66 protein-coding genes (1 of these 66 cut by a window edge) are annotated in these 56,029 nt (G+C 39.8%); 52 read left to right on the forward strand and 14 right to left on the reverse strand.

Annotated features, from left to right (window positions below):
- Window positions 1–2,531, reverse strand: a 2,531-nt coding sequence (locus H148_RS18710) for a hypothetical protein (RefSeq protein ID WP_037325427.1), incomplete at its 3' end; no start/stop codon positions are given.
- A gap of 363 nt (window positions 2,532–2,894) precedes the next feature.
- Here H148_RS18710 and H148_RS0114580 point away from each other — a divergent pair.
- The 7 genes from H148_RS0114580 (at window position 2,895) to H148_RS18410 (ending at window position 9,833) form a co-directional block, all read left to right on the forward strand.
- The gene (locus H148_RS0114580) at window positions 2,895–4,250 is read left to right on the forward strand and encodes a UDP-N-acetylmuramate--L-alanine ligase (RefSeq protein ID WP_029035452.1); all 1,356 of its coding nucleotides are present in this window, start codon (window positions 2,895–2,897) and stop codon (window positions 4,248–4,250) included.
- 52 nt (window positions 4,251–4,302) lie between these two features.
- Window positions 4,303–5,004, forward strand: coding sequence for a RadC family protein (gene radC / locus H148_RS0114585; RefSeq protein WP_029035453.1), 702 nt, complete (start codon window positions 4,303–4,305; stop codon window positions 5,002–5,004).
- A 10-nt stretch (window positions 5,005–5,014) separates the two neighbouring features.
- A complete protein-coding gene (locus H148_RS0114590; protein ID WP_029035454.1) occupies window positions 5,015–6,304 on the forward strand; it encodes a polysaccharide deacetylase family protein in 1,290 nt (429 codons plus the stop codon).
- Entirely contained in the window at window positions 6,291–6,980 is a 690-nt protein-coding gene (locus H148_RS0114595; protein ID WP_029035455.1) for a YjjG family noncanonical pyrimidine nucleotidase, read from the forward strand. Before H148_RS0114590 ends, H148_RS0114595 begins: the two co-directional genes overlap by 14 nt.
- A gap of 77 nt (window positions 6,981–7,057) precedes the next feature.
- Window positions 7,058–7,567: a hypothetical protein gene (locus H148_RS0114600; RefSeq protein ID WP_156877268.1), complete on the forward strand. Its 510-nt coding sequence runs from the start codon at window positions 7,058–7,060 to the stop codon at window positions 7,565–7,567.
- Complete coding sequence (locus H148_RS0114605) at window positions 7,564–8,955, forward strand: DUF5723 family protein (RefSeq protein ID WP_037325429.1); 1,392 nt, start codon at window positions 7,564–7,566, stop codon at window positions 8,953–8,955. The genes H148_RS0114600 and H148_RS0114605 overlap by 4 nt, the downstream gene beginning before the upstream one ends.
- On the forward strand, window positions 8,952–9,833 hold the full coding sequence (locus H148_RS18410) for a hypothetical protein (protein WP_051286517.1): 882 nt from the start codon (window positions 8,952–8,954) through the stop codon (window positions 9,831–9,833). The genes H148_RS0114605 and H148_RS18410 overlap by 4 nt, the downstream gene beginning before the upstream one ends.
- On the opposite strand, the gene H148_RS0114615 is transcribed toward H148_RS18410, so the two are convergent.
- Window positions 9,827–11,104, reverse strand: a complete 1,278-nt coding sequence (locus tag H148_RS0114615; RefSeq protein ID WP_029035458.1) for a replication-associated recombination protein A — start codon at window positions 11,102–11,104, stop codon at window positions 9,827–9,829. The genes H148_RS18410 and H148_RS0114615 overlap by 7 nt on opposite strands.
- A gap of 165 nt (window positions 11,105–11,269) precedes the next feature.
- Between H148_RS0114615 and H148_RS0114620 the strand changes: the two genes are divergently transcribed.
- Complete coding sequence (locus H148_RS0114620; RefSeq protein WP_029035459.1) at window positions 11,270–12,022, forward strand: rhomboid family intramembrane serine protease; 753 nt, start codon at window positions 11,270–11,272, stop codon at window positions 12,020–12,022.
- A 27-nt stretch (window positions 12,023–12,049) separates the two neighbouring features.
- On the opposite strand, the gene rlmB is transcribed toward H148_RS0114620, so the two are convergent.
- Window positions 12,050–12,784: a 23S rRNA (guanosine(2251)-2'-O)-methyltransferase RlmB gene (rlmB, locus tag H148_RS0114625; RefSeq protein WP_029035460.1), complete on the reverse strand. Its 735-nt coding sequence runs from the start codon at window positions 12,782–12,784 to the stop codon at window positions 12,050–12,052.
- 460 nt (window positions 12,785–13,244) lie between these two features.
- Between rlmB and rpsL the strand changes: the two genes are divergently transcribed.
- The 38 genes from rpsL (at window position 13,245) to ctlX (ending at window position 37,473) form a co-directional block, all read left to right on the forward strand.
- Complete coding sequence (rpsL, locus tag H148_RS0114630; protein WP_029035461.1) at window positions 13,245–13,619, forward strand: 30S ribosomal protein S12; 375 nt, start codon at window positions 13,245–13,247, stop codon at window positions 13,617–13,619.
- Window positions 13,620–13,663: 44 nt separating this feature from the next.
- Window positions 13,664–14,140, forward strand: a complete 477-nt coding sequence (gene rpsG / locus H148_RS0114635; protein ID WP_029035462.1) for a 30S ribosomal protein S7 — start codon at window positions 13,664–13,666, stop codon at window positions 14,138–14,140.
- Between the two features lie 3 nt (window positions 14,141–14,143).
- Entirely contained in the window at window positions 14,144–16,255 is a 2,112-nt protein-coding gene (fusA, locus tag H148_RS0114640; RefSeq protein WP_029035463.1) for an elongation factor G, read from the forward strand.
- Between the two features lie 11 nt (window positions 16,256–16,266).
- On the forward strand, window positions 16,267–16,572 hold the full coding sequence (gene rpsJ / locus H148_RS0114645; protein ID WP_010181931.1) for a 30S ribosomal protein S10: 306 nt from the start codon (window positions 16,267–16,269) through the stop codon (window positions 16,570–16,572).
- A 169-nt stretch (window positions 16,573–16,741) separates the two neighbouring features.
- A complete protein-coding gene (gene rplC / locus H148_RS0114650; protein WP_029035464.1) occupies window positions 16,742–17,353 on the forward strand; it encodes a 50S ribosomal protein L3 in 612 nt (203 codons plus the stop codon).
- On the forward strand, window positions 17,353–17,982 hold the full coding sequence (gene rplD / locus H148_RS0114655; protein ID WP_029035465.1) for a 50S ribosomal protein L4: 630 nt from the start codon (window positions 17,353–17,355) through the stop codon (window positions 17,980–17,982). Before rplC ends, rplD begins: the two co-directional genes overlap by 1 nt.
- A gap of 5 nt (window positions 17,983–17,987) precedes the next feature.
- A complete protein-coding gene (rplW, locus tag H148_RS0114660; RefSeq protein WP_029035466.1) occupies window positions 17,988–18,278 on the forward strand; it encodes a 50S ribosomal protein L23 in 291 nt (96 codons plus the stop codon).
- A 9-nt stretch (window positions 18,279–18,287) separates the two neighbouring features.
- Complete coding sequence (rplB, locus tag H148_RS0114665) at window positions 18,288–19,115, forward strand: 50S ribosomal protein L2 (protein WP_029035467.1); 828 nt, start codon at window positions 18,288–18,290, stop codon at window positions 19,113–19,115.
- A gap of 6 nt (window positions 19,116–19,121) precedes the next feature.
- On the forward strand, window positions 19,122–19,400 hold the full coding sequence (gene rpsS, locus H148_RS0114670; RefSeq protein WP_029035468.1) for a 30S ribosomal protein S19: 279 nt from the start codon (window positions 19,122–19,124) through the stop codon (window positions 19,398–19,400).
- 8 nt (window positions 19,401–19,408) lie between these two features.
- Window positions 19,409–19,816, forward strand: a complete 408-nt coding sequence (rplV, locus tag H148_RS0114675) for a 50S ribosomal protein L22 (RefSeq protein ID WP_029035469.1) — start codon at window positions 19,409–19,411, stop codon at window positions 19,814–19,816.
- Window positions 19,817–19,824: 8 nt separating this feature from the next.
- Window positions 19,825–20,547: a 30S ribosomal protein S3 gene (rpsC, locus tag H148_RS0114680; RefSeq protein WP_029035470.1), complete on the forward strand. Its 723-nt coding sequence runs from the start codon at window positions 19,825–19,827 to the stop codon at window positions 20,545–20,547.
- Window positions 20,548–20,566: 19 nt separating this feature from the next.
- The gene (gene rplP / locus H148_RS0114685) at window positions 20,567–20,986 is read left to right on the forward strand and encodes a 50S ribosomal protein L16 (RefSeq protein ID WP_029035471.1); all 420 of its coding nucleotides are present in this window, start codon (window positions 20,567–20,569) and stop codon (window positions 20,984–20,986) included.
- 11 nt (window positions 20,987–20,997) lie between these two features.
- Window positions 20,998–21,189 carry a 50S ribosomal protein L29 gene (gene rpmC / locus H148_RS0114690; protein WP_029035472.1) on the forward strand — a complete coding sequence of 64 codons (192 nt, stop codon included), beginning with the start codon at window positions 20,998–21,000 and terminating at the stop codon, window positions 21,187–21,189.
- 17 nt (window positions 21,190–21,206) lie between these two features.
- The gene (gene rpsQ / locus H148_RS0114695; RefSeq protein WP_029035473.1) at window positions 21,207–21,464 is read left to right on the forward strand and encodes a 30S ribosomal protein S17; all 258 of its coding nucleotides are present in this window, start codon (window positions 21,207–21,209) and stop codon (window positions 21,462–21,464) included.
- A gap of 2 nt (window positions 21,465–21,466) precedes the next feature.
- Window positions 21,467–21,835: a 50S ribosomal protein L14 gene (gene rplN / locus H148_RS0114700; protein ID WP_029035474.1), complete on the forward strand. Its 369-nt coding sequence runs from the start codon at window positions 21,467–21,469 to the stop codon at window positions 21,833–21,835.
- Between the two features lie 12 nt (window positions 21,836–21,847).
- Window positions 21,848–22,159 carry a 50S ribosomal protein L24 gene (rplX, locus tag H148_RS0114705; RefSeq protein WP_029035475.1) on the forward strand — a complete coding sequence of 104 codons (312 nt, stop codon included), beginning with the start codon at window positions 21,848–21,850 and terminating at the stop codon, window positions 22,157–22,159.
- A 2-nt stretch (window positions 22,160–22,161) separates the two neighbouring features.
- The gene (gene rplE, locus H148_RS0114710; protein WP_029035476.1) at window positions 22,162–22,713 is read left to right on the forward strand and encodes a 50S ribosomal protein L5; all 552 of its coding nucleotides are present in this window, start codon (window positions 22,162–22,164) and stop codon (window positions 22,711–22,713) included.
- Window positions 22,714–22,715: 2 nt separating this feature from the next.
- Window positions 22,716–22,985, forward strand: coding sequence for a 30S ribosomal protein S14 (gene rpsN, locus H148_RS0114715; RefSeq protein WP_029035477.1), 270 nt, complete (start codon window positions 22,716–22,718; stop codon window positions 22,983–22,985).
- 67 nt (window positions 22,986–23,052) lie between these two features.
- Window positions 23,053–23,451, forward strand: coding sequence for a 30S ribosomal protein S8 (gene rpsH, locus H148_RS0114720; protein ID WP_029035478.1), 399 nt, complete (start codon window positions 23,053–23,055; stop codon window positions 23,449–23,451).
- Window positions 23,452–23,470: 19 nt separating this feature from the next.
- The gene (gene rplF, locus H148_RS0114725) at window positions 23,471–24,013 is read left to right on the forward strand and encodes a 50S ribosomal protein L6 (RefSeq protein ID WP_029035479.1); all 543 of its coding nucleotides are present in this window, start codon (window positions 23,471–23,473) and stop codon (window positions 24,011–24,013) included.
- Window positions 24,014–24,024: 11 nt separating this feature from the next.
- A complete protein-coding gene (gene rplR, locus H148_RS0114730; RefSeq protein ID WP_029035480.1) occupies window positions 24,025–24,384 on the forward strand; it encodes a 50S ribosomal protein L18 in 360 nt (119 codons plus the stop codon).
- Between the two features lie 4 nt (window positions 24,385–24,388).
- Window positions 24,389–24,913, forward strand: a complete 525-nt coding sequence (rpsE, locus tag H148_RS0114735) for a 30S ribosomal protein S5 (protein WP_029035481.1) — start codon at window positions 24,389–24,391, stop codon at window positions 24,911–24,913.
- 12 nt (window positions 24,914–24,925) lie between these two features.
- Window positions 24,926–25,108 carry a 50S ribosomal protein L30 gene (rpmD, locus tag H148_RS0114740; protein ID WP_029035482.1) on the forward strand — a complete coding sequence of 61 codons (183 nt, stop codon included), beginning with the start codon at window positions 24,926–24,928 and terminating at the stop codon, window positions 25,106–25,108.
- A 9-nt stretch (window positions 25,109–25,117) separates the two neighbouring features.
- Window positions 25,118–25,570, forward strand: a complete 453-nt coding sequence (gene rplO / locus H148_RS0114745) for a 50S ribosomal protein L15 (RefSeq protein ID WP_029035483.1) — start codon at window positions 25,118–25,120, stop codon at window positions 25,568–25,570.
- 9 nt (window positions 25,571–25,579) lie between these two features.
- A complete protein-coding gene (gene secY / locus H148_RS0114750) occupies window positions 25,580–26,917 on the forward strand; it encodes a preprotein translocase subunit SecY (protein ID WP_029035484.1) in 1,338 nt (445 codons plus the stop codon).
- A complete protein-coding gene (gene infA / locus H148_RS0114755; protein WP_006988529.1) occupies window positions 26,917–27,132 on the forward strand; it encodes a translation initiation factor IF-1 in 216 nt (71 codons plus the stop codon). The genes secY and infA overlap by 1 nt, the downstream gene beginning before the upstream one ends.
- A 5-nt stretch (window positions 27,133–27,137) precedes the next feature.
- Window positions 27,138–27,254: a type B 50S ribosomal protein L36 gene (ykgO, locus tag H148_RS18065; RefSeq protein WP_037325435.1), complete on the forward strand. Its 117-nt coding sequence runs from the start codon at window positions 27,138–27,140 to the stop codon at window positions 27,252–27,254.
- Between the two features lie 2 nt (window positions 27,255–27,256).
- On the forward strand, window positions 27,257–27,631 hold the full coding sequence (gene rpsM / locus H148_RS0114760) for a 30S ribosomal protein S13 (protein WP_029035485.1): 375 nt from the start codon (window positions 27,257–27,259) through the stop codon (window positions 27,629–27,631).
- Between the two features lie 8 nt (window positions 27,632–27,639).
- Complete coding sequence (gene rpsK / locus H148_RS0114765) at window positions 27,640–28,029, forward strand: 30S ribosomal protein S11 (protein WP_029035486.1); 390 nt, start codon at window positions 27,640–27,642, stop codon at window positions 28,027–28,029.
- Between the two features lie 88 nt (window positions 28,030–28,117).
- On the forward strand, window positions 28,118–28,723 hold the full coding sequence (gene rpsD / locus H148_RS0114770; RefSeq protein ID WP_029035487.1) for a 30S ribosomal protein S4: 606 nt from the start codon (window positions 28,118–28,120) through the stop codon (window positions 28,721–28,723).
- 20 nt (window positions 28,724–28,743) lie between these two features.
- Window positions 28,744–29,736, forward strand: coding sequence for a DNA-directed RNA polymerase subunit alpha (locus H148_RS0114775; RefSeq protein ID WP_029035488.1), 993 nt, complete (start codon window positions 28,744–28,746; stop codon window positions 29,734–29,736).
- A 91-nt stretch (window positions 29,737–29,827) separates the two neighbouring features.
- Entirely contained in the window at window positions 29,828–30,322 is a 495-nt protein-coding gene (gene rplQ, locus H148_RS0114780) for a 50S ribosomal protein L17 (protein ID WP_029035489.1), read from the forward strand.
- 191 nt (window positions 30,323–30,513) lie between these two features.
- Window positions 30,514–31,635, forward strand: a complete 1,122-nt coding sequence (gene carA, locus H148_RS0114785; protein WP_029035490.1) for a glutamine-hydrolyzing carbamoyl-phosphate synthase small subunit — start codon at window positions 30,514–30,516, stop codon at window positions 31,633–31,635.
- A 169-nt stretch (window positions 31,636–31,804) separates the two neighbouring features.
- Window positions 31,805–32,386 carry a hypothetical protein gene (locus tag H148_RS0114790; RefSeq protein WP_156877269.1) on the forward strand — a complete coding sequence of 194 codons (582 nt, stop codon included), beginning with the start codon at window positions 31,805–31,807 and terminating at the stop codon, window positions 32,384–32,386.
- Between the two features lie 157 nt (window positions 32,387–32,543).
- On the forward strand, window positions 32,544–33,836 hold the full coding sequence (gene eno, locus H148_RS0114795) for a phosphopyruvate hydratase (RefSeq protein WP_029035492.1): 1,293 nt from the start codon (window positions 32,544–32,546) through the stop codon (window positions 33,834–33,836).
- 278 nt (window positions 33,837–34,114) lie between these two features.
- Window positions 34,115–35,404 (forward strand): citrate synthase, encoded by a 1,290-nt coding sequence (locus H148_RS0114800; protein ID WP_029035493.1) that lies wholly within the window; start codon window positions 34,115–34,117, stop codon window positions 35,402–35,404.
- A gap of 217 nt (window positions 35,405–35,621) precedes the next feature.
- On the forward strand, window positions 35,622–36,533 hold the full coding sequence (locus H148_RS0114810) for a dimethylarginine dimethylaminohydrolase family protein (protein ID WP_029035494.1): 912 nt from the start codon (window positions 35,622–35,624) through the stop codon (window positions 36,531–36,533).
- A gap of 7 nt (window positions 36,534–36,540) precedes the next feature.
- Complete coding sequence (gene ctlX / locus H148_RS0114815; RefSeq protein ID WP_029035495.1) at window positions 36,541–37,473, forward strand: citrulline utilization hydrolase CtlX; 933 nt, start codon at window positions 36,541–36,543, stop codon at window positions 37,471–37,473.
- A gap of 120 nt (window positions 37,474–37,593) precedes the next feature.
- Here the strand turns inward: ctlX and H148_RS0114820 are convergent, their stop codons facing one another.
- Window positions 37,594–38,028, reverse strand: coding sequence for a hypothetical protein (locus H148_RS0114820; RefSeq protein ID WP_029035496.1), 435 nt, complete (start codon window positions 38,026–38,028; stop codon window positions 37,594–37,596).
- A gap of 111 nt (window positions 38,029–38,139) precedes the next feature.
- Here H148_RS0114820 and argS point away from each other — a divergent pair, with 111 nt between their 5' ends.
- From argS to H148_RS0114840, 4 genes are all read left to right on the forward strand, one after another.
- Entirely contained in the window at window positions 38,140–39,909 is a 1,770-nt protein-coding gene (argS, locus tag H148_RS0114825) for an arginine--tRNA ligase (RefSeq protein WP_029035497.1), read from the forward strand.
- 238 nt (window positions 39,910–40,147) lie between these two features.
- Entirely contained in the window at window positions 40,148–41,476 is a 1,329-nt protein-coding gene (gene ffh, locus H148_RS0114830; protein ID WP_029035498.1) for a signal recognition particle protein, read from the forward strand.
- Between the two features lie 76 nt (window positions 41,477–41,552).
- Window positions 41,553–41,924 carry a four helix bundle protein gene (locus H148_RS0114835; RefSeq protein WP_029035499.1) on the forward strand — a complete coding sequence of 124 codons (372 nt, stop codon included), beginning with the start codon at window positions 41,553–41,555 and terminating at the stop codon, window positions 41,922–41,924.
- 27 nt (window positions 41,925–41,951) lie between these two features.
- A complete protein-coding gene (locus tag H148_RS0114840) occupies window positions 41,952–42,851 on the forward strand; it encodes a bifunctional 5,10-methylenetetrahydrofolate dehydrogenase/5,10-methenyltetrahydrofolate cyclohydrolase (RefSeq protein ID WP_029035500.1) in 900 nt (299 codons plus the stop codon).
- A gap of 2 nt (window positions 42,852–42,853) precedes the next feature.
- Here the strand turns inward: H148_RS0114840 and H148_RS0114845 are convergent, their stop codons facing one another.
- The 8 genes from H148_RS0114845 to H148_RS0114880 all read right to left on the reverse strand — a co-directional run bounded on the left by H148_RS0114845 (window position 42,854) and on the right by H148_RS0114880 (window position 49,126).
- Window positions 42,854–43,261, reverse strand: coding sequence for a YkvA family protein (locus H148_RS0114845; RefSeq protein ID WP_029035501.1), 408 nt, complete (start codon window positions 43,259–43,261; stop codon window positions 42,854–42,856).
- A gap of 18 nt (window positions 43,262–43,279) precedes the next feature.
- A complete protein-coding gene (locus H148_RS0114850) occupies window positions 43,280–44,299 on the reverse strand; it encodes an AI-2E family transporter (RefSeq protein WP_029035502.1) in 1,020 nt (339 codons plus the stop codon).
- An 11-nt stretch (window positions 44,300–44,310) separates the two neighbouring features.
- Window positions 44,311–44,736, reverse strand: a complete 426-nt coding sequence (locus H148_RS0114855; protein WP_029035503.1) for a VOC family protein — start codon at window positions 44,734–44,736, stop codon at window positions 44,311–44,313.
- 3 nt (window positions 44,737–44,739) lie between these two features.
- Entirely contained in the window at window positions 44,740–44,979 is a 240-nt protein-coding gene (locus tag H148_RS0114860) for a DUF7218 family protein (protein ID WP_029035504.1), read from the reverse strand.
- A gap of 52 nt (window positions 44,980–45,031) precedes the next feature.
- Window positions 45,032–45,886, reverse strand: coding sequence for a 23S rRNA pseudouridine(2604) synthase RluF (gene rluF, locus H148_RS0114865; RefSeq protein ID WP_029035505.1), 855 nt, complete (start codon window positions 45,884–45,886; stop codon window positions 45,032–45,034).
- 16 nt (window positions 45,887–45,902) lie between these two features.
- The gene (locus tag H148_RS0114870) at window positions 45,903–46,460 is read right to left on the reverse strand and encodes a hypothetical protein (RefSeq protein WP_029035506.1); all 558 of its coding nucleotides are present in this window, start codon (window positions 46,458–46,460) and stop codon (window positions 45,903–45,905) included.
- 13 nt (window positions 46,461–46,473) lie between these two features.
- Window positions 46,474–48,003, reverse strand: coding sequence for a helicase HerA-like domain-containing protein (locus H148_RS0114875; protein WP_029035507.1), 1,530 nt, complete (start codon window positions 48,001–48,003; stop codon window positions 46,474–46,476).
- 61 nt (window positions 48,004–48,064) lie between these two features.
- A complete protein-coding gene (locus H148_RS0114880) occupies window positions 48,065–49,126 on the reverse strand; it encodes a S66 peptidase family protein (RefSeq protein WP_029035508.1) in 1,062 nt (353 codons plus the stop codon).
- Between the two features lie 131 nt (window positions 49,127–49,257).
- Between H148_RS0114880 and H148_RS0114885 the strand changes: the two genes are divergently transcribed.
- Entirely contained in the window at window positions 49,258–50,247 is a 990-nt protein-coding gene (locus H148_RS0114885) for an N-acetylmuramoyl-L-alanine amidase (RefSeq protein ID WP_029035509.1), read from the forward strand.
- Window positions 50,248–50,270: 23 nt separating this feature from the next.
- On the opposite strand, the gene H148_RS0114890 is transcribed toward H148_RS0114885, so the two are convergent.
- Window positions 50,271–52,355, reverse strand: a complete 2,085-nt coding sequence (locus H148_RS0114890; RefSeq protein ID WP_029035510.1) for a S9 family peptidase — start codon at window positions 52,353–52,355, stop codon at window positions 50,271–50,273.
- Window positions 52,356–52,422: 67 nt separating this feature from the next.
- Complete coding sequence (locus H148_RS0114895) at window positions 52,423–53,661, reverse strand: D-alanyl-D-alanine carboxypeptidase/D-alanyl-D-alanine-endopeptidase (RefSeq protein ID WP_245583436.1); 1,239 nt, start codon at window positions 53,659–53,661, stop codon at window positions 52,423–52,425.
- A gap of 249 nt (window positions 53,662–53,910) precedes the next feature.
- On the opposite strand from H148_RS0114895, the gene H148_RS0114900 reads away from it, so the two are divergent.
- On the forward strand, window positions 53,911–56,029 hold the 5' portion of the coding sequence (locus H148_RS0114900; RefSeq protein WP_029035512.1) for a SusC/RagA family TonB-linked outer membrane protein. 971 nt of this gene lie beyond the right edge of the window; 2,119 of the gene's 3,090 nt are visible here — the first part of the coding sequence; its start codon is at window positions 53,911–53,913; its stop codon lies beyond the right edge, outside the window.

Here is a 56,029-nt window from a genome sequence, read left to right on the forward strand (position 1 = left end):
CCAGATCCAGCTAAGTAGTCGCTAAGATCGATCATACCATCTGTGGAACATACCACCTGGGGTGCTATATCACCAGCCTCTGCAGGCTGCTCATCGATTATTGTTACGACCAATTCGGCGGAATCTTCACATGCAGTTCCTTCACCAACTGTATAAACCGTTCTAAAGTCACCAAAATTGTTTTCTCCGTACTGCTCTATTAATGCTTCAATAGATGGTTCAAAAGTACCACCTTCAACACCACCTGCTAGAGTGACGTAGTAAGCGCGTACATCCTCAGGAACCTCCTGAAATAAAACAGGTACCTCTGTTATACAAATTGTTTGTGAATTGTCTTCAACTACATTTTCACCTTCTGAAATTGTAATCGAAAAGGAAGCTGTATCCTGATCTCCTGAGGCAACACATGCTGAGGAATCATCTACCGTATAGGTTACGTTATAAGTTCCTGGTCCTACTGTTGCAGGATCAAAAGTTTGATCTAGGTCACCTGAAAAGGTGCCATCCTCCATTGCTCCAGCTGTTAAGAACTCAGCAAGATCTTGTGGTCCTTCTGTAGTACAGAAACTCAAAGTTCTGTCGTCTCCGGCGTCTGCAGGTAATTCATCTGTAATGGTAAGGATTAATTCTGCCGAATCTTCACATGAAGTTCCTTCTCCAATTGTATAGACAGTTCTGAAATCACCTAAGTTATTTTGACCATATTGAGTTATTAATGATTCAATAGAAGGTTCAAAAGTACCACCTTCGGCACCACCTGCCAGATCTACAAAGTAAGCTCGAACATCTTCAGGGATTTCCTGAAATAAAACAGGTACATCTGAAATACAAATAGTTTCTGAATTGTCTTCAACTACATCCCCTTCAATGACTGTTAAGGAGATTTGAGCAGAATCTTCGCATTCAGTTCCTGCACCAATAGTATAAACCGTGGAAACCTCAATTGGCCAGGTGCCAGCTTGATACTGGGAAATGATTGATGTTAAAGGATCTCCACTAAAAGTTCCATTAGTGTCTCTGTCTCCAATCCATTCTGCCAAGAAGGCTTCAGGATTTTGTGTAGGATCAGCAGAAAATTCAGCTATCAAAGCTTCTATTTCAGACTGGCAGAAAACTAAGTCTGCATCATCACCTGCATTCCCGCCCTCGAGAACTGTTACCTCTATTTCTGCAGAATCTGCACATTCACCTGTACCTCCACTATATGTAGTGCTGTAAGTTCCTGTTCCATCTCCGCTATTGAAAGCAGCTGTTATCTCAGCGATAGTTTGTGCAGAGAAAGTACCATTGGCATCAGCATTTTCGCTTAGTAAACTGCGAAAGAAGCCTTCAGCACCTTCTTCAGTAAGAGTATCAGGTAGCTCTGAACGGCATAAGGTTGTAGTAGTATTATCTTCTCCGGCATTAAAGTCTTCCTCAATGGAAAATGATAATTCAACGCTATCTTCACATCCCTGCTCACTAGTAACAGTATAGGTTGTTGAAAAACTTCTAACTCCACTCTGATATTGTGAAATAACTTCGTTGATGCTTAAATTAGTAAAAGTTCCGTCAGTAGGAACACCAGATTCAAGTTGCTCAGTAAATAGTTCTCTTACCAATTGCTGCGGAGCAGTAGTTGCAAGTCTATTGTCAATTTCAGACTGGCAATAGATGCCATCCCCAATCTGTTCTCCAGCTTCTATGCTTTGCACCTCAACAAAAACTGCTGTTCTTTCATCACTTTCGCAAGGAGGAAATGGATCGTTTCTGTCATTTACTATTTGAGATGCATAATAGAACTGGCCATTAATAAGTTGAGTGTTATCAGGTAATGGAGAATTAGCATCCATAGATCGATACCATCTTATAGCCTGTGTATTGTCATACGTGCCTTCAGCCTCTAAGTCTGCCACTGTAGCTCCCTCACAAAAAACTTGGGGAGACGTTGCTATTGGAGGATTAGGATCTATAGGGTTGTATCCCACAGCAGCCCTCAAAGAAGGGCAGGCGTCTGGATTGGTAGTAGAAACCTGTCCAACAAAATAACTTTGATCAGGTACAAGTTCACCCTGAGCTTCGGTAGTTCCAAATTCGGTAGTATAAACTTCTATTTCATAACCAGGCTGAGCTACGAAATAGTCGGCCAAATCATCTGCGGTAAAATTTGTAGACGAACAAGGAGTAATTTCGAAACTAGGACTGTTTGGAAAAATAGTGTTCGTCGGCCGCTCTACCACCTCTACAGTCGCAGTTACCGCTATACGATCACAATCTCCGGATGGTCCACCAACATAATACGTAACACCGTCGGTTAAAAGCTCATCTCCGGGAATGGGTTGAGTGTCATTTTCGTTATCATCTGTTTGATAAACGGGATAATTGCCATTAGTAAGACTGCTTACTGTTTGCAAATAACAGAAGGGATTAGCAACAATATCTCCTTCCGAGGGGCAGGTCTCTTGCCCATAAGAGGGCAAACTTCCAATTAATAGATTAAAGGCAAAAAAGAGTAATGGTACTCCCTTTTTACCCAGAGTAAAAATTCGCATAGGCTTTAAGTATTAAATTTAATCGATTTGCATTAAGGTTTTGGGTCCAAATATAAAATAAACATTCATTATGAAAAACTTAAACTCCTGTTAAGTGAAGGGTTTAAGTGAAGTGCAGTTTGCACCTTTATCTATCCTTTATGTCGCTGAAGTAGGGGTGGTTAAAAGTACAATATTTTCGGTAATAAAACATTTTTAGGAGTTTTTTTACAAGTGAAAAGTTAAATAAGTTCTTTGTCGAATAATTCCAACTCACAGTTTGACATAAGAACAGCGAATTTGTTACAAAATTAAAGAAGTTTTTTCCTGGCTTCAGCCGCTAAACTTTCTTTCCAATCTTTATATTTACTCAAAATTTGGGAAATGCGGCTACATTTTATAGCAATAGGTGGTAGTGCAATGCATAATCTTGCTCTTGCACTGCACCAAAAAGGGTATAAGATCACAGGAAGTGACGATATGATTTATGAACCTTCCAGTTCCAGGCTTAGGAAAAAAGGATTATTACCAGAGAAATTTGGATGGTTTCCGGAGAAAATAAATCCCAATCTGGATGCTGTTATAATCGGGATGCACGCTAGTGAAGACAATCCTGAACTTGCTAAAGCTAAAGAATTAGGAATACCGGTTTATTCCTATCCTGAGTTTTTGTATGACCAGTCAAAGCATAAAACCCGGGTTGTTATTGGTGGTTCTCATGGTAAGACTACCATTACCTCTATGATTCTACATGTTCTGAATTATCATCAAAGGAATGTTGATTTCATGGTAGGTGCGCAGTTAGAAGGTTTCGATAACATGGTCCACCTAACAAAGGAGAATGATTTCATTGTTCTTGAAGGAGATGAATATCTTTCCTCTCCTATAGATCGTCGTCCAAAATTCCATCTTTATAAGCCCAATATAGCACTGCTAAGCGGAATTGCCTGGGATCACATTAATGTTTTTCCCACTTTTGAAGAGTATCTGGAGCAGTTCAGAATATTCATAGATTCAATAGTCAAAGGAGGAATCCTTGTATACAATGAAGAAGATCCAAATCTTAAGAGGTTGGTGGAAGAATCAACTAATACCATCAGGAAACATCCTTACAGAACTCCAGATTATCATGTAGAGAATGAAAAAACTCTGTTACATACGCCCGAGGGGGACATGCCAGTTGCCATTTTTGGCGAACATAACCTGCAAAACCTGGCAGGTGCGAAATGGATTTGTCAGCACATAGGAATAGACGAAGAAGACTTTTACGAAGCTATTGCCTCTTTTACCGGAGCCTCAAAAAGATTGGAAAAAATTGTAGAAACAAGAGGAGCTGTGGTATATAAGGATTTTGCACACAGTCCGTCAAAAGTGACGGCTACTACAAGAGCCGTAAAACAGCAGTACCCTGATAGGCATGTTATAGCATGTCTTGAATTACATACCTATAGCAGTTTAAATTTAGAATTTCTTCTGCAGTACCAGTCGTCATTGGATGCCGCCGATGAAGCCGTAGTTTTCTTTTCTCCTGAAGCCGTGGAAAATAAAAAACTGGAACCTATTTCAAAAGGGCAAATTTTCAATTCTTTTTCAAGAAAAGATCTTATGGTTTATACAAATCCCATAGAGTTTGAATCGTTTCTCAAAGAACAACAGTATGATAATAAAGTACTTTTGTTAATGAGTAGTGGGAATTATGGAGGTTTGGATTTTGAAGAAATCAAAAAGTGGATATCGTAAAATGGCATTTTTGGAATAGCTCCATTTTGTTATCTTTAGAGAAACTGAGTTAATGGATTCTCAAAAATCATCATCCTTTACTATAAAACAATGGGCAGAAGGAGACCGTCCCCGGGAGAAACTTCTTCAAAAAGGGCGGGAATTTCTCAGTGATGCCGAATTGCTCGCAATTTTAATTGGCTCCGGGAGTAGGAATGAGTCGGCAGTTGAGGTCTGCAAAAAGGTGCTTTCTAAAGCTGGAGATAATCTTAATGAATTAGGACGATTCTCTGTAAATCAATTAAGGGAGGTCAAAGGAATTGGAGAAGCAAAGGCTTTAACTATTGTGGCGGCCCTTGAACTGGGACGTAGACGCAGATCTTCTGAAGCACTGGAAAAGAAGAAAATTTCCTCAAGCTCCACGGTATTTGAACTCATGCAGCCTAAAATAGGAGAATTACCTCATGAGGAATTCTGGATCCTGTATCTCAACAATTCAAACAAGGTAATCCAGGAGTTGCCTCTTAGTAAGGGAGGAATAACAGGAACTTTAGTGGACGTGCGGCTGGCATTTAAACAGGCATTGAACCTGGGGGCTACTGCGACGATCCTGGTACATAATCATCCATCGGGAAACCTTAATCCGAGTGGGGCAGATAAACAACTTACACAAAAATTCAAAGCAGCCGGTGAGTCTCTTGATATTAAGGTTTTGGATCATCTTATAATAACCGAAAACTCCTACTTCAGCTTTGCTGATGAAGGCTTATTGTAAAAATTCAATTATGCTGCTGGTATATACCCAGAAAATCACCCCAAGAATAACATATGTTTTTAAACATGTGTGTACACAAATTCTTGGTATTCCGGTAAGTTTCACCTCTAAAATTGAAGAATTTGTAGCACATGAAGGCATGAAACTTTCTTATGGAAAGCAAAGCCTTGCCAATGAGGTTTTTATTCAAAACGTAGATCTTCTAATGGAGCAGGGAGTGAATGATCTTGAGGTAAAGGTACAGGATTGGGATGATGTACCCTGTATCTTCGCAGTTGGAGAGGCAAGTTCTATTCCCTTTGATATTTTTGCAGCCTCTTTTTACCTTTTAAGCCGGTATGAAGAATATCTTCCGCATGTAAAGGATAAAGAGGGAAGATTCCAGGCCAGCGAGAGTTTGGCATTTCAGGAAGGTTTTTTAGAAAAGCCGGTGATTGAGATCTGGGCGCGAAAATTCAGCGATGTCCTGACAGATAAATTTCCCAATCAAAAATTTCCCACAAGAAAATTTCGCACTCAAACCATAATTTCGGTAACAGAGGCTTATTGTTATAAAAAGAAGGGAATTGTAAGAGTAGTGCTGGGACTGTTGCTGGATCTTATTAGATTTAAACCTAAATATATACTGCACCGGTTGCAGGTAATGACGAAAATGAAAAAGGACCCTTATGATATCTACACCAAAGTCATACGATTTTTAAAGAATTACCAGGTTCCTATGAAGTTTATGTTTCAGGTAAGTGATTTTTCAACCTATGATCGAAATATTAATTACAACCGCCTGGAGTTACAAAGTCTCATAAAATCTGTTGCCGATTATGCCGAAGTAGGGCTACAGCCGGGATTTTATGCCAATCAGAAATTCTCAGTTTTAAAAGAGGAAAAAAGACGAATGGAAGAGATTGTTAAGAGGCCGGTGGAAAGTGCAATAAACAATCATTATAACCTGTTGCTGCCAGATACTTATAATCATATGGTAGAACTTGAATTTCTAAATGATTTCTCTATGGGTTATCCTGAAGCTGTGGGGTTAAGAGCAGGGACCTGTACTCCCTTCCTATTTTATGATCTTAATTTCGAAATCACTACCCCTTTACTAATTCATCCCTACGCTATTAATTCTGAAGCTTTTAGTAAATTAAAAGAAAATGAAATAGAGTATAAGGTTCTGGAAATAAAACGACAAATATCTATGGTTGACGGAAATTTAATAACTGTTTTTACCAATAAAGATTTTTCTGAATATGCCAATTCGAGAAGGAACTTTTCAATTTTAAAGACACTTAATGAAATTCAATAATATTCGTCACATTTTTTTTGATCTTGATCATACATTATGGGACTTTGATCGTAACTCCGGGTTAGCCTTTAATTCCATATTTGAAAAGCACAAGATCAAAATAAGACTGGAAGAGTTTCTGGCTGTATATGCCCCTATCAATGCCGATTACTGGAAATTATATAGAGAAGATAAGGTCACTAAGGATGACCTTCGATATGGTAGACTCAGGGATTCTTTTAAAGGAATGAAAGTGAACGTTTCAGATTCCAAGATCAAGCAGTTGAGCATAGATTATATTGATCATTTACCCAATCATAATCACCTTCTTGAAGGGACGGTTGAAATTCTCGATTATCTTCACCCACTCTATGAGCTGCATATCATTACCAATGGCTTTAAAGAAGTTCAACATAAGAAAATGGAAAGTTCGGGAATACTGAAGTATTTCAGGACCATTACAACTTCTGAAGATGTGGGTGTAAAAAAACCTAACCGAAGGATCTTTGAGGTAGCTCTGGAAAATGCAACAGCCAACGTGGAGGAAAGCATTATGATAGGAGACAATCTTGAAGCAGATATCCTAGGAGCAAAGGATTTTGGGATGCAGGCAATTTTATATAACTATTATAAGACCAAATTTTCGGCAGATCATTACCAGGTAATGGAAATGAAGGAATTAACTCGCTTCCTGTAATAAGGACATTCCAAATCCGTTAGATAAAGAATTGTATGAAGATGCCCCTTATAAATTACTTGTCTAAAATAGTATTTTTGTCCCTCGTTCTTGTGTCTTATTCATGTGTGAAGGACGTCGATCTCGACCAGTACAATGAAATCGTCCTTTCTCCTGAAGCTGCAATAGATCTTATCTACTTCGATCTTACTGCCGATGAATTTACAGGAGAAAATGGGAGTGGAGTGACGGCTAGCGACGAGACAAGACTTGATTTTCTTGATGATGACTATATTCAAAACAGTCTGGTGCGGGCCGATTTTAACTTCAGATTTACAAATACATTTCAAAGTCCCTTAACTGCAACTATAAGGCTGGTTTCGCCTTCAAATTCGGTTCAGCATACTATAGAAGTGCCTATTCCCTCCGGAAGTCTGGGTGAACCTGCGACGATAGATTACACAGAAATCATTGATGAAAATCAAATAAATAGAGTAAGAAGAAGTATAAAAATGTCTGTTGAAATTATAAGACATGACCCTACGGCCATTGAAGGATCTTTGCAGTTGGCTTCTAAAGGATTTTACTACTTTGAATTCCAATCATGAGAGTAATATTCTTCCTCTTCATATTGACATTTTACCTGGCCGCACCTGCCCAGAATAAACAGCTCCTGTATAATTTTGATGATTTACCTCAAAACCTATTGATCAACCCTGGAGCCGAAACCTATTTTGATATGCACATTGGGATACCCTTCCTGTCTCAAATCCACTTGTCAGCAGGATCTTCGGGTGTTAGTATGTATGATATATTCAAAGATGATCAAGGCTCTATTAATGCCAGAATAAAGGAATCCTTACATAAGCTTTCCCGAAATGACTTTTTTATGGTAAACCAGCAACTGGAAATTTTTTCTATAGGGTGGCGGGATAACAAGAGAAGGTATTACACGGCGGGTGTTTACCAGGAGATGGATGCATTTGTATATTTTCCTAAAGATCCCGCAGTGCTCGCTTACGAGGGCAATAAGGATTACATTGGCAGGAATTTTAACTTTTCAGATGCTGCTTTCACTGCCGATTTTCTCAATGTATTTCATGTAGGGTTTACTAATTATTATTCTGAAGATCTAAACTACGGCTTTAGAGGGAAAATTTATTCCGGAATTTTTAATGCCTATAGCGTTGGTAACCGGGGCATCTTTAGGACTGAACTTTCTCCTGAAGGGCCAAACCTGTACCGTCATTATATGTCCGGTCTTGATATGGTAATTAATACATCGGGTTGGGCAAATGTAGTAGACTCGAAAGCCTCGAATAAAGAGGTCATGACCAGTCTCCTGGAAAGTGCACTTTTAGGAGGTAATATTGGTGTGGGATTGGATGCAGGCTTTACCTGGTATCCTTCAGATCAATATCGCATTACCGGGAGCTTACTGGACATTGGTTTTATGCGCCAAACAAAAAATGTAGAGAATTATCGATACTACGGTGATTACCAAACCCATGGGATCGAGTTGCTCTTTCCCGGCACTCAGGAATATTGGGATGAATGGGAAGATGATCTTGACAGGAACCTCAAGGATGAAACCCTTACCAACTCCTATACTACATGGCGTCCTGTGAAATTGAATGCCTCTGTAGATTATGGTTTTCATGAAAATGCTGAGCCATGCAATTGCTATCGACCCATGGGGAGGAGGAGATATTATAATCATCTCGGAGCTCAGTTTTTTGCTGTAAAACGTCCCCGTGGTCTTAATTATGCTACAACGTTATATTATGACAGGACTTTTAATGAGAACTTTAGAGGAAAGGTTACATATACTGCCGATTCTTATTCCTTTTCCAATATTGGCCTATTGGTTTCTGCCAAACTTTCGAATTTTAATGTTTATCTTGCTGCAGATAACCTGCTGGATTATACAAATTTTGCAAAGGCCCAAAACGCTTCATTACAGATAGGTTTCCAGCTTATGTTTAGCAGAGAATGAGGACGATAATTTTCTTTTTTATAGTTGGATTAGGAGCGGTTGGAAATATTCTAGGACAGGATTTAAGCCGATATCAGTATGTGCAGGTGCCACAGGAATTTGATTTTCTTAAGTACCAAAATCAGTATGAATTGAATGCACTCACAGCTTTCTTATTCGAAAAGTATGGTTTTGAAGCACTTTATGAAGAGAAAATTCCTGGAAATGTGTCTCCTTGCGATGTGTTGAAGGCGAATGTCCATGACAAGTCAGGGCTTTTTCGCTCAAAACTATATATTACTCTTGAAGATTGTAAAAGTGAGATAGTTTTTACTTCTGAAATAGGCGTGAGCAGAGAAAAAGACTACCAAAGATCATATCATGAAGCTCTGAGAGAGGCCTTTACTTCATTTGAGGAACTTCGGAAGAATCCTGATGTAATTATTGATCCTGTACCAGGAGGAGTGGTTTCAGCTGAAAAAGCTGAACCGGCCGAAGTTGTTATAGATCCCGTCCCATCCCCTGAAGATGCCCAGTCCAAAAATCCTGAAGTGATTGTTGACCCGGTAATTACTTCAGAAGAAATAGAAAATGCTGCAGAGGAAGAATTTTCAGTAAAATCGGGGATTGACGAATCAGAAGATATCCCGAAGTTTATGAATGGAAGCATGACTTACAGCTTGCAAAGGACTCCGTCTGGTTTTGACTTGTACAGAGAAGGGGAGGAGGAGAAATTTGGAACGCTATTAAAATCAGGAGGAGGAGAAAACTTTTTATATTCTTCAAAAACCATCTCCGGAACTGCCTTTTTTGACACCCATGGAAATCTTATGGTCGAATACCTCGACCCGAATACGCAGCAACTCGTTAGCGTAAAATACGAGCGAAAAGATCAATAACCATATTTGCCTTTCCATCTTTTTTGCAGAAAATCCCTTTGAGCCTGTTCCCGCTGATTATTTCCCGGGCGAAAGAACGTGGTGTTGATTATTTCCTTTGGAAGAAACTCGGCTGCAGCAAAGTTATTCTCATAATTGTGGGCGTACTTGTAATCTTCTCCATAACCCAGGTCTTTCATGAGCTTGGTTGGAGCATTGCGTATGGCCAAAGGTACGGGAAGGTCGCCGGTCTTTTTTACTATGGATTGGGCCTCATTAATGGCCATATAAGACGCATTGGATTTTGGAGATGTGGCCAGATAGATGCAGCACTGGCTTAAAATGATCCTGGACTCGGGGTGACCAATAGTGGAGACTGCCTGGAAAGTGTTATTGGCCAGTATCAAAGCTGTAGGATTTGCATTGCCAATATCTTCTGAAGCCAAAATGAGCAGGCGCCGTGCAATAAATTTTACATCTTCCCCACCTTCTATCATGCGGGCGAGCCAATAAACGGCCCCATTAGGATCGCTACCACGAATGGACTTAATAAATGCCGATATTATATCATAATGCTGTTCCCCGGTTTTGTCGTAAAGTACAGTATTTTGCTGAACTTTATTCAGGACCATTTTATTGGTTATTACCACCTGGTCCTCCTCCTCTGAAGTTACTACCAGCTCAAAGATATTCAACAATTTTCTTGCATCTCCACCACTTAGCCGTAGGAGAGCTTCAGTTTCTTTTAATTCTATATTTTTTTTGAAAATGATCTCATCCTCTTTCATTGCACGGTGAAGCAGGGCGACCAGATCATCTTTGGAAAAAGAGTTGAGAATGTAAACCTGGCTTCGCGAAAGTAATGCAGGAATTACTTCAAAACTGGGATTCTCTGTAGTTGCCCCTATGAGGGTTATCCATCCTTTTTCTACAGCTCCTAATAATGAATCCTGCTGAGATTTACTAAATCGATGAATTTCGTCAATAAATAAAATTGGATTCTTGGTGGTGAAGAGTCCGTCGCTTTTTTTGGCCTTTTCAATTACCTCTCTCACATCTTTCACCCCGCTGCTAATTGCGCTTAAAGTAAAAAATGGCCGACCGGATTCTCGCGCAATAATATTGGCTAAAGTGGTTTTGCCCACTCCCGGAGGCCCCCAAAAGATAATGCTGGGAATGATATCCCGTTTAATCTGCTTTCGCAAAGCTGCTTCGGGTCCAACCAGATGCTGCTGACTCAAATAATCATCCAGAGTTGTGGGCCGTAATCTTTCTGCCAATGGTTTGTTCATTCGGTAAAAATAGTAAATTGAGAAATGGTGCTGAAATGCCTAAAGGTTTTGCTTTATTTAGTGACGAACTGGCAGGGTAGTGGAAATGTGGAGTCAAAAATGGCATTTTTGGAAGGAATTGTTCCTTTGAAAATAGGGTGGTGAAATTTTTGTAAAGGGAGAAGTATGAAAGTTCAGAAAACTACAATACAAGAACCTTTTGTTTTCACCACAGGTGTAGTAGGTTATCCATTGCTATTTGTGCTGGCAATTTGGATAGTATTCTGGATGGAAATAAGATTTGGCTGGGACTTTACAAGATTTGGAGTTTATCCACGAACAGTGGAGGGGCTAAGGGGGATAATATTTTCACCTTTTATACATAGCGGAATAAAACACCTTTTTCATAATACAGTTCCACTATTTGTACTGTCGTTGTCGTTGTTCTACTTTTACAGAAAATTAAGCTGGAAGATCCTCTTTTGGGGCCTGTTATTATCCGGGGGTCTTACCTGGTTGATTGGAAGACCTGCTTTTCATATTGGAGCGTCGGGAATGATTTATGTTCTGGCAGGTTTTTTGTTTTTTAAGGGTATTTTTTCAAAATATTACAGATTAGTGGCTCTCTCCTTGATTGTTGTATTTCTCTATGGCGGCTTGCTTTGGTACATTACTCCCATAGATCCCAAGATCTCCTGGGAAGGACATTTGGCAGGATTGCTTTCGGGCCTGGTTTTTTCATTAATTTACAGAGCAGATATCGCACGTGCACCAAAATTTGAATGGGAAAAGGAAACTTATAAAGAAGAAGATGATCCCTTTATGAGACATTTTGATGCCAATGGAAATTTTATTGAGAATCCAGATGGGGAAGAAGAGCCGGAATACATTTACCATTATAAAAAAGGTAGAGAAGATGATAGAACCCCCTTAGAATAGCTCCATAACCTATAATCTGAAAAAATATTACAGCCTTTGCCTTACCACCTCATATAGAAAAGCACCACAAGCAACTGAAACATTAAGGGAGCCAATAGTGCCCTGCATAGGAAGCTTTGCTTTTTCATCCACCAGCTTAAGAACAGATTCTGAAATTCCCTTTCCTTCATTTCCCATTACAAGAGCGACCGGTTGCTTAAAGTCTACAGAATAGAGCAGGTCGTTTGTTTTTTCTGTGGCTGCTACTACCTTAATTCCTGAACCTTGCATGTAAAAAATGGCATCTTTTATATGATTTACCTTTATTAGAGGAATTTTAAATATGGCGCCGGCTGAAGTTTTCACAGTATCGGCAGTTACCGGAGCACCACCTTTTTTTTGAATTATGATTCCATCTACCCCACAACATTCGGCTGTTCTGATCATTGCTCCAAAATTGCGGACATCATCTACCTGGTCCAATAACAGGAATAAGGGAGCTGTTTCTTTTTGTAGAGATTTTTCTACTACAGTCTCAAGATCTGCAAATTCAACTGGAGAGATTTTTGCGACTACTCCCTGGTGATTTCCCTTTACCAGGCGGTTCAGCTTTTCAACTGGTACATATGAAATATTATATTCACCTGATTTTGTTTTTTGCTGTAACTCTTGAAACAATTGTCCGCTAAGGCCTTTTTGGATAAAGATCTTATCAATCGTCTCGTTATTTTGAATGGCTTCAATGACGGCGCGTATTCCAAAAATGGTGGTAGTATCTTTCATAGAGCAAATATAGATATTAAGCAGTACTTGAAAAATAGTTATCTGCTTAATGACTGGTTCGTAACTCTAAGATTGACGTTTATTCTTAACAGACCGAAAGGAAAGTTCCACGAAATATCTGTTTTCAGAATAAAAAATGCTCTCATTATTTATGGGAGCCTTTTAGCTTTTAAATTTATTCACATGACTTATTGGGTAACCCCCGGTACTTGTTCTCATATAAGTTAAAGTATAGTTACTGACTCCTAAGAATGAATCGACATACTTCGGGTACGAATGCATGTTTTCCTGAAGCGTATCATAAATATAACACCGCGATGTTGAGACTGTAGTGAATGGTTTAAGCAAAGTCTTCTGAAAATTAATTCATTAAGATTTGAATAATTCGGTTTTATTTCTACCTTTGCAGACCTTTTGAAAAAGGGGTTATATCAAATAAATAATTAGTGTAAAAGAAATTATGCCAACAATTTCACAATTAGTACGAAAAGGAAGAAGCACAATTACCAAGAAGAGTAAATCGGCTGCTTTGGATTCGTGCCCTCAAAGACGGGGAGTTTGTACTCGTGTTTACACCACTACACCTAAAAAACCTAACTCTGCTATGCGTAAAGTAGCAAGGGTAAGGTTAACAAATGGTAAAGAGGTGAACGCATACATTCCCGGTGAAGGACACAACCTCCAGGAGCACTCGATAGTATTGGTTAGAGGCGGAAGAGTTAAAGATTTGCCAGGAGTTAGGTATCACATTGTACGTGGTGCTCTGGATACTGCCGGTGTTGCCGGAAGAACCCAGAGACGTTCCAAGTATGGTGCTAAAAAGCCTAAGAAGTAATTTATTTCCACGGCAAGTAACAATTAACTTATTACAAAGAAGAAATGAGAAAAAGACAGGCGAAAAAAAGGCCACTTTTACCAGATCCAAAGTTTAACGATCAGTTAGTAACGCGTTTTGTTAACATGATGATGTGGGATGGTAAAAAATCTGTTGCCTTTAAAGTTTTCTATGATGCTATCGCTATCGTAGAGGAGAAAAAACAGGATGAAGAAAAAACTGCACTTGAACTTTGGAAAGATGCTCTTTCTAATGTTATGCCTCACGTAGAAGTACGTAGCCGAAGGGTAGGTGGTGCCACTTTTCAGATCCCAATGCAGATTAGACCAGATCGTAAAGTTTCGACCGCAATGAAGTGGTTGATCTCTTATTCCAGAAAACGTAACGAGAAATCTATGGCCCAAAGACTTGCGGCTGAGGTTCTTGCTGCTGCTAAGGAAGAAGGTGCGGCTGTGAAGAAGAGGGTTGATACCCATAAGATGGCTGAAGCTAATAAAGCATTCTCTCACTTTAGATTCTAAAAAATGGCACAAAGAGATTTAAAATTTACTAGAAATATAGGTATTGCTGCGCATATTGATGCTGGTAAAACCACTACTACAGAGCGTATACTTTTCTATACCGGTATTAGTCATAAGATAGGTGAGGTGCATGATGGTGCAGCTACTATGGACTGGATGGAACAAGAGCAGGAAAGAGGTATTACAATTACTTCGGCTGCTACGCATTGTAAGTGGACTTACAGAGATCAGGAATTCACAGTTAATATAATTGATACTCCGGGTCACGTGGACTTTACTGTTGAGGTAGAGCGTTCATTGCGTGTTCTGGATGGAATGGTTGCTTTATTCAGTGCAGTTGATGGTGTTGAGCCACAATCTGAAACTGTTTGGAGACAAGCCGATAAATACCGTGTTCCCAGACTTGGATTCGTTAATAAGATGGACCGCCAGGGAGCCGACTTTTTTAACGTGATCAAGCAGGTTAGAGAGATGCTTGGTGGAAATCCTGTTCCACTTCAAATTCCTATTGGAGACGAAATTGACTTCAAAGGAGTTGTTGATTTGATTTCCAAAAAAGCAATTGTTTGGAATGAGGAGGACTACGGAATGACGTATGAAACCATTGATATTCCTGCAGAACTTGAAGAAGATGTTAAGAAATACAGAGCCGAATTAGTTGAGGCAGTTGCCGAATACGACGAGGCTTTAATGGAGAAATTCTTCGAAGACGAGGACTCTATTACTGAAGATGAAATTATTGCTGCGCTTAGGGCTGCAACAATAGATATGTCTATTATTCCAATGATGTGTGGATCTGCCTTTAAGAATAAAGGAGTTCAGGCGATGTTGGATGCAGTGATGCGTTACCTTCCTTCTCCTGTAGATGTTGAAGCTATTATTGGTGTTAACCCTGATACAGAAAAAGAAGAGAGCCGTAAGCCTCATGTAGATTCTCCTTTTTCAGCTTTAGCTTTTAAGATCGCTACAGATCCTTTTGTTGGTCGTTTGGCTTTCTTTAGAGTTTATTCGGGAGCGTTGGATGCAGGTTCATATGTTCAGAACAACCGTTCCGGAAAAAAAGAACGTATTTCACGTATCTATCAGATGCATGCAAATAAACAACAGCCAATTGATAGAATTGAGGCTGGGGATATTGGTGCGGCTGTAGGATTTAAAGATATTAAAACCGGAGATACCTTAACAGATGAGAAACACCCGATCGTTCTTGAATCGATGTCTTTCCCTGAGCCTGTAATTGGTATTTCTGTTGAGCCTAAAACTAAGGCAGACGTAGATAAGATGGGGATGGCTTTAGCAAAACTTGCTGAAGAGGATCCAACTTTCCAGGTTAAAACTGACGAAGTTTCTGGACAGACAATTATTTCAGGAATGGGTGAACTTCACCTTGAAATTCTTGTAGATCGTTTGAAAAGGGAATTTAAAGTCGAAGTTAATGAGGGGCAGCCTCGTGTAGAGTATAAGGAAACTGTTACTAAGCCGGCAGATCACAGAGAGGTTTACAAGAAGCAATCTGGTGGTCGTGGTAAGTTTGGTGACATTGTATTCACATTAGGGCCTGCAGATGAAGACTTTAAAGGTCCGGGACTGCAATTCGTTGATGAAATTAAAGGTGGTCGTATACCTAAAGAATTTATTCCTTCAGTGGAAAAAGGATTTAGAGAGGCGATGAAAAACGGACCTATGGCAGGTTTCGTAATGGACACTTTAAAAGTAGTTCTTAAGGATGGATCTTTCCACCCTGTGGATTCCGATCAACTTTCTTTTGAATTGGCTGCGAAAATGGGATATAAAGTAGCTGCTAAGAAAGCCGGTGCTGTTATTCTTGAGCCAATCATGAAAGTGGAAGTTGTTACCCCAGAAGAGAACATGGGTGATATAGTAGGAGATTTGAACAGACGTCGTGGGCAGGTTAATAACATGTCCGACAGATCTGGTGCTAAAGTTATTAAAGCTGAAGTGCCTTTATCTGAGATGTTTGGATATGTTACTACATTGCGTACCCTTTCTTCGGGACGTGCAACCTCTACTATGGAATTCGCTCACTATGCCGAAACTCCTTCCAATATTTCGGAAGCAATTATGAAGGCAGAAAAGGGATCCGCTAACGATTAATTTATCAGGAAATGAGTCAAAAAATCAGAATAAAACTAAAATCATACGATCACAACCTGGTAGACAAATCTGCCGAGAAGATTGTAAAAACCGTAAAAAGTACGGGAGCTGTGGTAACCGGACCAATTCCATTGCCAACTCATAAGAAGATCTTTACTGTATTACGTTCTCCACACGTTAATAAAAAATCGAGAGAACAGTTTCAGTTAAGCTCTTATAAGAGGTTACTGGATATCTACAGTTCTTCTTCAAAGACTATTGATGCCTTGATGAAACTTGAATTACCAAGTGGAGTAGAGGTTGAGATTAAAGTGTGATAAACAACACGGCTGGGTAAAGTTAAGGCATGCCTTAACACAACACCTTGTCGCAACATGTCCCGAGCTTTAGGCGAGGGAAAAACGGTGAAAAATACATTCAGGATTGGAAGTATTTTCAATCCTGAATATTTTTAAATAAAAATAAATTAATAACTAATAATTAATTATGTCTGGGTTAATAGGAAAAAAGATTGGCATGACCAGCATTTTTGACGAGAATGGAAAGAACATTCCATGTACCGTTATTGAAGCAGGACCATGTGTAATTACCCAAGTCAGAACCGAGGAGGTTGACGGGTACAAAGCTCTTCAACTTGGTTTCGATGACAAAAAGACTGCTAATAAGGCTGCCGAAGGGCACGCTAAAAAAGCCGGAGCTGCAGCAATGCGCAAAGTCGTTGAATTCAAGGGATTTGAAGGAGAGCACAAATTAGGTGATACTATCACCGTTGAGCATTTTACTGAAGGCGAATTTGTTGACGTTTCCGGTACTTCAAAAGGTAAAGGTTTTCAAGGTGTTGTTAAACGTCATGGTTTTGGTGGTGTTGGACAGGCAACTCATGGTCAACATAACCGTTTAAGAGCTCCCGGTTCGATTGGTGCGGCGTCTTATCCTGCGAGAGTTTTCAAAGGAATGCGCATGGCCGGTAGAATGGGTGGTGAAAAAGTAAAAGTAGAAAACCTGAGAATTCTTAAAGTAATAGCCGATAAGAATCTACTTGTTGTAAGTGGAGCTGTACCGGGACATAAGAATTCTTATGTAATCATTCAGAAGTAATGGAAGTAGCAGTTTTAGATATAAAAGGAAAAGAAACAGGGAGAAAGGCAAACCTTTCTGATGCTGTTTTTGCAGTGGAGCCGAACAACCATGCTGTTTATCTTGATGTGAAGCAATATTTGGCCAATCAACGCCAGGGAACTCATAAAGCGAAAGAACGTGCAGAGATTGCTGGTTCTACGCGTAAGATCAAGAAACAAAAAGGTACAGGTACTGCCCGTGCGGGAAGTATCAAGTCTCCAATCTTTAAAGGAGGAGGTAGAGTATTTGGTCCAAGACCAAGAAACTATTCCTTTAAATTAAATAAGGGCCTAAAGAGACTGGCAAGAAAATCTGCTTTGTCTATGAAGGCAAATGATAACTCCATAATAGTTGTTGAAGATTTTTCATTTGATACTCCAAAAACCAAAAACTTCATTGAAGTTTTACAGGCTTTAGGACTGGAAGGGAAAAAATCTTTGATAGTGTTGGGTGACTCGAATAAAAATGTATATTTGTCGTCACGCAATTTAAAGGCCTCTGAGGTTGTAAGTTCTTCGGAATTAAGTACTTACAAAATTTTAAACGCTAATAATTTAGTGTTTTTAGAAGGGTCTCTAGAAGGAATTGAGTCGAATCTAAGTAAATAAGCATTATGAGTATCTTAATAAAACCTATTATTACAGAGAAAGCTACCGCAGATAGCGAACTTAACAATAAGTACGCTTTTGTAGTTGATAATAAGGCGAATAAGATTGAAATTAAAGACGCAGTTGAGTCTGCTTATGGTGTTTCAGTTACTAAAGTTCGTACAATTAATGTCCGCCCGGACAGAAAGACCCGTTACACAAAAACGGGTGTTGTTACTGGTAAAACCAGTGCCTTGAAAAAAGCACTAGTACAGGTGGCGGAAGGTGAAACTATTGATTTATATAGTAATCTCTAAGATTAGAAAATGTCAGTTAGAAAATTAAAACCAATTACCCCTGGTCAGCGATTTAGAGTAGTGAACGGATTTGACGCGATCACTACTGATAAGCCGGAGAAAAGTTTATTAGCTCCGAACAAAAGATCTGGTGGTAGAAACAGTCAGGGAAAAATGACTATGCGCCACATTGGTGGTGGTCATAAAAAGCGTTACAGGATCATCGATTTTAAAAGAGACAAGCAGGGGATTCCTGCAACTGTTGCTTCTATCGAGTATGATCCAAACAGAACGGCTTTTATCGCTTTATTGAATTATCAGGATGGTGAGAAACGATATATTATTGCTCAAAATGGACTTCAGGTTGGGCAGAATATAGTATCTGGAATGGAAGATGTGGCGCCCGAGATAGGGAATGCTATGCCTTTGTCTATCGTTCCTTTAGGTACTATTGTCTCTTGCATTGAGTTAAGGCCTGGACAGGGAGCTGTTATGGCTCGTAGTGCCGGTGCTTTTGCTCAATTAATGGCGAGAGAGGGTAAATATGCAACTATTAAATTGCCTTCTGGAGAAATCCGTAGGGTATTGGCTAGCTGTGTAGCGACTATTGGTGCTGTTTCAAACAGTGACCACCAGTTGTTGATTTCAGGAAAGGCCGGTAGACACAGATGGTTGGGTAGAAGACCAAGAACAAGACCTGTGGTTATGAACCCGGTAGATCACCCAATGGGTGGTGGTGAAGGTCGTGCTTCGGGAGGTCACCCAAGGTCTAGAAATGGAATACCTGCTAAAGGTTTCAGAACCCGTTCCAAGACCAAGTCGAGTAATAAATATATTGTAGAACGTAGAAAGAAATAATAAGATATGGCACGTTCATTAAAAAAAGGACCTTACGTTCACTATAAACTGGAGCAAAAAGTTGCTCAGAATACAGAATCTGGAAAGAAAGCGGTTATTAAAACCTGGTCAAGGGCTTCAATGATCACTCCAGATTTTGTTGGGCAGACTATTGCTGTACACAACGGGCGCCAATTTGTTCCTGTGTACATTACCGAGAACATGGTAGGTCATAAATTAGGTGAGTTTTCACCAACAAGATCGTTTAGAGGTCATGCTGGTGCTAAGAATAAAGGTAAAAGATAATTGAAGCTATGGGAGTTCGTAAAAGAGAAAGAGCAGAGCAAACTAAAGAAGCTAAAAAGCGAATAGCTTTTGCTAAACTAAATAACTGCCCTACTTCGCCAAGAAAAATGCGTCTGGTTGCAGATCTTGTTCGTGGTGAAAAAGTAGAAAGAGCGCTTCAGATTTTGAAATTCAATTCTAAAGATGCGTCTAAAAGTCTTGAGAAATTGTTATTGTCGGCAATTGCCAACTGGCAGTCTAAGAATGAAGATGCAAGCATTGAAGATGCAGAGTTGTTTGTACAGGAGATTCGCGTTGATGGAGGGAGTATGTTGAAGAGACTACGTCCTGCACCACAGGGTCGCGCACATAGAATTAGAAAACGTTCCAACCATGTCACATTGGTACTTGGAGCAAACAATAATACACAAAGCTAGTTAAGAGTATGGGACAGAAAACAAATCCAATCGGGAATCGCCTTGGTATCATTAGAGGATGGGAATCCAACTGGTACGGAGGAAATGACTACGGCGATAAATTAGCCGAAGACGATAAGATTAGAAAGTATATCCATGCTCGTCTTTCAAAAGCGAGTGTATCAAGAGTGATTATAGAGCGTACACTTAAGCTTGTAACCGTTACTATCACCACTGCCCGTCCCGGTATTATTATTGGGAAAGGCGGCCAGGAGGTAGACAAGCTAAAAGAGGAGCTTAAGAAAATCACCGACAAGGAGGTTCAAATAAACATCTTTGAGATCAAAAGACCGGAACTTGATGCTCATTTAGTAGCGTCAAGCGTTGCCAGACAAATTGAGAATCGTATTTCTTACCGTCGGGCAATTAAAATGGCTATTGCGGCTGCAATGAGAATGAACGCTGAAGGTATTAAGATCCAGATCTCTGGCCGATTGAATGGTGCTGAGATGGCGCGTTCAGAAGGATACAAGGATGGAAGAATTCCATTGTCGACTTTTAGAGCCGATATTGATTATGCTTTGGTTGAGGCACACACTACTTACGGTAGACTGGGTGTAAAAGTATGGATCATGAAAGGCGAGGTATACGGTAAAAGAGAACTTTCTCCACTTGTTGGCATGGCCAAAAAACAAGGAGGAAAACCCGGAACCGGACGAAGTGGTGCACCAAAATCACGTCGTAGAAAGTAATTTTTTAAAGTAAAGAAAAATGTTACAGCCTAAAAGAACAAAATATCGCAAGATGCAAAAAGGCCGTATGAAAGGTGTTTCTCAAAGAGGACACAGACTTTCAAACGGAACCTTTGGAATCAAATCATTGGATTCAAATTTTGTGACTGCAAGACAAATAGAAGCTGCACGTATTGCTGCTACCCGTTATATGAAGAGGGAAGGTTCACTTTGGATTAAAATATTTCCAGATAAGCCTATTACAAAGAAGCCTCTTGAAGTACGTATGGGTAAAGGAAAAGGTGCTGTTGAATACTGGGCTGCAGTTGTAAAACCAGGAAGAATACTTTTTGAAGTAGGAGGTGTACCTTTTGATGTTGCTAAAGAGGCTTTGCGCCTGGCAGCACAAAAACTTCCTGTCAAAACTAAGTTCATTGTAGCTAGAGATTATCAAGCTTAATTAGAGACATCATGAAACAATCAGAAGTTAGAGAATTGTCTGTAGCAGAATTACAGGAAGAACTTGGTAAGGAAAGGAAATCATATTCCGATCTTAAAATGGCTCACGCAGTATCGCCATTAGAGAACCCAATACAGTTGAGAACTGTGAGAAGATCTATAGCGCGTATTGCTACAGAGTTAACTAAAAGAGAACAACAATAATTGTTATTCTGCTGAAAATGGAAAAAAGAAACTTAAGAAAAGAACGTATAGGTGTTGTTACTAGCAATAAGATGGTTAAGTCTATTGTGGTTTCAGAAACTAAGAAAGTAAAACACCCCATGTATGGAAAGTTCGTTTTGAAAACGAAGAAATATGTGGCACACGACGAAACAAACGACTGCAACATTGGAGATACAGTAAGGATCATGGAAACTCGTCCTATGAGTAAATCTAAATGCTGGAGGTTAGTAGAAATAATTGAAAGAGCGAAGTAATTATGGTACAACAAGAGTCTAGATTAAGAGTTGCAGACAATACCGGAGCTAAAGAAGTTTTAGTTATTCGCGTATTGGGCGGTACAAATAGAAGATACGCTTCTGTTGGAGACAAGATCGTTGTCAGCGTAAAAGAAGCTACACCTAACGGGAGCGTTAAGAAAGGTGCAGTTTCAACAGCAGTTGTTGTTCGTACCAAAAAAGAAGTGCGCAGACCAGACGGATCTTACATTCGTTTTGATGATAACGCATGTGTTCTTTTGAACCCTTCAGGGGAGATGAGAGGAACCCGCGTTTTTGGACCTGTAGCACGTGAACTTCGTGATAAGCAATTCATGAAGATCGTATCATTAGCACCAGAAGTGCTTTAATACAGAAATAAGATGAAAAAGCTTAAAATAAAAACCGGAGATACTGTTCGCGTAACTGCTGGAGATCATAAAGGTCAGGAAGGTAAAGTACAACAAGTATTTCTGGATAAGAATAAAGCCATTGTGGAAGGTGTAAATATGGTCTCAAAACATGAGAAGCCAAGTGCATCAAATCCTCAGGGCGGAATCAAGAAGAAGGAAGCATCTATTCATATTTCCAATCTTTCTTTGATCGACAAAAATGGTGATAATACCAGGGTTGGATATAGAACAGAGGACGATAAGAAAGTTAGATTTTCCAAAAAATCCAATGAAGTAATTTAGTTATGGCGTACGTACCAAGACTTAAGAAAGAGTATAAAGAGAGAGTTATCTCTTCTCTTACAGAAGAATTCAGTTACTCCAACGTAATGGAGGTTCCAAAACTACAGAAGATAGTTGTGAGCCGCGGAGTTGGAGCTGCTGTGGCAGATAAAAAGCTTATTGATCATGCTGTAGATGAAATGACAGCTATTACTGGTCAAAAAGCCGTTGCGACCATTTCCAAAAAAGATGTTGCTTCTTTTAAACTACGTAAAGGAATGCCAATTGGGGCCAAAGTTACTTTACGCGGAGAAAGAATGTATGAATTTCTGGATCGTTTAATTACTTCTGCACTTCCACGTGTGCGCGATTTCAATGGAATCAAAGCAACCGGATTTGACGGAAGAGGAAACTATAACCTCGGTGTGACTGAGCAAATTATTTTCCCGGAGATAGATATTGATAAGGTTAACAGGATTAACGGGATGGATATAACTTTCGTTACGAGTGCTAACACCGATAAGGAAGCAAAATCATTGTTAACCGAACTAGGATTACCTTTTAAAAAGCAATAATTATGGCTAAAGAATCAATGAAAGCCCGTGAGGTGAAGAGACAGGAATTGGTAGAAAAGTATGCTGAGAAGCGCAAGTCTTTAAAAGAAGCTGGTGATTATGAAGCATTACAAAAATTACCAAAAAACTCATCTCCTGTACGTTTGCACAACCGTTGTAAATTGACCGGAAGGCCTAGAGGTTATATGAGACAGTTTGGAATTTCACGAGTAACTTTTCGCGAAATGGCAAACAATGGGTTAATTCCCGGAGTAAGAAAAGCTAGTTGGTAAGATTATAAATTGGGAGAAGGTTCCACGATATTTATCGAGAGAAAACCCCTTCCGCAAATTGAAATAGATGAATACAGATCCTATTGCAGATTATTTAACAAGAATTAGAAATGCGGTTGCTGCAAGCCACAGAGTGGTGGAGATACCCGCTTCTAATCTTAAAAAGGAAATTACCAAGATTCTTTTTGATCAGGGATATATCCTTAGTTACAAATTTGATGATTCGACCGCTCAGGGGAGCATCAAAATTGCACTAAAATATGATAAGGTTACAAAAGAACCTGTTATCAAAAAAATTCAGCGAATAAGTAAACCAGGTTTACGTAAGTATGCTGGTGCCAATGAGCTTCCTCGTATCCTTAATGGCCTTGGAATTGCTATTGTTTCTACTTCTCATGGTGTTATGACTGGAAAGCAGGCGCAACAGGATAAAGTTGGTGGTGAGGTATTGTGCTACGTTTACTAATATTTAAAGACGAAAAGAAATGTCCAGAATAGGTAAAAATCCAATCACAGTTCCACAAGGTGTTACAGTAGACATTAAGGATGGAATTGTTACGGCAAAAGGAAAATTAGGGGAGCTTACACAGGAATTCTCTGAGATTGATATTAAGATCGAAGAAGGAGTTATTACTTTAGAGCGTCCCTCAGATAAAAAGGATCACAAAGCAAAGCATGGTCTTTACCGCGCTTTAATTAGCAATATGATCGAAGGTGTTTCCAATGGATTCACACATGAACTTGAATTAGTTGGTGTGGGATACAGGGCGTCTAACCAGGGTCAAAAATTGGATCTTGCAGTTGGGTACTCTCATAACATTGTCTTAGATTTGGCCCCCGAAGTAAAGGTGGAAACAATTTCAGATAAAGGTAAAAATCCTGTAGTGAAATTGACTTCACATGATAAACAATTAGTAGGCCAGGTAGCTGCAAAGATTAGATCTTTCCGTGCACCGGAACCTTACAAAGGTAAAGGTATCAAGTTCAAAGGTGAACAGTTAAGAAGAAAAGCAGGTAAATCAGCTTAATAACTAAGATTATGGCAGTTTCAAAACAAGATAGAAGAACTAAGATCAAAAAAAGGATCAGAAGAGATATAAGCGGAACTCAGGGCCGTCCAAGACTTTCAATTTTTAGAAGCAATAAAGAAATTTATGCTCAAATTGTGAATGACGTGGATGGTAAAACTCTGGTAGCTGCTTCTTCAAGAGATAAGGAAGTTGCATCTGCGACTGTAGAGAATAAAATTGAGCAGGCAGCATTAGTTGGAAAGGCTATTGCTGAAAAAGCTTTAAAAGCCGGGATAGATACCATCTCTTTTGACAGAGGAGGTTACCTGTACCACGGTAGAGTAAAATCATTAGCAGAAGGTGCTCGCGAAGGAGGACTAAAATTCTAAAAGTATGTATCAGGATTATAAAAACGTAGAACTTGTAAAACCAGGTGGACTTGAATTAAAAGATCGTTTGGTGGGTGTACAACGTGTTACTAAAGTTACAAAGGGTGGTAGGGCTTTCGGCTTTTCTGCAATTGTAGTTGTAGGTGATGAAAATGGGGTTGTAGGCCACGGGTTAGGAAAATCAAAAGAAGTAGCCGATGCAATTGCTAAAGCAGTTGAAGACGCGAAGAAAAACCTGGTACGTATCCCTCTAAACAAGGGTACTCTACCTCACGAACAAAAAGGTAAATACGGTGGAGCCAGAGTAATGTTATTGCCGGCGGCTCCCGGTACCGGAGTCATTGCGGGTGGAGCTATTCGTGCAGTACTTGAAGCTGTGGGAGTACATGATGTACTTTCAAAGAACCAGGGGTCTTCCAACCCTCACAATGTGGTAAAAGCAACTTTTGATGCTTTACTTCAATTGAGGAGTGCAGAGACTGTTGCCAAGCAACGAGGTATTTCTCTTGAAAAAGTATTTAAAGGTTAATAACAAGGAACAATGGGAAGAATTAAAGTAACACAGGTAAAAAGTGCTATTAAGCGCACTCAAAACCAAAAACGTACTTTGGAAGCACTTGGACTAAGAAAACTTGGTCAGGTTGTGGAGCATGAAAATACGCCAAACATCCTTGGTATGGTAAATAAAGTAAATCACTTAGTCTCTGTTGAGGAGACCAAATAAGAAATTCACATGGATTTAAGTAACTTAAAACCTGCGAAAGGTTCAGTTCAAAGTAACAGTAAGCGAGTTGGGCGTGGTGAAGGATCGGGGAAAGGCGGTACTGCTACCCGTGGTCACAAAGGTGCCAAGTCTCGTTCTGGTTACTCCAGGAAAATAGGATTTGAAGGAGGGCAAATGCCACTTCAAAGACGTGTTCCAAAGTTCGGATTCACTAACATTAATCGTAAGGAGTATCAGGGGATTAATCTTGATACCTTACAAAATTTAGTTGATGAAGGTAGAATTACAGATACGGTAGACATGAAAGTTCTTTTAGAGAATGGGTTGGCCGGAAAAAATGAGTTGGTTAAGATATTAGGTAGAGGTGAATTAAAAGCAAAGTTGAAAATATCTGTTCATAAATTTACTGCCTCAGCAAAGCAAGCTATTGAAGCTGCTGGTGGTGAAGCTGTTACTTTATAATAGATAACAATGAAATTCATCAATATTTTAAAGAATATCTGGAAAATCGAGGAGCTAAAAAACAGAATTTTAGTAACTCTCGGTTTGTTGTTGGTGTATCGCTTTGGAGCACAGGTAGTGCTTCCCGGAATTGATGCGTCTCAATTAGCGAACCTTGCCACTCAAACAGATGGTGGACTGCTGGGATTGCTTAATGCCTTTACAGGAGGTGCATTTTCTAATGCTTCTGTATTCGCCTTAGGGATTATGCCTTACATCTCTGCATCTATTGTAGTGCAGTTAATGGGAATTGCTGTTCCTTACCTTCAAAAATTACAGAAGGAAGGGGAGAGTGGTCGTAGAAGGATTAATCAGATTACCAGGTGGCTTACTATAGCTATAACACTTGTCCAGGGACCGGGTTACATATATAACCTTTTTGCTACTTTACCGTCAAGTGCCTTCCTTCTTGGAAGCACAGTAACTTTTGTTGCTTCGTCGGTAATAATCCTGACTACTGGTACCATCTTTGCGATGTGGCTTGGTGAAAAGATAACCGATAAAGGTATTGGTAATGGTATTTCCCTCCTTATTATGGTTGGTATTATCGCAACTTTGCCACAAGCATTTATCCAGGAATTTGCTTCCAGAGTATTTGAATCGAACGGAGGTCTTATTATGATCCTTATTGAACTTGTGATTTGGTTCGTGATCATATTAGCCAGTGTAATGTTGGTAATGGCTGTACGACAAATTCCGGTACAGTATGCGAGAAGGACTGCTTCTGGGGGTTACGAGAAAAATGTTTTTGGTTCAAGACAATATATCCCATTAAAGCTTAATGCTTCTGGGGTTATGCCAATTATTTTTGCCCAGGCAATCATGTTTATTCCTGCCGCAGTTGCCGGACTTTCACAGTCTGAAACAGCTCAGGGCGTAACTGCCGCCTTTAGTGATATCTTCGGCTTTTGGTACAATCTCGTGTTCGCGTTGTTAATCATTATATTTACGTATTTTTACACCGCGATTACAGTACCTACTAATAAAATGGCAGACGATCTTAAGAGAAGTGGTGGTTTCATCCCCGGTATTAGACCAGGAACTGAGACTGCTGAATTTCTTGACAGGATCATGTCACAAATCACCCTTCCTGGATCTATATTCCTGGCGCTTATTGCAGTGTTCCCTGCTATTATCGTGTCACTTTTAGGAGTACAGGCTGGCTGGGCATTGTTCTTCGGAGGAACATCATTGTTAATTATGGTAGGAGTTGCAATTGATACCATGCAACAGGTAAATGGATACCTATTGAACAGACATTACGATGGACTCATGAAAACCGGTAAAAACAGAAAAGCTGTAGCATAATGGCAAAACAATCGGCAATAGAACAAGACGGAACGATCATTGAAGCATTGTCAAATGCTATGTTCCGGGTGGAATTAGAGAATGGTCATGTAGTGACCGCGCATATTTCAGGTAAAATGCGAATGCATTATATTAAGTTATTGCCTGGGGACAAAGTGAAATTAGAAATGAGCCCGTACGATTTATCTAAGGCTCGAATAACTTACAGATACTAATAACTATGAAAGTTAGAGCATCAATTAAAAAAAGAAGTGCCGAGTGCAAAATTGTGCGAAGAAAAGGCAGACTGTACGTGATTAACAAAAAGAATCCAAAATTTAAACAAAGACAAGGGTAGTTATGGCTAGAATTGCAGGTGTTGATATACCAAAACAAAAGCGAGGCGTTATAGCATTGACCTATATCTTCGGAATTGGAAAGAGCAGAGCTCAGGAAATTCTTAAAGAGGCCAACGTAGAAGAAGGAAAGAAAGTTTCAGACTGGAACGATGACGAGATCGGAAGAATTCGTGAGGCAGTTGGCGCTTTTAAAATTGAAGGGGAATTACGTTCAGAAGTTCAATTGAGCATTAAGCGCTTAATGGATATTGGAAGTTACAGAGGAATTCGTCACAGAGCGGGATTACCGTTAAGAGGACAGAGAACTAAGAACAACTCCAGAACCAGAAAAGGAAGAAGAAAAACAGTTGCCAACAAAAAGAAAGCAACTAAATAATAAGTAGGATGGCAAAAGCAAAAGCAGCTCAAAAGAAGCGTAAAGTTAATGTTGAGTCTATTGGAGAAGCACATGTTACTGCTTCTTTCAACAACATTATAATATCGTTAACCAATAAGAAAGGTGATGTTATCTCCTGGTCTTCTGCCGGTAAAATGGGATTTAGAGGATCTAAGAAAAACACTCCTTATGCAGCACAATTAGCTGCAGAAGACGCATCAAAAGTGGCCCACGAAGCAGGTCTTCGTAAGGTAAAAGTATATGTGAAAGGACCAGGAAACGGAAGAGAATCTGCAATTCGTTCCCTTCACAATGCTGGTATTGAAGTAACCGAGATCATTGACGTTACTCCACTTCCACACAACGGATGTCGTCCTCCAAAAAGACGTAGAGTTTAATTAACAAGTATAACAAAAGTAAGCAAAGAGATCTGCGAAGGACAGTGACCTTAATTCCACGATCGCTTGCTTTATAATCAAATTTTCAATGGCAAGATATACTGGTCCAAAGACTAAAATCGCCCGTAAATTCGGGGAAGCTATTTTCGGAGATGACAAATCTTTTGAAAAAAGAAATTATCCTCCGGGACAACACGGTAATAACCGTCGTCGCGGAAAAAAATCTGAATATGCTGTCCAGTTAATGGAGAAGCAAAAAGCTAAGTATACCTATGGTATTCTTGAGCGTCAATTCAGGAACATGTTTGAAAAAGCAACACGTGCCCAGGGAATTACCGGGGAGGTGCTTTTGCAATTATGTGAGTCTCGTTTAGACAACGTGGTATACAGAATGGGAATTTCCCCTTCACGACGTGGAGCAAGACAATTAGTTTCTCACAGGCACATTACCGTTAACGGAGAATTGGTAAACATACCTTCTTACCAGTTAAAGGCAGGAGATGTAGTAGGAGTAAGAGAGAAATCTAAATCCTTAACCGCTATCCAGGATTCACTGGCTAATTCCAGTAGTGTGTATGAATGGATAACATTCAACAACGAGACCAAACAAGGAACTTTTGTTTCTGTTCCGGGAAGAGTACAAATTCCCGAAAATATAAATGAACAATTCATCGTCGAATTATATTCGAAATAATAATTCACAGAAGTCGTAATATGGCAATATTAAATTTTCAGAAGCCCGATAAAGTTATAATGATTGATTCTACCGATTTCGAAGGGAAATTTGAATTTCGCCCTTTGGAACCAGGTTATGGATTAACTGTTGGTAACGCTCTAAGAAGAGTACTTTTATCTTCACTTGAAGGGTTCGCTATTACCTCCGTTCGCATGGAGGGAGTAGAGCACGAATTCTCAACTATCCCGGGGGTAGTAGAAGACGTAACCGAAATAATTCTAAATCTGAAACAGATCAGGTTTAAGAGGCAAATTGATGAAATAGACAATGAAGCCGTTACAATTTCTGTTTCAGGTCAGGAGCAATTGACTGCAGGACACTTTCAAAAGTTCATTTCTGGTTTCCAGATCCTAAACCCGGATCTTGTGATCTGTAATATGGATAAAAAGGTGAACCTTAACATGGAAGTTACCGTAGAAAAGGGTAGAGGTTATGTTCCTGCTGAAGAGAACAAGAAAGCCAACGCTCCTATTGGGACAATCTATACAGATTCCATTTACACACCTGTGAAAAATGTGAAGTATAGCATCGAGAACTACAGGGTTGAACAAAAAACTGACTATGAGAAACTTGTTTTTGAGATCTCTACAGATGGTTCCATTCACCCTAAGGAAGCCTTGACCGAAGCTGCAAAGACTTTGATCCACCATTTTATGTTGTTCTCTGATGAGCGGATCACTTTGGAGGCCGATGAGATTGCACAGACTGAAACTTATGATGAAGAATCCCTTCACATGCGTCAGTTACTAAAAACCAAACTGGTTGATATGGATCTTTCAGTTAGAGCATTAAACTGCTTGAAAGCTGCAGAAGTTGATACCCTTGGAGATTTAGTATCATACAACAAGAATGACCTGATGAAGTTCCGTAACTTCGGAAAGAAATCCCTTACCGAACTCGAAGAGTTGGTAAACAACAAAGGATTGAATTTCGGGATGGATCTTTCAAAATATAAATTAGACAAAGACTAGTTGCGGTTTTGCGACTGTCAAGAATATATTATTAACCGTCATAGTTTGCTCCCCAAAGTGGGTCGTAGCAAGATGATGAAATAAAAATGTCATGAGACACGGAAAAAAAACAAACCACTTAGGAAGACAAACTGCACATCGTAAGGCGATGCTTGCAAATATGGCTTGTTCCCTAATTGAGCATAAGCGTATCAACACTACAGTTGCAAAAGCAAAAGCTTTAAAACAATTTGTAGAGCCGTTGGTGACAAAATCAAAAGAAGATACTACTCACAACAGGAGAGTTGTTTTCAGTAAGCTTCGCGACAAAAATGCAATTACTGAACTTTTTCGTGAAGTAGCTCCTAAAGTGGGAGATCGTCCGGGAGGTTATACCCGTATCATTAAACTTGGAAACAGACTTGGTGACAACGCAGATATGGCACTTATAGAACTTGTTGATTACAACGAGATTTATAACGTGAACAAGCCCGAGAAGAAGAAATCTACACGTAGAGCAGGTAGAGGTAAGAAATCTGCCGATACTGCGCCAACGAAGCCTGAAGCTTCTGCTGAAGACAAGAAAACTGAAGGAAACGAGGAATAAGAATGATTCTTTCTTCTGAAAATTTTAAAAAGGATAAGCCATTAAAGCTTATCCTTTTTTTATACCCAAAAATGAGGTGCCAAAAAGGGCATTTTTCAAAACACCTTAAAAAGGAAAAATCCGTATCATTAATGCGGGAATTATCTCCTTTGAAAATAATATTTTTGTAAAAGTATAAAGAGGAAGCACTTATGAAATACCAAACACGAAAGAAAGCCATTCTGTTGCTCGAAGACGGTACCATTTTCCATGGGAAAGCAGTAGGAGATAAGGATGGAAAAGCCTTTGGAGAGGTCTGTTTCAATACCGGGATGACCGGTTACCAGGAGATCTTTACAGATCCTTCCTATTTTGGTCAAATAATGGTGACCACTAATGCACACATCGGGAATTATGGTGCTAATGAAGATGAAAAGGAAGCTGAAACAGCACAAATAGCCGGGCTGATTTGTAAAAATTTCAGTTATTATCAATCACGTCCTTCGGCAGATGAAACACTGAAAGAGTTTCTCGACCGTAGCCACCTTTTTGCAATTTCAGATGTAGATACTCGGGCTCTGGTGACTTATATTCGGGAAAATGGCGCCATGAACGCTGTGATCACAACCGAGTTTGAAAATATTGAAGCATTGAAAAAGGAACTTTCTGAGGTGCCCGATATGAACGGACTTGAACTGGCATCAAAAGTTTCTACCAAAGAGCCATATTTTTTCGGCGAGGAGTCGGCCCGGTTTAAAGTTGCTGTCCTTGATATAGGTGTCAAAAAGAGCATTTTGAAGCACCTTTCTTCCAGGGATGTGTACTGCAAAGTTTTCCCTTACAATACTACCTATTCAGAAATGAAGGAATGGGGAGCTCAGGGATATCTGCTATCGAATGGTCCCGGAGATCCACAACCTCTAAATAATGCTATCCAGGTCGCCAAAGATATCATTGCAGAGGATAAGCCGCTTTTCGGAATTTGTCTGGGGCACCAGATAATTGCCCTGGCTAATGGTATTTCTACTTATAAGATGCATCACGGACATCGGGGAATTAACCATCCTATTTTGAATCTCGAAACTGGAAAGGGAGAGATCACATCACAAAATCATGGTTTCTCGGTTAACAAAGAGGAGACCGAGGCGCATGAAGAGGTGCTTGTTACGCATACTCATCTTAATGATCAAACAGTTGCGGGGATAAGAATGAAGAACAAAAATTGTTTCTCGGTTCAATATCATCCCGAGGCAAGTCCGGGTCCAAATGACGCACATTACTTATTTGATGAGTTCATTCATAACCTGATAGGACAAAAAGTTTCTTCTAAATAATTTATTTATAGCTTCAAAAATCCCTTTCAGAAATGTCTTTTTTGAAAGGGATTTTTTCCATTATCTGGAAAGTTAAGATGCGTGTTTCCGGTTAAGTTTTTTTATTTTAATCTTTTTAGCAGGGATATTTCAGCTTTATGGGCAGAAGAATCCGATGCTTTATGGCGGAATGGAATTATTTCGGCATACGGAGTTCGAAGACAACTCCTTCGGAAACCTTAATATGGGTAGTCAGCTGTATCATTGGAAAATATTTGCGCCCGAAGTCGGTTTTAGCCGTTATGGAGGGACGTTCAGAGAAAGAGGGATTGCAAATGAACCAGGTGTTTATTTCATCACCCCGGCCATGTTTCATATGAATTTTAATGCAAATGTTTTCACCTTCACTCCAAAAATGAAACTAGGGAAACAGGACGCTTTTCTTAGCTTTAGCCCCACTTATAATATAGGCACGGCAAATGCTAACGGTGCCTATTACGTGCTGGATGGAAAACAATATGTTCTTGAAAAGGGTCAAAAGAAAAGTAGCCCGGTTTCTTTTTGGAGCTTCTCCCTTGGCGTCGAAGGGCTGGCAATTCAGGAGGAGAAATATTGGTTCACCATATTTTTAACTTATTCGAACGTTGATGCCAATGCTGCGCTGTCGAAACTTGACTTTTCAGAATATGATATTAGTACAAATAATACTACATCAACTATTGGGATAGGAATAAGGCTCTATTACAATCCTTTTCCCGTAAAAGATGACTGAAATATTTTTCAATTACAGTTTCAGAAGCTATCTACAACGTATTCGTTAATAAAATTCTCTTAATTTCTTTGAAGTACACCTATTGATTTTTACTATTCTTTTGAAGTATTCGTATCTTGCAGGGGCAAAAAAAGATAATTAATTAAAATTTATAAATATGAGCGTTATAATAAATATTCATGCTAGACAAATATTTGATTCCCGTGGTAATCCAACTATTGAAGTTGATGTAGAAACTGAAAATGGAATAATAGGAAGAGCAGCTGTACCTTCAGGAGCTTCTACAGGTGAGCACGAAGCCGTTGAACTTCGCGACGGTGGGAAAGATTACATGGGGAAAGGAGTTTCAAAAGCCATAAAGAATGTAAATGAAGATATTGCTGAAGAGCTTTTAGGTTATTCAGTTTTTGATCAGAATATTATTGATCAGGCAATGATCGAGCTGGATGGTACTCCAAATAAATCTAAACTAGGCGCAAACGCTATTTTAGGGGTTTCCCTCGCCGTGGCGAAAGCTGCTGCAAACGAATTGAATATGCCGCTTTATCGTTATGTTGGTGGGGTTAGTGCAAACACCCTTCCGGTTCCCATGATGAACATTATCAATGGAGGTTCTCATAGCGATGCACCTATTGCTTTCCAGGAGTTTATGGTAATGCCCGTTAAGGCAAAAGATTTTTCTGAAGCCTTAAAAATGGGTACAGAGATCTTTCACAACCTTAAGAAAGTACTTCACGATCGTGGTCTAAGTACTGCAGTAGGGGACGAAGGTGGATTTGCTCCAACCCTTGACGGAACAGAGGATGCACTAGACACCATTTTACAGTCTATTAAGAATGCAGGTTACAAACCTGGAGAAGAAGTTATGATCGCTCTTGATTGTGCTGCTGCTGAATTTTATGAAAATGGTAAGTATGACTACAAAAAATTTGAGGGAGATTCAGGTAAAGTGAGAAGCAGTGAAGAGCAGGCAGAATATCTTGCCGAATTAGCTTCAAAGTACCCAATCATTTCTATTGAAGATGGTATGGATGAAAATGACTGGGATGGATGGAAAGCTCTAACCCAAAAAATAGGTGATAAAGTCCAACTTGTTGGTGATGACCTTTTTGTAACTAATGTAGAACGTCTTTCAAAAGGTATCGAGAACAAAATAGCCAATTCTATCCTTATCAAGGTTAACCAGATCGGAACATTGACTGAAACTATTTCGGCGGTGAACATGGCACATAATGCAGGATATACATCTGTAATGTCTCACCGTTCCGGAGAAACTGAGGATAACACTATCGCCGATTTGGCTGTCGCCTTGAACACCGGGCAGATCAAGACCGGTTCGGCTTCACGTAGTGACCGTATGGCTAAGTACAATCAGCTTCTTAGAATTGAAGAAGAACTTGGCAGTGTTGCTTACTTCCCTCAGGAAAAAGCCTTCAAAATTAAAAGATAGTTTACTCTACCTGTATTTTTAAAGCCTTTCCTCTTCGGAAAGGCTTTTTCTTTTAAAAGACATGACGGTTATCATGCTTTGTTACATATTGTCTTAATATTTTTAGATAATTCAGAATTAGAGAAGTAGCTCAAAGTCTATTCTATAAAAAGAACATTATTCTTCTTTTTTTCATTTCCCGGAAGGTTGAGGAAAAGGGCCGCTCCGACCGAAAATTAAGGTAGAATTTTGTAAATTAGCAATCCTGAAAATAAATTATAAGCAAATTCATAAAAAATATGTCAAAAGTAGCTACTATAAAAATAGATGGTAAAACCTATGACCTTCCAATGGTTGTAGGAACAGAAAAAGAAGTTGCCCTGGATATTACTAAATTAAGGGGACAAAGCGGAGCAATAACCCTTGATCCCGGGTATAAGAATACAGGTGCATGTGAAAGCGCTATAACATTCCTGGACGGGGAAGAAGGAATTTTGAGATACCGTGGATATTCAATTGAAGAACTGGCCGAAAAAGCTGATTTTCTGGAAGTAGCTTACCTATTGATTTTTGGAGAATTACCAACTGAAACCCAGTTACAAAAATTTAATACAGATATTCTTGACCAGAGCATCGTGAATGAGGATATGAAAACTGTACTTAAAGGTTTCCCTCAATCGGCTCATCCCATGGGAGTGCTTTCCTCTTTAACCAGTGCGCTTACTGCTTTTAATCCAAAATCGGTAAATGTGGATTCTGAAGAAGACATGTATAAGGCGATAGTCAAGATACTTGCAAAATTTCCTGTCCTGGCTGCATGGACTTTACGCAAGAAGAACAATCAGGTTCTTTTTAATAAAGACACCAACATTGGATATGTTGAAAGCCTGTTAAAAATGATGTTTCAGGAGGATAATCCTAAAAAGAACTATAAGCAAAACAGGGTTGTTGTGAATGCTTTGGATAAACTGCTAATTCTTCATGCCGATCATGAGCAAAACTGTTCTACATCTACTGTAAGAATTGTAGGTTCATCTCACGCCGGATTGTTTGCTTCGATTTCAGCAGGAGTTTCTGCGCTTTGGGGACCGTTACATGGTGGAGCAAACCAGGCCGTGATAGAAATGCTGGAAGAGATTAAAGCCGATGGCGGAGATACTTCAAAATTTATAGCAAAAGCAAAAGATAAAGATGATCCTTTTAGATTAATGGGCTTTGGACATCGCGTGTATAAAAACTTTGATCCAAGAGCAAGAATCATCAAGAAAGCTGCCGATGAAGTTCTTGGACAGTTGGGAGTTGATGATCCTATTCTTGAAATTGCAAAAGGTCTTGAGAAAACCGCTCTTGAAGATCCTTATTTCGTTGAAAGAAAGTTGTACCCGAATGTTGATTTCTATTCCGGGATAATATATCGTGCGATGGGAATCCCTACAGAGATGTTTACAGTGATGTTTGCTGTGGGCCGTCTTCCCGGTTGGATCGCTCAATGGAGAGAGATGCGACTGAGAAAAGAACCAATTGGTCGTCCAAGGCAGGTTTACATTGGAGAAACCAAACGTTCTTTTAAACAAATTGAGAATAGATAAATTCTCTATAGAATAATAAATTTATAAAGCTCCGCAGAATCTGTGGAGCTTTTTTAGTATAAACCTGAAAAGAAAAATTTTGAATGATTAAATTTTCAGCTGATCCTTTACCGGAAATCTGGGGACCAAACATGATTAAAAAAAGTGCTATAAAGAAAGGGAATTAGCTCTTATGAAGGATGATTCCTTTTCTTATATTTGCGGCAAAATTGGGGTTATGAAACTGAATATTAAAAATGAAACTTCACGTCTTAGAGCTGTTATTCTTGGGACAGCCGAAAGCCCCGGCCCAACACCGGAATATTCAAATGCTTATGATCCAAAATCTGCAGAACATATAAAAGCCGGAACTTACCCTGTAGAGCAGGACATGGTACGGGAAATGGAGGCTGTACACGAAATACTGGAGAGGTACGAGGTCAAAGTTTATCGTCCTAAACTAGTTAAGGATTTGAACCAGATCTTTACCCGTGATATAGCTTTTGTTATAGACGACAAATTCATTAAAGCCAATATTCTGCCAGATCGGGAGGAAGAAATAGAGGCCATTCAATATGTTATTGATCAAATGGATCCCGACAAAGTCATTGAATTGCCCGAAGATGTGCATGTGGAAGGAGGAGATGTTATGCTCTATAATGACGATCTTTTTGTAGGAGCATATTATGGAGAGGATTATTCTCAATTTATTACCGCACGAACCAATCTTAAAGGTGTGCAGCATCTCAAGGAAATGTTCCCTAATAAAAAGGTGAGATCATTTAATCTCAGAAAATCTAATTCAGAAGCGAGGGATAATGCCCTGCACCTCGATTGTTGTTTTCAGCCCGTGGGAAGGGGGAAGGCTATTCTTTATAAAGATGGATTCCTTGATCCTAAGGAATATCAGTGGCTGGTGGATTTCTTCGGAAAAGAGAATATTTTCGAGATCACCCGCCAGGAAATGTATGATATGAACTCAAATGTTTTTTCTATTTCTGAAGATGTGGTTATTTCGGAAAAGAATTTCACCCGACTTAATACCTGGCTCAGGGAGAATGGCATGAAAGTGGAAGAAGTACCCTACGCCGAAATAGCTAAACAGGAGGGCTTATTGAGATGTTCAACGCTACCTCTAATAAGAGATTAAATTGTAAATGAGACAAATAACAGATACTGTACTAATGGTGCGGCCGGTTGCCTTCAGAATGAATGAGCAAACCGCCGTAAATAATTACTTTCAGGAAGGTCTGCACATGGATAAGGAGCAGATCAATAAGAAAGCTCAGGAAGAGTTTGATGCTTTTGTTGAAAAATTAAGGAAGGTGGGGGTGAACGTCATTGTTGTAGATGATGACGAGAAACTCGATACTCCGGACTCAATTTTTCCTAACAACTGGGTCACCTTTCATGAGGATGCTACTGCAGCCATTTATCCTCTTTTTGCCGAAAACCGAAGAAGAGAGCGACGCGCAGAGGTATTTGATAAAATTGAAGCAGAAGGTTATCTTATTAAAGAAGTAATTGACTACACCAGTGCAGAGGAGGAGGAGCTCTATTTGGAATCTACAGGAGTGCTCATTCTTGACAGGATCCATGAGAAAGCTTATTGCGCACTTTCGCCAAGAGCCAATGAAGAACTGTTAATTGAATTTTGTGAAGATTTTGAACTAACACCCGTCATTTTTACCGCATACCAGGATGTGGATGGTCGCAGGATGCCTATTTACCATACCAATGTAATGATGTGCCTGGCCGAAAATTTTGCTGTGATTTGTCTGGACAGTATTGATGATCCGAAAGAGCGAAAGAATGTGGTTAAACATTTGAAGTCCGACAGGAAAGAGATCATAGAAATTTCTGAAGCCCAGCTGCATCATTATGCAGGGAATATGTTACAGGTGCAAGCTGCCGACGGGAAAAAATATTTGGTGATGAGTGAAGCGGCAAGAAAAAGTCTGCTTCCGGTTCAAATAGCAGCCATAGAGAAGCATTGTGAAATTCTTAGCAGTGATCTCACTACAATCGAAACCTGTGGCGGCGGAAGTGCCCGCTGCATGCTGGCCGAAGTTTTTCTTCCGAAGAAATAAGGCAACGCGGCTTTATGAAGAACCTGTTTTACGTCAACCTGAACTTGTTTCAGGTTCTAATAGATTCAGAAGTTAATTGACCTGATTTTAAGCGCTTTTAGAAAGGACTTTTTTACACCCTTATTCCTGGTCTTCTACTCTTGGCAACGCTCTGTCTGCTTTGTAATGCCGGAGTTTCTTTATAAAGCTGTGCACCTCAGTCTGGTCGGCGCCGGCGTGGATCTTTATAAAATGATTGTCTATGTAAAAAGAATATTCTTCTGCCCGTCCTTTGTAGATCTTCAGCTTATAAAAAGGGATAGCCAGCGAATAAGTTTCTCCTGCCGCTCTAAAACTTATTAATAGTCCTTTAGAGCGCATTTCCAGGGTACAATTGCTTTGTCCTTCGTTTAAAACGAGCAGGTTGTAAATTTCAATACTGGCGGCAGTAACAGGAAGTTCGCGAAGATTCGTGTTTTTTAGTTCCTTTCTTTCTGCAAGGTTGAAGGGCTTGCCCACTAACTCATTGATCTCTTCTCTTTTATCACTAAAGTCCCGGGAAATATTTAGTAGCATTTCTTTTTTTCTAAAGATAAGCATTTGCGTTCAAACCCTTTAACCAAGCTCAAATTTCTGTTATCTTTGCGGCTTCCTGTACCAGTTTGCAGGTATTAAAAACATATTAAAATGAATGTTCAGGACATACTTTCCGTTCAGGTAAAAGAAGCGGTTAAAAATATATTTCAGGTGGAATTGGAGACAATAGAATTCCAGCCAACCCGAAAAGATTTTGAAGGCGATATTACACTTGTCACTTTTCCTATGTTGAGACAAGTTAAAACAAGTCCGGTGAAACTGGGGGAAGCTATTGGCCAGTATCTTGTTGAACACAACAATGAGATTGAAAAATTTAATGTAGTACAGGGATTTTTGAACATTGTGCTGGCAGATCAATATTATCTCAATTTCTTCGGAAAAATTAAAGAAGACGCCAACTTTGGAAAAGCTCCGGAAGGCGGAGAGTCAATAATGGTAGAGTATTCATCACCAAATACAAATAAACCACTGCATTTGGGCCACATTCGAAATAACCTTTTAGGGTTCTCGGTAGCTGAAATTTTGAAGGCTTCCGGAAAAAAGGTTTATAAAACCCAGATCATCAACGACCGCGGAATTCATATCTGTAAGTCCATGCTCGCCTGGCAACGCTTTGGAAATAGTGAAACTCCGGAAAGCTCAGGATTAAAAGGAGATAAACTGGTAGGTAACTACTATGTGAAATTTGACAAAGTCTATAAGGAGGAAGTTTCTTATCTGCTTGCTCAGGGTAAAACTGAAGAAGAAGCAAAAGCCGAAGCTCCTATTTTAAAAGATGCGCAGGAGATGCTTCGTAAATGGGAAGCCGGCGATAAAGAAGTTGTGGACTTGTGGAAGACCATGAACCAGTGGGTTTATGACGGTTTCGAGCAGACTTACGATAAACTTGGAGTTGATTTTGATAAAAATTATTACGAGAGTAATACTTATTTGCTCGGTAAAGATGTAGTTGTCAAAGGTCTGGAAAAAGGGATTTTTTACCGCAAAGAGGACGGTAGCGTATGGATCGACCTTACAGATGAAGGCCTTGATGAAAAAATTGTGCTGCGTAGTGATGGTACTGCAGTTTACATGACCCAGGATATTGGGACTGCTATCCAGCGGGTAGAAGATTATGCCATTAATGGGATGGTCTATACTGTAGGAAACGAACAGGATTACCACTTTAAAGTGCTCTTTTTGATTCTTAAAAAACTTGGATTCACATGGGCAGATAATCTTTACCACCTAAGTTACGGAATGGTGGATCTTCCTTCTGGAAAAATGAAAAGTCGGGAAGGAACCGTTGTTGATGCCGATGATCTTATTGAAGAAATGACCGCTACCGCCAAAAATATTTCTGAAGAGCTTGGAAAACTTGATGGTTATTCAGAACCTGAAAAGGAGGAGCTTTATCGCATTATTGGTCTTGGAGCCCTTAAATATTACATTTTAAAAGTAGATCCCCGTAAAAGGATACTTTTTAATCCGGAAGAATCTGTCGATTTCCAGGGGAATACTGGCCCTTTTATTCAGTACACCTATGCGAGAATTCAATCTATTCTCCGTAAAGCTGAATTTGACTACAGTGAACAAATACTGGACTATAATTTGAACGATAAGGAAAAAGAGTTAATAAAACAGCTTCAGCTTTATCCTGAAACTGTACAGTTGGCTGCCGAAAATCATAGTCCGGCACTTATAGCGAATTACACCTATGATCTGGTGAAGGAATTCAATAGTTTCTATCAAAATGTAACAATTCTTGGAACCGAAGATGAAACTGAAAAGAAATTCCGGGTACAGTTGTCAAAAACAGTGGGAGATGTGATTAAATCCTCTTTTGGATTATTGGGAATTCAGGTGCCCGAGAGAATGTAAACCGAAGTACGAAGGTAGAATTACGAATTACGAAGTTGGACGTCTGAAGGTAGAAATGAAGAAAAATATAAGGTGTCAAAAATGACATTTTTGACACCTGTTCCGGAAGAAAATTATTTCCGGAGAAAGAGAAATATTTTAAAGTTGAAGTGGAGTTGAAAAAGTTTTCACTTCGGCCTCAAATCATTAAATTTGCAACTGTTGGTTGAAAACCGGCAGTTTAAAAATCTGAGAGATTATGTTCGAAAGTTTAAGTGATAAGTTAGATAATGCCTTACACGTCCTAAAGGGACACGGGCAAATAACTGAAGTCAATGTTGCTGAAACTCTTAAAGAGGTAAGGCGGGCTCTGGTAGATGCCGATGTGAATTATAAAATCGCTAAGGAATTTACTTCTACAGTAAAGGAAAAGGCATTGGGGCAGGACGTTCTTACCGCTTTAAAGCCGGGACAGATGATGGTGAAGCTCGTAAAAGACGAGCTTACTCAATTAATGGGAGGTGAAGCCGAAGGAATAAATCTTTCAGGAAATCCTTCTGTGATCCTTATGTCGGGATTACAGGGAAGTGGTAAAACGACTTTTTCCGGAAAACTGGCGAATTATTTAAAAACAAAGAAGACCAAGAAACCTTTGTTGGTTGCTTGTGACGTTTACCGTCCAGCAGCAATCAATCAGTTACATATAGTTGGAGATCAGGTAGGAGTTGAGGTCTTTAGTGATGAAGGCAATCAGGATCCTGTTGCGATTTCTAAGGCTGCGATTGCTCATGCAAAAGCTAATGGTCACAATGTGGTGATCATTGATACCGCGGGACGTCTTGCTGTCGATGAGGCGATGATGACCGAAATCGCTAATATCCACAGTGCAATTCAGCCGCAGGAAACTCTTTTCGTGGTGGATTCCATGACAGGACAGGATGCAGTAAACACAGCTAAAGCCTTTAACGACCGCCTTAATTTCGACGGAGTTATCCTCACCAAATTAGACGGGGATACCCGGGGTGGTGCGGCGATTTCAATTAAATCTGTAGTCAATAAACCAATCAAGTTTATAGGTACAGGGGAAAAAATGGATGCCATTGACGTGTTCTATCCTTCCCGTATGGCCGATCGTATCCTGGGAATGGGAGACGTTGTTTCCCTTGTGGAAAGAGCCCAGGAGCAATATGATGAAGAGGAAGCAAGAAAACTTCAGAAGAAGATTGCCAAAAATGAATTTGGATTTGATGATTTCCTGAGCCAGCTTCAGCAGATCAAGAAGATGGGATCGATGAAAGACCTTATGGGTATGATTCCCGGGGCAGGAAAAATGTTGAAGGATGTTGAAATTGATGATGATGCTTTCAAACCTATTGAAGCTATTATTCATTCCATGACTCCCGAAGAGCGCTCGAAACCGTCATTAATTAATGCATCAAGAAAGAAAAGAATAGGAAAAGGTTCGGGGACTTCAGTACAGCAGGTAAATCAGTTGCTAAAGCAGTTCGGACAAATGAGCAAAATGATGAAAATGATGCAGGGCGGCGGCGGCAGAAAAATGATGCAGATGATGAAGGGTATGAAGTAGTTATAAAGTTAGCAGTAGGCAGTGCAAAGTAGGCAGTTGTAAAAGCATTTTTAGTTAAACTCTGTAGAATTACCAGATGAGTTTTAAATCATTAATGGCATATCAAAAAGCTTTTGCTCTGGCTATGGAGATTTTTCATCTTACAAAATCATTTCCGGTAGAAGAAAGATTTGCCCTAACCAACCAGATTGTTAGATCCTCCAGAAGTGTTTGTGCAACAGTTTCAGAAGCATATCGTAAAGGAGATTACTTGAAACATTTCAGGAGTAAATTAACCGATGCAGACAGTGAAAATTCCGAAACTCAATTGTGGCTCGATTTTGCTCTTGCCTGTGAATATATCTCCAAACAAAAACATGAAGATTTGCAGGACCAATCCCTGCAGGTTGGAAGATTAATTAATTTCATGATCATTAATCCCGGGAAGTTTGGCGTTAAAGACTGCTAACTGCTCACTAATAACTGCACACTAAGAATGACTCTCCTCGACGGTAAAAAATTAAGCAACGATATCCAGGAAGAAATTGCCCTGGAAGTACAAAAAATGAAAAAGCGTGGGGAGAAGGTCCCGCATTTAGCTGCCATTATTGTTGGAAGCGATGGCGCAAGTTTAACCTATGTAAACGCCAAGGTTAATGCGTGTAAAAGGGTAGGATTCGAATCATCTGAATACCGTATGTCCTCTAATACAAGTGAGTTGGAGCTGCTGGCAAAAATTGAGGAGCTAAACAATAATGATGATATTGACGGGTTTATAGTACAATTGCCCCTACCGCCACAAATTAACACTCAAAAGGTTCTTTTGGCTGTAAGCCCCGACAAAGATGTGGATGGTTTCCACCCCACCAATTTTGGAAAGATGTCCCTTGATATGACCTCCTTTATTCCGGCAACTCCTTTCGGCATCCTTGAAATGCTGGAACGTTATGATATTCCCACAAAGGGAAAGCACACTGTTGTAATTGGAAGAAGTTATATTGTTGGAAGACCAATGAGCATCCTGATGGGCAGACAGGGCTTTCCGGGGAATTCGACGGTAACCTTAACTCACGAATTCACTAAGAACATCACTCAGATAACTTCGCAGGCAGACATTATAATCATTGCAGTGGGAATTCCTAATTTCCTGAAAGCCGAAATGGTCAAGGATGACGCCGTGGTTATTGATGTTGGAATTACCCGCGTACCGGACGATTCCAAACCTAAAGGGTACAGAATCTCCGGAGACGTGGATTTTGAAAATGTCTCAAAAAAGGTGAGCTATATTACTCCCGTTCCCGGCGGTGTGGGTCCCATGACCATAGCTATGCTTTTAAAGAATACTTTACTGGCCAGGGAAACTCACCGCAGCAGAAAAATGGAATTAAAAGATTAGTTTCAGGAACTTAGACCTTTAGCTTCTTCAATCTTCCAATCGAGATAGGCGTGTAAATCGGACTCTATGAAGCGTACAGCTATTGTAAAAAGTGCGAAATCGTCTACGTAACCTACTCCCGGTAAGAAATCGGGTACCATATCTAATGGATTGAATACATAGATTAGTGTTAAGCCTATTGCTGCAATGGTAAACCACGGGGCGTGGGTGTAATTTCCTTTCTTATAATCTTTGAGCATTCCGAACATAAGTTTGCCTAATTCGGCATACTTTTTCATCCCCGAACTATTCATCTTTTTATCAATGGCTTTTCTGTTCTTCATTACCATATCAAGATCTCCGTCGTCTACATTCGAGATCTCAGATTTTAAATAATCTTTGTTGATCTTCTTTTTTACATTCTCTAGCATAGCATTAATTTTTTAGTGTTAAAGTTTATTTTCTGTTTTTCCGTATTCGTGCTTATATATCTTTAAGATAAGCAAAAACAGGGATACGAGCAAAGGCCCGAATATTAAACCAATAAACCCGAAAAGAGGTACACCCACTATTACCCCGAAGAGGGTGATCAAAGGGTGGACACTTGCCAATCGGTTCAATATATAGAGGCGCAGGATATTGTCCGTAATATTAACTATAACCATTCCGTAGATGATTATAAAAATGGCCTGCCATTCCATACCCATTGAATAGAGTAAAATAGTTACAGGGACAATTCCTATAGCTGTCCCAATAAATGGAACCATTGCTCCAATCCCGGTGATCACAAACCAGAATAGAGGGTCGGGTACTCCGGCAATAAGGTAACCGATTAGCGCTACAATTCCCTGAAAAAAAGCAACAAGAGGGATTCCCAACGCATTGGATTTGACCATTTCATCTCCTTCATGCCCAAGTATTTCAAGATTATCTTTTCCAAGAGGAATATACGAGATCACCAGGTCCTTCAACTTATCCCTGTTCATCAACATGTAGAACAACAGGAAATACATAATACTTATAGCTATAAAAGCCTGGAAAGTTCCTGCGCCCAGAGATTGTAAATTGTTTGACAGCCAATTCGTAACCCTGGAAGAATCAATGCTCTGGCTAAGGTCGTAGCCAACGTAAATTTCAGCTTCATTTACCTGATCCTTTACTGCCTGCAGGACCATTTCGGAATTGGCAACAGCTTTTCCAATTTTGGCAGTAAGCATGATCGCTGTTAGAGTGATGGGAACCAAGATACCCACAAAAGAAAGGAACATGAGAGTAGCTGCAGATATTATTGGTTTCCAGCCCCTCCGAACCATCCAGCCCATCGGCTTTCTCATGATAACATACAGAGTAATGGCGCCAAGAATTCCGGAAAGATAAGGTAGGACCTCCCGAAAGATCAAAACCAAAAGGAATATAATGAGGAGTAGTACGAACAGTTGCCGTACTAAAGATGGTTTCAATCTGTTCATTTATCAGGTAATTATTTCGCGAATAATTGATTTATATTTTTAAAGGCTTTGAATTCGAGAGCATTGCCACTTGGGTCTTTAAAAAACATAGTGGCCTGTTCTCCAACTTGTCCTTCAAAGCGAATATAAGGTTCAATTACAAAGGAAATGTTCTTGTTGGCTAACTCTTGTGAAAAAGACTGAAAGGTATCCCAATCGAGGACTACACCAAAATGAGGAATTGGTACATCTTTGCCATCTACAGGATTACTGCCTGCATCTCTACCTTCGGAAGCTGCCTTGTAGTGGATCACCAGTTGATGTCCAAAAAAGTTAAAATCTACCCAGTGATCACTGCTTCTTCCTTCTTCGCAGCCTAAAGTATTTCTATAGAACTTCCGGGCTTCTTCCAAATTGTTAACAGGTATCGCAAGGTGAAAAGGTTGGATTTTTTGCATTTTCTAGTGGTTTCGTAAGGCGTTGATCAATTCTTTCTTGCTCATTTTTGACCGGCCTTCAATTCCTACTTCCTTTGCTTTCTTGTAAAGATCCTCTTTACTGCGGTCTTCGTACTTTTCTCCTTTACCACCCTTCTCGCCGGAGTTTGATGAATTAGCAATCCTGGCAGCCTTTTCTTTACTGGCTCCCTTATCTCGTAAAGCTTCGTATTGGTCTTCGTTCTTGATTCTGTTATCTGGCATATTTTTTTATTAAAAATAAGCAGATACAGCCAAATATTTGCTTAATTCTCTGTTAAGATTCCCTGTTTCTTGAGTTTTTCCGGGACTTCTGTTTGTGATATGGTTTTTTTTTCGTTCTCTCTTTTGGTTCTGTTTTTTCCGTCCTTAATGCAGTAGCTGGTGAATTGTCATTTAAAGAGGCCTCTTTTGTCTTTACAGATTCACTCGTTAACCTATCGAGTTGCTCGAGTTCTTCTTTGGTAAGATGTCGATACTGTCCAATTTCCACATCCAATTTGATATTCATGATCCTTACTCGCTTAAGCTTTACTACTTCATAACCGAGATATTCGCACATACGGCGTATTTGCCTGTTCAGACCCTGGGTAAGAACGATCCTGAAAACAAATTTGCTTAGTTGTTCTACTTCACATTCACGGGTTACAGTCTCTAAAATGGGAATTCCCGAAGACATTCTTTGAATGAAATCTGGCGTAATAATTCTATCGACTGTAACTATGTATTCTTTTTCATGATTATTTCGGGCTCTTAAAATTTTATTTACAATATCACCATCATCTGTGAGTAAAATCAATCCTTCGCTGGGTTTGTCCAGGCGCCCTATGGGAAAGATTCGGGTGGGAAAATTGATATAGTCTACTATGTTTTTTTTTTCGGCGGGATTGGTAGTGCAAACAATTCCTATAGGTTTATTGAAGGCGAGGTAGACATTGTCCTTTTTTGGTGGGACTATAAGTTTTCCATTGACGCGCACCTCATCGTTGGGACTTACTTTTGTCCCCATTTCTGGTATTTCACCGTTTATCGTCACTCTTCCCTGTTCAATGAGTGTGTCGGCCTTTCTTCGGGAGCAGTAGCCTACTTCACTCAGATATTTATTTAAACGGGTAAGATTTTCAGAAGACATGGAAAAATTTTAAGGATTAATCCCAATCGATCATAAAATAATTAATCTTCGCATCATCGGGGATTTGTGAAGCCTGTATTCGGGTTTGCGTATCATACCGTAGTTCTACCGGCAGTTGCTTTTTATCAACAGTCACGTATATATTTAATTCATCAATGAAAATCACGGCTGCACTTAAGGTGTTCTCTATCCTCGAAATGTTGTAGTTTTCAACAATTTCTTTAAAAGTACTTTCTTTACCAAGACCTCTTGCAGTTTTATACCGTGGATCAAGCACCTGGACAAAACCTATTGTGCTAGTTGAATCAAAAGCCTGTACAGGTTCAATGAGGAGAAGCTTATTACCTTCCTTATCGAAAACTTCAATTTCATTGCTTTTTCGATATAATTCGCTGTTGCTCACCTGTTTCACAATCGAATCTTCGGCAAAAATAGAATCAAGTTGATTAATTCTAATATCACTGGTTAACCCGCCAATGCTATTGGCGCTTATTAGAAAAGGATCCTGTTCTTTTTCACATGAAACAAGGACACCTGTAGTGATAATAAGTAAAGATAAAATGCTTTTTCGCATGATTATGAAGTAATTATTTTAAAAGTTTATTGAGTACTCCCATCACACCTCTTATAAAAGTAGCGCTGGTGAGAACCTTAATTACAGCTTTTTGTGAATCGCCAGCTGAGCTGGTGCGTCTTCGGGAGCTGGTTTTTTCTATCTTCTTCCTCTCCTCTTCGGCTTTTTCTTTTGCTCTTTCCCGATCTGCCCTCTCAATTTTTTGGGTCAGGATCTCGTAGGCACTTTCACGATCAATATTATGGTTGTACTTTTCTTTAAGTGTTGAATTGTCAATTAGATCCTGTAATTCTTCTTCGCTCAGGATATCCATTCGACTCATTGGTGCCCTTAACATTGTTGCCGCAAGCGGAGTAGGTCTTCCTTTTTCATCAAGAGCTGTAACCAGCGCTTCCCCAATTCCTAACGTCGTGAGTTCATCTTTGGTATCGTAAAAATCTGAAACAGGATAATTTTCTGCAGCCAGCTTAATTGCTTTTCTGTCTTTAGCGGTAAATGCGCGAAGTGCGTGCTGTACTTTTAACCCCAGTTGTCCCAGCACATCTGCAGGAACATCGGCAGGATTTTGAGTGACAAAAAATAAACCTACGCCTTTTGATCTAATTAACTTGACAATACTTTCAATCTGGTTCAGTAAAGCATCTGAAGCCTGATCAAAAATAAGATGCGCCTCATCTATAAATAACACAAGTCTAGGCTTGTCGCTGTCTCCCTGTTCAGGAAAACTGTTGTAGATCTCCGCCAGTAAACTCAGCATAAATGTTGAAAAAAGCTTTGGGCGATCCTGGATATCTGTTAATCGTAAAATATTGATATAGCCACGGCCGTCGCTGTTCTTTCGTAATAAATCCTCAACCTCAAAGGATCGCTCGCCAAAAAAGAGGTATGCACCCTGTTGTTCAAGAGTTACAATATTTCGTAGAATAGCTCCGGTTGATGCAGCTGAAATTCTTCCGTAGGACTTTTCAAATTCCTCTTTCCCGTCTTCTGTGGAGTATTGCAGAATCTTCTTAAGATCTTTAAGATCCAGAAGTGGGAGATGCTTATCATCACAGTATTTAAAAATGACCGACATTATTCCGCTTTGTGCAGGAGAAAGTTCAAGGATCCTGGAGAGCAGAACAGGACCAAATTCAGTCACTGTCGCCCGTAACCTCACTCCATTCTCTTCGGAAAGGCTAAGGATCTCCACCGGGGAACCAGTTGCTTCAAAAGGAAAGTTTAATTTGTCATGGCGAGACAGGATAAAGGCTTCTCCGGCTGAAGGTTTAAATAAACCGCTCATGTCTCCTTTTACGTCCATAAGCAACACCGGAACTCCCTTTTTTGAAAGGTTTTCAGCAAGAATTTGCAAAGTCTTGGATTTGCCTGTTCCCGTAGCACCGGCAATAAGACCGTGGCGGTTCAGGGTCTTCAGGGGAATTTTAACTGCAGCTTCTGGATAGACTTCTCCCTGGTGCATGGCAGCACCTAAATAGATAAATTCTCCTTTTGTTTGATAGCCGGACGATAAAAGTTCTGTAAAATGCTGTTTATTGAACACCTTTAAAGTTTTTATAAAAGTAAGAATTGTGAGGGATTCCTAACTTTCAAATCATTTGAATTTATTCAACAGCCGGGTTGAGCAGTCTGAAAGTTCCTTCATTGGCGTCCATAGCGGCCCGTATACCATTAGGAATAGTGAAGTTATCGCTAATGTGGCCAATCATAGTTCCCGAAAATGCCGGTATATTTTTAGTTTCTAAATAATGATCTAAAACCTCTTCAATGGTCAAAGAGCCATAACCACCGGCTCCACCCGGTTCACAATCGCTGCATTTCCCGAAGATAAAACCGCTTATTTGATCAAAAACACCACCCAGTTGCAGCTGGGACATCATTCTGTCTACCGCATAGATTCTTTCACCTACGTCTTCCAGGTACAGGATTTTCCCCCGCCAGTCGGTAGGAAAATACGGAGTTCCCATAAGTCCGGTGAGGACCGAGAGGTTGCCACCCAGCAATTCTCCGGTTGCCGTTCCGGGAGCGATTGTCCTTATGCGGTTCTTGGTTTGAGTTAGCAGTCCGCCTTTGTCGACAGGATTGGAGTATTGTACAGCCTCAGCTTCAAAAAGGAGATCTTTAAAGTGTTCAACAGCAAAAATATTCCAGGTGGAGGTTGCCAAAGGACCATGAAAAGTTACCAAACCAGTTTTTTTATAAATCGCAAGATGCAAGGCAGTAATATCACTATAGCCAATGAATATTTTTGGGTTCTTCTTTATTGTCTCGTAATCCAGCAGTGGTAATATCCTGGCTGCCCCTGAGCCGCCTCTAAGACATATTATCGCATCGACTTCAGGGTCTCTCCACATGTCGTTAAATTCCTGTGCACGCTGCTGGTCTGTACCTGCGAGATGACCATATCGCGTACGAACAAATTCACCCAACTTAACCTTTAGCCCAAGAGCTTCCATAGATTCTATGGCAATTTCATAAGGTTCAGATTCGTAAATGGCTCCCGCAGGGCTTATGATACCGATAGTGTCCCCTTGCTGCAAAGCCTCGGGAACTATTATATCTTTAGAAATGTGAATGAAATTAGTTGATATGGGATTTCCAAAGGCACTTAATGGCAGAGCCATGCTTCCAATGCCCATGTTGCGAAGGAATTTTCTTCTTTCCATTGTTTAGTCTCTTTTGAATTTAATCGGTTAAACGTCACCTTAAACCAAGGCCAAATTAAATTAATTATATTTATAAGGAAATTATATTCCGTTTCATCAAGATAAAAAAATAAAATTTTACCGTTTATATTATGAAATTCCTGTTTTTGTTGCTCCTTATTGCTTTGTCTTTTCCCTTTTACTCCCAAAGCCAGGATAGTGGTTTAGCTGGAAAGACAATTATTCTGGATGCGGGACACGGTGGTACGGCGCTTACAGATAAATTCCGGGTCGGACCAACTGGTGAAAGGGAGGAATGGATAAATTTAAGGGTTGCATTAATTTTACAGAATCTTTTGGAAGCTCGTGGTGCCAGGGTGATCATGTCGCGGGTATCTGACGAGAATGTTTTGTTGTCAAAACGTGCCGAACTCGCCAAAGAAAATGAGGCAGATTTGTTTCTGTCTATTCATCATAATGCCACAGCTGATCCAGAGGTTAATTTCCCGATTATTTATTTCCACGGAAATACCTCAGAAAATAAAGCCAGTGTCCTATTAGCCAGGAAAATTGCCGATGCACTTCTTAATAATTTCTTTGAACCCTCTACTCCGGTAAGTATAGCTTCAGATTATACTATTTTTTCAAATTCAGGAACTGCGGTCCTTAGAAATACGTATGGTATTCCCGGAGTTATAGCAGAAGCTTCATTTTTCACTAATCCTTCCGAAGAAAAGTTATTAAAGGATCCGGTTCACAATAGAAAAGAAGCCTTAGCTTATTTGGCTGCAATAGAGGCATTTTTCAAAGAAGACAGATTACCTATTCTTGAGAAAAATTCATTAGTAGATTTGCCTCCGTTTGATACTTTTCAGGAAGCTGAAAGGCTCACAGAGCAGGCTCTATCCTGGTATCAGGATTGTAAGCAGGCGAAAGAGCTAATGAAGAGCGGTAATTCTCAAAATTTAGAAAAGGCGTATGATCTATTCACCCGGTCTGCCCGTTCTTTTCCCGATTCTTTCGTTGCAGCGGAAAGCCATATGAGAAGAGCCGAAATACTTTATATTCTGGGGAAAGAAGAGCAGGCAAAGATTGCGGCGTTACGCGCTCAGGAATATTTTGCTACTCTTGAAGTAAAGTAAAGCAAGATGTCAAATGGGTTAATTTATTCTTTTAAATTACGAATTAAAAAATCTGTTATAGCCTGATCTACTTTTACCATGTTAGAAAATTTCATCCAGTGATGTGTTTCATTGGGAATCATCATAAAATCATGAGGGATTTCTTTCTCTTCCAGTCGTCTCACAAGGTTTGTAGTATGGCTTACATGCACATTGCGATCATCATCACCATGAATGAGTAAGACCGGTGACTTCCAACTATCCAGATAAGCAAGAGGAGAAGATTCCCATGCAATTTTTTTAGCCTCTTCATAGTCGGGAGCAACCTCATATCCTTCAGGAAGGTCGTATCGGTTTTCAAAATCATGGACACCGTGAATATCTACTCCTACTTTAAAAAGATCCGAATCTTTACCCAAAGCAAGGGCGGTCAGGTAGCCGCCATAGGATCCTCCATAAATTCCGATTCTTTCAGCGTCTACTTCAGGTAACCCGGCTAAATATTCTCCGGCTGCCTTGATGTCCTGATATTCTGCTGCACCTTTATAATAAGTGTTGTCGGGCTTGTGAAAATCATGTCCATATCCAATTCCCAGACGATAGTTTACGGAAAGAACTACAAAACCCGCGTTAGCCAGAAATTGGTTGATGGCATAAGTGTTGGAGTAATAATCCATGTAGCTCCAGCCTAACAGCATCTGCCGTTGTGGTCCCCCATGAACAAATACCACTCCCGGTTTTTCTGCAGGTCCTGTATCTGTCTGGAATAACTGGCCGTAAACAAGTGTTCCATCAGGAGCACGGAAAGTCACATGTTGAGGTTCCACTAATTCTTCCTGAGGAAAGTCTTGTGGAATGGATTCTTTAGCTAAAACGCGCATGTTTCCTTCCTTCAAAATTGTAGGTAACAGAGGCCTTTTTGCAGTGGCGCTTAAAAAGGCCAGTGCGTCCTGATCCCCTGTAAATACCGGATAAGCTTCAATTCCTGTACCTGTTGTTTTCCATGTTACATCCCCTCCCGCGACAGGAACTATTCCAATATGCCGTCGGTCAATATCCTCGGGCATAGGTCCTGCATTGGCTGAAAAAACCAAAGATTTACGGTCTGGGCTCATATTGACATGTTCTACATGATAAGGTCCCGGAGTCAGAAGCATGGGCTCTCCCAATTCTGCATCCATGGAATAGAGGTGCGGCCAACCATCTTCATAAGAAAGAAATACTAAACGATCTTCTGCCGCCCAGTTAAGATTAAAACCTCCATGAACTGTGGGTATGGAGCCGCGTAAAGTTTCCGGAGCTTTCCATCTTTTAAGACTTTCTCCATTTTCTAAATCGGTTATCCATATTTCCCATGGTCTGTGTCGCTGTTCCAAAAGAGGCAATTCTGCGCCCTCTCCTCCAGAGGTTCTTACAAATGCAATTTTTCTTCCATCTGTGGACCATCGAGGGCTTCGATCATGATGAAATCCCGGGTTTATCCATCGGATATTCGAGTCCTCATAAATGCCAATAAATGAATGGTCCTCTCTATCAGCAACAAAGGCCAGACTTGAACCATCAGGAGAATATGTGAGAGAATGAACATCTCCTTTTATCGCCATTGTTTTTTCCGGAGTATTTTCTGATGCTAAATCGGCAGTCCAAACATCTCCATTTCTTAAGAAAGCCACTTGATGAGGTTTCCCAATTGTCGGGCGATCCCCTTCACCAATATATTCGGTTTTTTTGTCTTCCAGGTTGATCTTCCATATTCCTACTTCGGGCGGAATCGGCTTGTGTAATGGATTCACCGGTCTCTCTGCATTTCCTCCTCCATGATCTCCTCCCCGAACAAAAAGAAGAAATTTACCATCAGGACTGAACTGGAAGCTACTAATTTCCTGTCCATCATCTGAATTAAAACTGGTAATCTGCTCTGGCACATAATCGGGTCCGGAAGCCAGGAAAACATTTCTTTTTCCTTGTTCGTTCATTGCCCATGCAATTTGATTTTCAGTTGGTGAAGAGGTTAATTCTGATGGAAAAGGAAACATTGCAACCTCTTTCATGCTAAAAGTTTGACTAAGACTTGAAAAAGAGGTGCAGAGGACTGCCAGGATGAGGTTAATGATTAAACGTTTTTTCATTCTTATACTTGTTTTGAGAAGTGATGACTGTATTTTGCCCTAAGGGACGTTAATTTCCTTTTCCCACTCAGTAATTGAGGTAAATATTCCGCAAAATTTTCTCCATGCCTCTTTTAATTTCTGACGATGGAACGGTATAATTGTTATTCATAAAACTGAAAATCAAAACCTTTCCTTCTTTAGTCCGCAGAAAACCGCTGAGCATATGAGCATTGCTCAAAGTACCTGTTTTCGCAAATATGTAAGGCTCTTCTGCTTTGTACCAATTTTTAATCGTTCCCGACTCCCCGCCTGCAGGCAAAAGTTCAAACAGGCGGTCCATAGGCACTTCTTCCTGAATTTTTTCGAGCAGTTTTACAACTGACCTGGGGGTGAACTTGTTGTAATTGGACAATCCTGAACCGTCTACCCAAATTGGTTCATCAGGTAAATCCTGTAAATGATTTTTTTTCATAAACTGAATGGCATTTTCAGCTTTTAGAGAATCAGAGATTTGTTGGGCGCTCATCATAAGGAGTTGCTCGGCAATAAAATTATCGCTTACCTGAAGCATTCTTTTGTATAAGCTATCACTGGGAATGCTGTAAATAGTTTTGGCTGGAGGAAAATGATCTGGCACTTCTCTAATTTTTTCTATTTCTTTATTTAAAGTGTCTCTTAATAGTTCTACAACAAGATTTTCAGAATAAATAAAAGGAACTTCCTGCTCTTCCTCTTCATTTCCAATTTGATGTTTATAGAGGAACCTGTTTTTAGATCTATCCCTGTATGCTGTAGATGATTTTCCAGTATAGCCGGAATTGGCTATAAGAGAATCTTTGAAATGAGTTGGCAAGATTCCCGGTTGGTTTTCACCAGGATCAAACTTAAAATTTACGGTATTTCCATACATTGGAAAAGCTCCTCTTTCTGCGGAATAGTACCAGTTATAATCATCCCACGACCAACCTGGTCCGAAATGTTCTTCGCTATACTTTGGTGCTGCATAAAATAAATGTTCTTGTCTGTCCTGAAGAAAAGAAAGCACATTAGATTCCTCAAATTCTTTGTGCAGAAAAGAAGGGTCTCCGGTTCCCCAAAAGACGAGGGAATCATGATGAATAGTATATTTTAAGGCAGGAATTGAATCTCCTAAAATTTTCAATCCTGTGTAAAATGTGAAAAGTTTAGTGTTGGACGCAGGAGTGAAATACTTGTCACCATTGTGATCGTATATAATTTCTTCCTTTTCAGGGTCATATAAAACAAAACCCTGAAAACCAGTATCAAAGGCATTTGTCTTTTGTAAAAATTCTTCTGTCTCCATGGTCAGTTTCTTGGTAGACGAACAAGAACTGAATAAAAAACAGAATGAGATTAAAATATAAAATAGGTTAGAGGGAGGTAGGGTAATTTTTGCCTTTTTATTCTGCATATGTAAATAATGTGAGGGGTTTAATTTAAGATAAATTTAGAGTAAATTGTTATTTTTCGCCTACATTATTAAATTTTTGTTAGATTGCAATAGCGCTTTTAAAGTAACAGCTTTTATCCAAAACTAATTAAATAACCAATAATGAAAAGGAAAGTTAATTTCATGGTCTTATTCCTGATTCTGTTTCAATTTACCGAAATTTTGGGGCAGGAAAGAGTTATAACAGGAACCGTAACTGATGCTAGCAGTGGAATGCCACTGCCTGGAGTGAATGTAATTATCGAAGGGACCAATGAAGGTACCGTAACAGATTTGGATGGGGAATATAGCCTATCGGTTGAGGAAGGAGAAACACTCGTTTTTTCCTCTATCGGTTTCGGAACGAGAAGAATTGTGGTTGCGGGACAGGAGGTTATAAATGTTCCTTTAGAGGTGGATTTGGAAAGCCTTGATGAGGTGATAGTCACTTCGTTCGGTATTAAACAGGAAAAAAAGGCATTAGGTTATGCAGTGGAAGAGATAAATGCAGAAGCCATCACCGAAACAAAGCAACAAAACGTCGTGAGTGCGTTGCAGGGACAGGTGGCCGGAGTGCAGGTAACTAATTCAGGTGGTGCCCCGGGACAAAGTGCCAGAATTCTGATAAGGGGAGTAAACTCTCTGGATCCTAATGCTGATAATCAGCCGTTGTTTGTTATCGATGGTGTACCTATCAGTAATTCAACCATAGAATCTTCGGGTACTCCGCGAGGTCTCTCTAACAGGGCTGCAGATATTAATCCTAATGATATTGCCTCCATGAGTATCCTTAAAGGAGCAGCGGCAACAGCTCTTTATGGAGTTCGGGCTGCTAATGGAGCCGTAATTATTACAACCAAAAGTGGTCGGGCTGGGGAAGTAAGAGTAAATATTAATAGTTCCATTGGTTTCGAGGAAGTAAATCGTTTTCCTAATTTTCAGGAAGTTTACGGGCAAGGTTTTTCAGGTGACTATGATGCAGATTCCTTCTGGCCTAACTGGGGACCATCTATGGAAGAAATTAATGCTATAGATCCAGATGTTGTCTTTCATGACATTTGGAGAGACGCTCTTCGTACCGGTGTGCAATACGATAATAGTATTAATATATCAGGAGGTAGTGAAAATGTTACCTTCTACGGCTCTCTCAGTAATTTTGATCATGAGGGAGTTATGCCCTTCAGCACATGGGGAAGAACTACGGCAAGATTAAATGGAACGGCGGTCATGAGTGATAAATTTAGGTTTGAAGGTAATATCAGCTACACGATATCTGGTGGAGACAGAGTTCCTCACGACCGCTTCATGGAAAGAATGGTTTATTGGGCTCCAAATCATGACGTATTAGATTACATCAATCCCGATGGAACTATGAAGACCTACGGTAATACCAACCCTATTTATGATGCAAGATTTAGTACCTTCGAAGATGAGGTGAACCGCACAACCGGGAATTTTAAATTTATATATGAACCCTGGGAATGGATAGACATCAACTACCTTATCGGGACAGATTACTATACAGATAGTAGAACTGAAATTACTCCTGGACCATTGGGGATAGAAGGGGAAAGGCCTTTAAGTAGTACGGGCTTTATTAGTGAAACAAGAATAGAAAGCAGGGATATTAATTCCAACTTTTACATACAGCTAAATCGTGACTGGACAGAGAAGTTCACAACTACTTTACTTTTGGGGAATGACATTTTTGAACGAAATTTTGGACTGCTAAATAGCACCGGAGAGGATTTTGTTATCCCCGGTTTATACGATCTAAGTTACGTTAATCAGATTTCAACCTACCAGGATTTACGAAAGAAGAGGCTTGTTGGATTATATGGAGATCTCATGATAAATTACGATGATATGTTGTTTCTGAACTTTACAGGTAGAAACGACTGGACCTCCACTTTGCCCATTGGTGGTAATTCCTTCTTCTATCCTTCTGTGAACCTAAGTTTCGTTTTCACTGAAGCCTTTGAAGCGCCGGATTATTTCACTTTTGGAAAGTTCCGGGCTTCATGGGCAGAAGTTGGTAAAGACACAGATCCATATTTGATCGGACAGACTTATACTGCTCCGGGAATCTACCCTCTGCGAGGGCAAGTGGGCTTTACGAGGTTTAGTAGATATGGAGATCCAGAGCTAAAACCTGAAGAAACAACTTCTATTGAAGTAGGTACAGATCTTCGGTTTTTTGAGAATAGATTGGGAATAGACTTTACCTGGTATAAAACCAATA

The organism is Salinimicrobium terrae DSM 17865, assembly GCF_000424665.1.
In the GTDB taxonomy this organism is placed as follows: domain Bacteria; phylum Bacteroidota; class Bacteroidia; order Flavobacteriales; family Flavobacteriaceae; genus Salinimicrobium; species Salinimicrobium terrae.

Excerpts from the sequence above, each read along its gene's own strand:
- H148_RS0114580 (WP_029035452.1), top strand. The coding sequence starts at position 2,895 with ATGCGGCTACATTTTATAGCAATAGGTGGTAGTGCAATGCATAATCTT.
- radC (WP_029035453.1), top strand. The coding sequence starts at position 4,303 with ATGGATTCTCAAAAATCATCATCCTTTACTATAAAACAATGGGCAGAA.
- H148_RS0114590 (WP_029035454.1), top strand. The coding sequence starts at position 5,015 with ATGCTGCTGGTATATACCCAGAAAATCACCCCAAGAATAACATATGTT.
- H148_RS0114595 (WP_029035455.1), top strand. The coding sequence starts at position 6,291 with ATGAAATTCAATAATATTCGTCACATTTTTTTTGATCTTGATCATACA.
- H148_RS0114605 (WP_037325429.1), top strand. The coding sequence starts at position 7,564 with ATGAGAGTAATATTCTTCCTCTTCATATTGACATTTTACCTGGCCGCA.
- H148_RS18410 (WP_051286517.1), top strand. The coding sequence starts at position 8,952 with ATGAGGACGATAATTTTCTTTTTTATAGTTGGATTAGGAGCGGTTGGA.
- H148_RS0114615 (WP_029035458.1), bottom strand. The coding sequence starts at position 11,104 with ATGAACAAACCATTGGCAGAAAGATTACGGCCCACAACTCTGGATGAT.
- H148_RS0114620 (WP_029035459.1), top strand. The coding sequence starts at position 11,270 with ATGAAAGTTCAGAAAACTACAATACAAGAACCTTTTGTTTTCACCACA.
- rlmB (WP_029035460.1), bottom strand. The coding sequence starts at position 12,784 with ATGAAAGATACTACCACCATTTTTGGAATACGCGCCGTCATTGAAGCC.
- rpsL (WP_029035461.1), top strand. The coding sequence starts at position 13,245 with ATGCCAACAATTTCACAATTAGTACGAAAAGGAAGAAGCACAATTACC.
- rpsG (WP_029035462.1), top strand. The coding sequence starts at position 13,664 with ATGAGAAAAAGACAGGCGAAAAAAAGGCCACTTTTACCAGATCCAAAG.
- fusA (WP_029035463.1), top strand. The coding sequence starts at position 14,144 with ATGGCACAAAGAGATTTAAAATTTACTAGAAATATAGGTATTGCTGCG.
- rpsJ (WP_010181931.1), top strand. The coding sequence starts at position 16,267 with ATGAGTCAAAAAATCAGAATAAAACTAAAATCATACGATCACAACCTG.
- rplC (WP_029035464.1), top strand. The coding sequence starts at position 16,742 with ATGTCTGGGTTAATAGGAAAAAAGATTGGCATGACCAGCATTTTTGAC.
- rplD (WP_029035465.1), top strand. The coding sequence starts at position 17,353 with ATGGAAGTAGCAGTTTTAGATATAAAAGGAAAAGAAACAGGGAGAAAG.
- rplW (WP_029035466.1), top strand. The coding sequence starts at position 17,988 with ATGAGTATCTTAATAAAACCTATTATTACAGAGAAAGCTACCGCAGAT.
- rplB (WP_029035467.1), top strand. The coding sequence starts at position 18,288 with ATGTCAGTTAGAAAATTAAAACCAATTACCCCTGGTCAGCGATTTAGA.
- rpsS (WP_029035468.1), top strand. The coding sequence starts at position 19,122 with ATGGCACGTTCATTAAAAAAAGGACCTTACGTTCACTATAAACTGGAG.
- rplV (WP_029035469.1), top strand. The coding sequence starts at position 19,409 with ATGGGAGTTCGTAAAAGAGAAAGAGCAGAGCAAACTAAAGAAGCTAAA.
- rpsC (WP_029035470.1), top strand. The coding sequence starts at position 19,825 with ATGGGACAGAAAACAAATCCAATCGGGAATCGCCTTGGTATCATTAGA.
- rplP (WP_029035471.1), top strand. The coding sequence starts at position 20,567 with ATGTTACAGCCTAAAAGAACAAAATATCGCAAGATGCAAAAAGGCCGT.
- rpmC (WP_029035472.1), top strand. The coding sequence starts at position 20,998 with ATGAAACAATCAGAAGTTAGAGAATTGTCTGTAGCAGAATTACAGGAA.
- rpsQ (WP_029035473.1), top strand. The coding sequence starts at position 21,207 with ATGGAAAAAAGAAACTTAAGAAAAGAACGTATAGGTGTTGTTACTAGC.
- rplN (WP_029035474.1), top strand. The coding sequence starts at position 21,467 with ATGGTACAACAAGAGTCTAGATTAAGAGTTGCAGACAATACCGGAGCT.
- rplX (WP_029035475.1), top strand. The coding sequence starts at position 21,848 with ATGAAAAAGCTTAAAATAAAAACCGGAGATACTGTTCGCGTAACTGCT.
- rplE (WP_029035476.1), top strand. The coding sequence starts at position 22,162 with ATGGCGTACGTACCAAGACTTAAGAAAGAGTATAAAGAGAGAGTTATC.
- rpsN (WP_029035477.1), top strand. The coding sequence starts at position 22,716 with ATGGCTAAAGAATCAATGAAAGCCCGTGAGGTGAAGAGACAGGAATTG.
- rpsH (WP_029035478.1), top strand. The coding sequence starts at position 23,053 with ATGAATACAGATCCTATTGCAGATTATTTAACAAGAATTAGAAATGCG.
- rplF (WP_029035479.1), top strand. The coding sequence starts at position 23,471 with ATGTCCAGAATAGGTAAAAATCCAATCACAGTTCCACAAGGTGTTACA.
- rplR (WP_029035480.1), top strand. The coding sequence starts at position 24,025 with ATGGCAGTTTCAAAACAAGATAGAAGAACTAAGATCAAAAAAAGGATC.
- rpsE (WP_029035481.1), top strand. The coding sequence starts at position 24,389 with ATGTATCAGGATTATAAAAACGTAGAACTTGTAAAACCAGGTGGACTT.
- rpmD (WP_029035482.1), top strand. The coding sequence starts at position 24,926 with ATGGGAAGAATTAAAGTAACACAGGTAAAAAGTGCTATTAAGCGCACT.
- rplO (WP_029035483.1), top strand. The coding sequence starts at position 25,118 with ATGGATTTAAGTAACTTAAAACCTGCGAAAGGTTCAGTTCAAAGTAAC.
- secY (WP_029035484.1), top strand. The coding sequence starts at position 25,580 with ATGAAATTCATCAATATTTTAAAGAATATCTGGAAAATCGAGGAGCTA.
- infA (WP_006988529.1), top strand. The coding sequence starts at position 26,917 with ATGGCAAAACAATCGGCAATAGAACAAGACGGAACGATCATTGAAGCA.
- ykgO (WP_037325435.1), top strand. The coding sequence starts at position 27,138 with ATGAAAGTTAGAGCATCAATTAAAAAAAGAAGTGCCGAGTGCAAAATT.
- rpsM (WP_029035485.1), top strand. The coding sequence starts at position 27,257 with ATGGCTAGAATTGCAGGTGTTGATATACCAAAACAAAAGCGAGGCGTT.
- rpsK (WP_029035486.1), top strand. The coding sequence starts at position 27,640 with ATGGCAAAAGCAAAAGCAGCTCAAAAGAAGCGTAAAGTTAATGTTGAG.
- rpsD (WP_029035487.1), top strand. The coding sequence starts at position 28,118 with ATGGCAAGATATACTGGTCCAAAGACTAAAATCGCCCGTAAATTCGGG.
- H148_RS0114775 (WP_029035488.1), top strand. The coding sequence starts at position 28,744 with ATGGCAATATTAAATTTTCAGAAGCCCGATAAAGTTATAATGATTGAT.
- rplQ (WP_029035489.1), top strand. The coding sequence starts at position 29,828 with ATGAGACACGGAAAAAAAACAAACCACTTAGGAAGACAAACTGCACAT.
- carA (WP_029035490.1), top strand. The coding sequence starts at position 30,514 with ATGAAATACCAAACACGAAAGAAAGCCATTCTGTTGCTCGAAGACGGT.
- H148_RS0114790 (WP_156877269.1), top strand. The coding sequence starts at position 31,805 with ATGGAATTATTTCGGCATACGGAGTTCGAAGACAACTCCTTCGGAAAC.
- eno (WP_029035492.1), top strand. The coding sequence starts at position 32,544 with ATGAGCGTTATAATAAATATTCATGCTAGACAAATATTTGATTCCCGT.
- H148_RS0114800 (WP_029035493.1), top strand. The coding sequence starts at position 34,115 with ATGTCAAAAGTAGCTACTATAAAAATAGATGGTAAAACCTATGACCTT.
- H148_RS0114810 (WP_029035494.1), top strand. The coding sequence starts at position 35,622 with ATGAAACTGAATATTAAAAATGAAACTTCACGTCTTAGAGCTGTTATT.
- ctlX (WP_029035495.1), top strand. The coding sequence starts at position 36,541 with ATGAGACAAATAACAGATACTGTACTAATGGTGCGGCCGGTTGCCTTC.
- H148_RS0114820 (WP_029035496.1), bottom strand. The coding sequence starts at position 38,028 with ATGCTACTAAATATTTCCCGGGACTTTAGTGATAAAAGAGAAGAGATC.
- argS (WP_029035497.1), top strand. The coding sequence starts at position 38,140 with ATGAATGTTCAGGACATACTTTCCGTTCAGGTAAAAGAAGCGGTTAAA.
- ffh (WP_029035498.1), top strand. The coding sequence starts at position 40,148 with ATGTTCGAAAGTTTAAGTGATAAGTTAGATAATGCCTTACACGTCCTA.
- H148_RS0114835 (WP_029035499.1), top strand. The coding sequence starts at position 41,553 with ATGAGTTTTAAATCATTAATGGCATATCAAAAAGCTTTTGCTCTGGCT.
- H148_RS0114840 (WP_029035500.1), top strand. The coding sequence starts at position 41,952 with ATGACTCTCCTCGACGGTAAAAAATTAAGCAACGATATCCAGGAAGAA.
- H148_RS0114845 (WP_029035501.1), bottom strand. The coding sequence starts at position 43,261 with ATGCTAGAGAATGTAAAAAAGAAGATCAACAAAGATTATTTAAAATCT.
- H148_RS0114850 (WP_029035502.1), bottom strand. The coding sequence starts at position 44,299 with ATGAACAGATTGAAACCATCTTTAGTACGGCAACTGTTCGTACTACTC.
- H148_RS0114855 (WP_029035503.1), bottom strand. The coding sequence starts at position 44,736 with ATGCAAAAAATCCAACCTTTTCACCTTGCGATACCTGTTAACAATTTG.
- H148_RS0114860 (WP_029035504.1), bottom strand. The coding sequence starts at position 44,979 with ATGCCAGATAACAGAATCAAGAACGAAGACCAATACGAAGCTTTACGA.
- rluF (WP_029035505.1), bottom strand. The coding sequence starts at position 45,886 with ATGTCTTCTGAAAATCTTACCCGTTTAAATAAATATCTGAGTGAAGTA.
- H148_RS0114870 (WP_029035506.1), bottom strand. The coding sequence starts at position 46,460 with ATGCGAAAAAGCATTTTATCTTTACTTATTATCACTACAGGTGTCCTT.
- H148_RS0114880 (WP_029035508.1), bottom strand. The coding sequence starts at position 49,126 with ATGGAAAGAAGAAAATTCCTTCGCAACATGGGCATTGGAAGCATGGCT.
- H148_RS0114885 (WP_029035509.1), top strand. The coding sequence starts at position 49,258 with ATGAAATTCCTGTTTTTGTTGCTCCTTATTGCTTTGTCTTTTCCCTTT.
- H148_RS0114890 (WP_029035510.1), bottom strand. The coding sequence starts at position 52,355 with ATGAAAAAACGTTTAATCATTAACCTCATCCTGGCAGTCCTCTGCACC.
- H148_RS0114895 (WP_245583436.1), bottom strand. The coding sequence starts at position 53,661 with ATGGAGACAGAAGAATTTTTACAAAAGACAAATGCCTTTGATACTGGT.